The sequence below is a fragment of the Corynebacterium hesseae genome (assembly GCF_037850265.1).
Taxonomy (GTDB): domain Bacteria; phylum Actinomycetota; class Actinomycetes; order Mycobacteriales; family Mycobacteriaceae; genus Corynebacterium; species Corynebacterium hesseae.
This window is the reverse complement of sequence record NZ_CP137211.1, coordinates 1429615-1486442: the sequence shown is the minus strand read 5'-3', so window position 1 is coordinate 1486442 and position 56828 is coordinate 1429615. Positions and strand designations below refer to the sequence as shown.

At 58.4% G+C, this 56828-nt stretch carries 54 protein-coding genes and 1 tRNA gene (2 of these 55 only partly in view); 32 read left to right on the top strand and 23 right to left on the bottom strand.

Translation table 11 applies throughout. From position 1 onward, the window contains the following. The 12 genes from recN to der form a co-directional block, all read left to right on the top strand. On the top strand, positions 1 to 490 hold the final stretch of the coding sequence (gene recN, locus R3O64_RS06930) for a DNA repair protein RecN (protein WP_070532560.1). The gene continues 1187 nt to the left of window position 1, outside the view; the window shows 490 of its 1677 coding nt (coding positions 1188-1677); the start codon falls outside the window, past its left edge; it ends in the stop codon at positions 488 to 490. A 26-nt stretch (positions 491 to 516) separates the two neighbouring features. Next, positions 517 to 1701 (top strand): putative cytokinetic ring protein SteA, encoded by a 1185-nt coding sequence (steA, locus tag R3O64_RS06925; protein WP_070524788.1) that lies wholly within the window; start codon positions 517 to 519, stop codon positions 1699 to 1701. Then, the gene (locus R3O64_RS06920) at positions 1701 to 2660 is read left to right on the top strand and encodes a copper transporter (RefSeq protein WP_143335183.1); all 960 of its coding nucleotides are present in this window, start codon (positions 1701 to 1703) and stop codon (positions 2658 to 2660) included. Before steA ends, R3O64_RS06920 begins: the two co-directional genes overlap by 1 nt. Then, the gene (locus R3O64_RS06915; RefSeq protein WP_339016313.1) at positions 2661 to 3299 is read left to right on the top strand and encodes an NUDIX hydrolase; all 639 of its coding nucleotides are present in this window, start codon (positions 2661 to 2663) and stop codon (positions 3297 to 3299) included. A gap of 41 nt (positions 3300 to 3340) precedes the next feature. Next, positions 3341 to 4219, top strand: a complete 879-nt coding sequence (gene xerD / locus R3O64_RS06910; RefSeq protein ID WP_339017547.1) for a site-specific tyrosine recombinase XerD — start codon at positions 3341 to 3343, stop codon at positions 4217 to 4219. Positions 4220 to 4265: 46 nt separating this feature from the next. Continuing rightward, a complete protein-coding gene (locus tag R3O64_RS06905; RefSeq protein ID WP_339016311.1) occupies positions 4266 to 5396 on the top strand; it encodes a hypothetical protein in 1131 nt (376 codons plus the stop codon). Between the two features lie 165 nt (positions 5397 to 5561). Beyond that, on the top strand, positions 5562 to 6440 hold the full coding sequence (locus R3O64_RS06900) for a ParA family protein (RefSeq protein ID WP_180952111.1): 879 nt from the start codon (positions 5562 to 5564) through the stop codon (positions 6438 to 6440). A gap of 9 nt (positions 6441 to 6449) precedes the next feature. Beyond that, positions 6450 to 7247: a segregation and condensation protein A gene (locus R3O64_RS06895; protein ID WP_070532543.1), complete on the top strand. Its 798-nt coding sequence runs from the start codon at positions 6450 to 6452 to the stop codon at positions 7245 to 7247. A gap of 16 nt (positions 7248 to 7263) precedes the next feature. Next, positions 7264 to 7878 (top strand): SMC-Scp complex subunit ScpB, encoded by a 615-nt coding sequence (gene scpB, locus R3O64_RS06890; protein ID WP_339016306.1) that lies wholly within the window; start codon positions 7264 to 7266, stop codon positions 7876 to 7878. Positions 7879 to 7965: 87 nt separating this feature from the next. Next, positions 7966 to 8883 (top strand): pseudouridine synthase, encoded by a 918-nt coding sequence (locus R3O64_RS06885; protein WP_070562633.1) that lies wholly within the window; start codon positions 7966 to 7968, stop codon positions 8881 to 8883. Continuing rightward, a complete protein-coding gene (gene cmk / locus R3O64_RS06880) occupies positions 8883 to 9584 on the top strand; it encodes a (d)CMP kinase (protein WP_167595723.1) in 702 nt (233 codons plus the stop codon). Before R3O64_RS06885 ends, cmk begins: the two co-directional genes overlap by 1 nt. A 1-nt stretch (position 9585) precedes the next feature. Then, positions 9586 to 11199 carry a ribosome biogenesis GTPase Der gene (der, locus tag R3O64_RS06875; protein WP_339016301.1) on the top strand — a complete coding sequence of 538 codons (1614 nt, stop codon included), beginning with the start codon at positions 9586 to 9588 and terminating at the stop codon, positions 11197 to 11199. Between the two features lie 38 nt (positions 11200 to 11237). Here the strand turns inward: der and R3O64_RS06870 are convergent, their stop codons facing one another. The 6 genes from R3O64_RS06870 to R3O64_RS06845 all read right to left on the bottom strand — a co-directional run bounded on the left by R3O64_RS06870 (position 11238) and on the right by R3O64_RS06845 (position 15847). Continuing rightward, positions 11238 to 11846, bottom strand: a complete 609-nt coding sequence (locus tag R3O64_RS06870) for a response regulator transcription factor (protein ID WP_101736314.1) — start codon at positions 11844 to 11846, stop codon at positions 11238 to 11240. After that, positions 11843 to 12955: a sensor histidine kinase gene (locus R3O64_RS06865; RefSeq protein WP_339016298.1), complete on the bottom strand. Its 1113-nt coding sequence runs from the start codon at positions 12953 to 12955 to the stop codon at positions 11843 to 11845. Before R3O64_RS06865 ends, R3O64_RS06870 begins: the two co-directional genes overlap by 4 nt. Further along, the gene (locus tag R3O64_RS06860; RefSeq protein WP_339016296.1) at positions 12952 to 13749 is read right to left on the bottom strand and encodes an ABC transporter permease; all 798 of its coding nucleotides are present in this window, start codon (positions 13747 to 13749) and stop codon (positions 12952 to 12954) included. The genes R3O64_RS06865 and R3O64_RS06860 overlap by 4 nt, the downstream gene beginning before the upstream one ends. A gap of 11 nt (positions 13750 to 13760) precedes the next feature. After that, entirely contained in the window at positions 13761 to 14699 is a 939-nt protein-coding gene (locus R3O64_RS06855) for an ABC transporter ATP-binding protein (protein WP_339016294.1), read from the bottom strand. Between the two features lie 88 nt (positions 14700 to 14787). Continuing rightward, positions 14788 to 15630 carry a class I SAM-dependent methyltransferase gene (locus tag R3O64_RS06850; protein WP_284848050.1) on the bottom strand — a complete coding sequence of 281 codons (843 nt, stop codon included), beginning with the start codon at positions 15628 to 15630 and terminating at the stop codon, positions 14788 to 14790. Between the two features lie 13 nt (positions 15631 to 15643). Further along, positions 15644 to 15847, bottom strand: coding sequence for a hypothetical protein (locus R3O64_RS06845; RefSeq protein ID WP_232748500.1), 204 nt, complete (start codon positions 15845 to 15847; stop codon positions 15644 to 15646). 94 nt (positions 15848 to 15941) lie between these two features. Between R3O64_RS06845 and R3O64_RS06840 the strand changes: the two genes are divergently transcribed. After that, entirely contained in the window at positions 15942 to 16724 is a 783-nt protein-coding gene (locus R3O64_RS06840) for an alpha/beta hydrolase family esterase (RefSeq protein WP_227486307.1), read from the top strand. A gap of 18 nt (positions 16725 to 16742) precedes the next feature. Here R3O64_RS06840 and R3O64_RS06835 read toward each other — a convergent pair whose 3' ends face one another. After that, a complete protein-coding gene (locus R3O64_RS06835; RefSeq protein ID WP_425248902.1) occupies positions 16743 to 18041 on the bottom strand; it encodes a site-specific DNA-methyltransferase in 1299 nt (432 codons plus the stop codon). Between the two features lie 472 nt (positions 18042 to 18513). Here R3O64_RS06835 and R3O64_RS06830 point away from each other — a divergent pair, with 472 nt between their 5' ends. From R3O64_RS06830 to R3O64_RS06815, 4 genes are all read left to right on the top strand, one after another. After that, positions 18514 to 18693, top strand: coding sequence for an antitoxin (locus tag R3O64_RS06830; RefSeq protein WP_070524820.1), 180 nt, complete (start codon positions 18514 to 18516; stop codon positions 18691 to 18693). A gap of 277 nt (positions 18694 to 18970) precedes the next feature. Beyond that, complete coding sequence (locus R3O64_RS06825; protein WP_250223904.1) at positions 18971 to 20380, top strand: WHG domain-containing protein; 1410 nt, start codon at positions 18971 to 18973, stop codon at positions 20378 to 20380. 416 nt (positions 20381 to 20796) lie between these two features. Continuing rightward, on the top strand, positions 20797 to 22398 hold the full coding sequence (locus R3O64_RS06820; RefSeq protein ID WP_339016280.1) for a hypothetical protein: 1602 nt from the start codon (positions 20797 to 20799) through the stop codon (positions 22396 to 22398). A gap of 428 nt (positions 22399 to 22826) precedes the next feature. Then, positions 22827 to 23900: a hypothetical protein gene (locus R3O64_RS06815; RefSeq protein ID WP_339016278.1), complete on the top strand. Its 1074-nt coding sequence runs from the start codon at positions 22827 to 22829 to the stop codon at positions 23898 to 23900. 79 nt (positions 23901 to 23979) lie between these two features. Here the strand turns inward: R3O64_RS06815 and R3O64_RS06810 are convergent. From R3O64_RS06810 to R3O64_RS06800, 3 genes are all read right to left on the bottom strand, one after another. Beyond that, positions 23980 to 24053, bottom strand: a tRNA-Pro gene (locus R3O64_RS06810). Positions 24054 to 24140: 87 nt separating this feature from the next. Beyond that, positions 24141 to 24539, bottom strand: a complete 399-nt coding sequence (locus R3O64_RS06805) for a YchJ family protein (protein ID WP_339016276.1) — start codon at positions 24537 to 24539, stop codon at positions 24141 to 24143. 6 nt (positions 24540 to 24545) lie between these two features. After that, positions 24546 to 25724, bottom strand: a complete 1179-nt coding sequence (locus tag R3O64_RS06800) for an alpha/beta fold hydrolase (protein WP_210386338.1) — start codon at positions 25722 to 25724, stop codon at positions 24546 to 24548. A gap of 96 nt (positions 25725 to 25820) precedes the next feature. Here R3O64_RS06800 and secA2 point away from each other — a divergent pair, with 96 nt between their 5' ends. From secA2 to R3O64_RS06775, 5 genes are all read left to right on the top strand, one after another. Beyond that, a complete protein-coding gene (gene secA2, locus R3O64_RS06795) occupies positions 25821 to 28112 on the top strand; it encodes an accessory Sec system translocase SecA2 (RefSeq protein ID WP_339017545.1) in 2292 nt (763 codons plus the stop codon). 87 nt (positions 28113 to 28199) lie between these two features. Next, a complete protein-coding gene (gene odhI / locus R3O64_RS06790; protein ID WP_010186533.1) occupies positions 28200 to 28631 on the top strand; it encodes an oxoglutarate dehydrogenase inhibitor Odhl in 432 nt (143 codons plus the stop codon). 107 nt (positions 28632 to 28738) lie between these two features. Continuing rightward, complete coding sequence (locus R3O64_RS06785; RefSeq protein WP_070563527.1) at positions 28739 to 29494, top strand: MerR family transcriptional regulator; 756 nt, start codon at positions 28739 to 28741, stop codon at positions 29492 to 29494. A gap of 101 nt (positions 29495 to 29595) precedes the next feature. Next, positions 29596 to 30189, top strand: a complete 594-nt coding sequence (locus R3O64_RS06780; RefSeq protein ID WP_269948271.1) for a bifunctional nuclease family protein — start codon at positions 29596 to 29598, stop codon at positions 30187 to 30189. A gap of 300 nt (positions 30190 to 30489) precedes the next feature. Beyond that, positions 30490 to 31050 carry a MerR family transcriptional regulator gene (locus R3O64_RS06775; RefSeq protein WP_154762730.1) on the top strand — a complete coding sequence of 187 codons (561 nt, stop codon included), beginning with the start codon at positions 30490 to 30492 and terminating at the stop codon, positions 31048 to 31050. Between the two features lie 107 nt (positions 31051 to 31157). Here R3O64_RS06775 and R3O64_RS06770 read toward each other — a convergent pair whose 3' ends face one another. From R3O64_RS06770 to R3O64_RS06760, 3 genes are read right to left on the bottom strand one after another with little or no spacing between them, the layout of a single operon-like run. Then, on the bottom strand, positions 31158 to 32000 hold the full coding sequence (locus tag R3O64_RS06770; protein ID WP_339016266.1) for a vWA domain-containing protein: 843 nt from the start codon (positions 31998 to 32000) through the stop codon (positions 31158 to 31160). 56 nt (positions 32001 to 32056) lie between these two features. Then, entirely contained in the window at positions 32057 to 32911 is an 855-nt protein-coding gene (locus R3O64_RS06765) for a 3-methyladenine DNA glycosylase (protein ID WP_144269197.1), read from the bottom strand. Further along, complete coding sequence (locus R3O64_RS06760) at positions 32908 to 34197, bottom strand: DEAD/DEAH box helicase (RefSeq protein ID WP_144269196.1); 1290 nt, start codon at positions 34195 to 34197, stop codon at positions 32908 to 32910. Before R3O64_RS06760 ends, R3O64_RS06765 begins: the two co-directional genes overlap by 4 nt. A 114-nt stretch (positions 34198 to 34311) precedes the next feature. On the opposite strand from R3O64_RS06760, the gene R3O64_RS06755 reads away from it, so the two are divergent. Next, positions 34312 to 35106 (top strand): hypothetical protein, encoded by a 795-nt coding sequence (locus R3O64_RS06755; protein ID WP_289299006.1) that lies wholly within the window; start codon positions 34312 to 34314, stop codon positions 35104 to 35106. 213 nt (positions 35107 to 35319) lie between these two features. Here the strand turns inward: R3O64_RS06755 and R3O64_RS06750 are convergent, their stop codons facing one another. Continuing rightward, complete coding sequence (locus tag R3O64_RS06750; protein ID WP_339016254.1) at positions 35320 to 36417, bottom strand: HNH endonuclease signature motif containing protein; 1098 nt, start codon at positions 36415 to 36417, stop codon at positions 35320 to 35322. A 114-nt stretch (positions 36418 to 36531) separates the two neighbouring features. Continuing rightward, positions 36532 to 37989: an NADP-dependent phosphogluconate dehydrogenase gene (gndA, locus tag R3O64_RS06745; protein WP_144014498.1), complete on the bottom strand. Its 1458-nt coding sequence runs from the start codon at positions 37987 to 37989 to the stop codon at positions 36532 to 36534. Positions 37990 to 38032: 43 nt separating this feature from the next. Between gndA and R3O64_RS06740 the strand changes: the two genes are divergently transcribed. Continuing rightward, a complete protein-coding gene (locus tag R3O64_RS06740; protein ID WP_339016249.1) occupies positions 38033 to 38479 on the top strand; it encodes a PaaI family thioesterase in 447 nt (148 codons plus the stop codon). 4 nt (positions 38480 to 38483) lie between these two features. On the opposite strand, the gene corA is transcribed toward R3O64_RS06740, so the two are convergent. Continuing rightward, entirely contained in the window at positions 38484 to 39557 is a 1074-nt protein-coding gene (gene corA, locus R3O64_RS06735) for a magnesium/cobalt transporter CorA (RefSeq protein WP_070532752.1), read from the bottom strand. A gap of 83 nt (positions 39558 to 39640) precedes the next feature. Between corA and R3O64_RS06730 the strand changes: the two genes are divergently transcribed. After that, the gene (locus R3O64_RS06730; RefSeq protein ID WP_154761948.1) at positions 39641 to 40243 is read left to right on the top strand and encodes a class I SAM-dependent DNA methyltransferase; all 603 of its coding nucleotides are present in this window, start codon (positions 39641 to 39643) and stop codon (positions 40241 to 40243) included. Here R3O64_RS06730 and thiD read toward each other — a convergent pair. Beyond that, on the bottom strand, positions 40240 to 41076 hold the full coding sequence (gene thiD, locus R3O64_RS06725) for a bifunctional hydroxymethylpyrimidine kinase/phosphomethylpyrimidine kinase (RefSeq protein WP_284848060.1): 837 nt from the start codon (positions 41074 to 41076) through the stop codon (positions 40240 to 40242). The two genes, R3O64_RS06730 and thiD, sit on opposite strands and share 4 nt — an antisense overlap. 100 nt (positions 41077 to 41176) lie before the next feature. Then, positions 41177 to 42520: an NAD(P)/FAD-dependent oxidoreductase gene (locus tag R3O64_RS06720; RefSeq protein ID WP_339016245.1), complete on the bottom strand. Its 1344-nt coding sequence runs from the start codon at positions 42518 to 42520 to the stop codon at positions 41177 to 41179. 156 nt (positions 42521 to 42676) lie between these two features. Here R3O64_RS06720 and R3O64_RS06715 point away from each other — a divergent pair, with 156 nt between their 5' ends. The 6 genes from R3O64_RS06715 (at position 42677) to R3O64_RS06690 (ending at position 49508) form a co-directional block, all read left to right on the top strand. Continuing rightward, positions 42677 to 43999, top strand: coding sequence for a class I SAM-dependent methyltransferase (locus R3O64_RS06715; RefSeq protein ID WP_339016244.1), 1323 nt, complete (start codon positions 42677 to 42679; stop codon positions 43997 to 43999). A 60-nt stretch (positions 44000 to 44059) separates the two neighbouring features. Beyond that, positions 44060 to 44779: a glycerophosphodiester phosphodiesterase gene (locus R3O64_RS06710; protein ID WP_070564633.1), complete on the top strand. Its 720-nt coding sequence runs from the start codon at positions 44060 to 44062 to the stop codon at positions 44777 to 44779. A gap of 238 nt (positions 44780 to 45017) precedes the next feature. Beyond that, complete coding sequence (locus R3O64_RS06705; RefSeq protein WP_070684917.1) at positions 45018 to 45992, top strand: carbohydrate ABC transporter permease; 975 nt, start codon at positions 45018 to 45020, stop codon at positions 45990 to 45992. Further along, positions 45993 to 46964 (top strand): carbohydrate ABC transporter permease, encoded by a 972-nt coding sequence (locus tag R3O64_RS06700; RefSeq protein ID WP_339016242.1) that lies wholly within the window; start codon positions 45993 to 45995, stop codon positions 46962 to 46964. Between the two features lie 76 nt (positions 46965 to 47040). After that, on the top strand, positions 47041 to 48351 hold the full coding sequence (locus R3O64_RS06695; RefSeq protein WP_070565273.1) for an ABC transporter substrate-binding protein: 1311 nt from the start codon (positions 47041 to 47043) through the stop codon (positions 48349 to 48351). Positions 48352 to 48377: 26 nt separating this feature from the next. Beyond that, the gene (locus tag R3O64_RS06690; protein WP_070564625.1) at positions 48378 to 49508 is read left to right on the top strand and encodes an ABC transporter ATP-binding protein; all 1131 of its coding nucleotides are present in this window, start codon (positions 48378 to 48380) and stop codon (positions 49506 to 49508) included. Between the two features lie 68 nt (positions 49509 to 49576). Here R3O64_RS06690 and R3O64_RS06685 read toward each other — a convergent pair whose 3' ends face one another. Continuing rightward, positions 49577 to 52498: an FAD-binding and (Fe-S)-binding domain-containing protein gene (locus tag R3O64_RS06685; protein WP_339016235.1), complete on the bottom strand. Its 2922-nt coding sequence runs from the start codon at positions 52496 to 52498 to the stop codon at positions 49577 to 49579. Between the two features lie 109 nt (positions 52499 to 52607). Between R3O64_RS06685 and R3O64_RS06680 the strand changes: the two genes are divergently transcribed. Next, the gene (locus R3O64_RS06680) at positions 52608 to 53585 is read left to right on the top strand and encodes a bile acid:sodium symporter family protein (protein WP_339016233.1); all 978 of its coding nucleotides are present in this window, start codon (positions 52608 to 52610) and stop codon (positions 53583 to 53585) included. Positions 53586 to 53851: 266 nt separating this feature from the next. Here the strand turns inward: R3O64_RS06680 and R3O64_RS06675 are convergent, their stop codons facing one another. The 4 genes from R3O64_RS06675 to R3O64_RS06660 all read right to left on the bottom strand — a co-directional run. Then, positions 53852 to 55222, bottom strand: coding sequence for an MFS transporter (locus R3O64_RS06675; protein ID WP_143335206.1), 1371 nt, complete (start codon positions 55220 to 55222; stop codon positions 53852 to 53854). A gap of 584 nt (positions 55223 to 55806) precedes the next feature. Continuing rightward, on the bottom strand, positions 55807 to 55971 hold the full coding sequence (locus tag R3O64_RS06670; RefSeq protein WP_167595735.1) for a hypothetical protein: 165 nt from the start codon (positions 55969 to 55971) through the stop codon (positions 55807 to 55809). 12 nt (positions 55972 to 55983) lie between these two features. Beyond that, positions 55984 to 56685, bottom strand: a complete 702-nt coding sequence (locus R3O64_RS06665; protein ID WP_339016228.1) for a YceI family protein — start codon at positions 56683 to 56685, stop codon at positions 55984 to 55986. Between the two features lie 3 nt (positions 56686 to 56688). Beyond that, a protein-coding gene (locus tag R3O64_RS06660; RefSeq protein ID WP_339016227.1) for a hypothetical protein crosses the window boundary here: on the bottom strand, positions 56689 to 56828 show its final stretch. The gene runs 220 nt beyond the window's last position; only the last 140 of its 360 coding nucleotides appear in the window; its start codon lies off the right edge, out of view; its stop codon occupies positions 56689 to 56691.

Below are 56828 nucleotides of genomic sequence, written 5' to 3'. Positions count from 1 at the left end.
CTTGACGGCCGCCGTCAAGAAGACGAAGTACTCCAAGTCCGGCGCGGATGAGGTCGAATTTCAACTCAACGGCAAGCCCTTGGCTTCCGCGGCCTCGGGCGGTGAGCTCTCGCGCGTCATGCTGGCCATGGAGGTAGTTTTGGCCAGCGGCGACGGGACCACCTTGGTCTTCGACGAGGTGGATGCAGGCGTCGGTGGCCGCGCGGCGGTGGAGATTGGGCGTCGTCTAGCGCGGCTGTCCACCACCAACCAGGTCATTTGTGTCACACACCTGCCGCAAGTGGCCGCCTATGCGGACTCACACTTGCACGTGTCGAAGGAGAAATTCACGTCGGGTGTTGCGGATCTGACCGCCGAGGAGCGCGTTGAGGAGCTCGCGCGTATGCTCGCTGGCCTCGATGACACCGAGACGGGCCGCGCGCATGCACAAGAGCTCTTCGATAGGGCTCAAGCAGAAGTCGAGACTTTCCGCGCGCCTTCCACACCTTGAGCCCCTAACAGGGGAAACTGTCAGACATGAGTCTGTTTTCCCGTAATACCGATCTGCCTGGAGAACACGGCGCGCTGCGTGATTGCACCCCGGGTGGCAAGGGCATGAAGAAGTTTAGCGCTGGTGACTTCGCAGTCATCAACGCCGCCAATATCTCCCGCCAAGAGGCCCAGACCCTCGTGGATATGAAGCCGGCCGCCGTGATCAACGTCGCGGAGTTCTCCACTGGTTCTATCCCGAATTATGGACCCCACATGCTTCTCGACGCCGATGTCACCCTCATCGAGGGCGTAGGCCAAGATTTTGTGGACAATTTCAAGGATGGAAAGAAGGCGCGTCTGACCGAAGACGGCGCCATTTTTGCGGGCGATACCCAGCTTTCTTCGGGAACGGTGGTTACCCGCGACCGGGCGGAAAAGAATTTTGCTTCTGCCCAGCAGGAACTCATCGATCATATGGAGGCATATTTCGGTAACTCCATTGAGTTCATTCATTCCGAAGGTCCGCTACTCATCGATGGCCTGGGTGTTCCCGATGCAGGGTCCGTCATGGCCGGGCGCAAAGTTCTCGTGGTCTCGCCCACTGAGGAACACCGCAAGAAGCTGACGCTCCTGCGCAACTTTATCCGCGAGTATGAACCCATCATTATCGGCGTGGACGCTGCCGCGGACACCCTGGTTGAGCTGGGATACCAGCCTCACTTCATCGTGGGTAACCCTTCCGAGGTGAGCTCGGAAACCCTGCGCAGCGGTGCCCAGGTTATTCTCCCCGCCGAGCCGGACGGCACTGCTGACGGGCTCGAGCGCATTCAGGATTTGGGGATTGGTGCGATGACCTTCCCTGCCGCTACGGATTCAGCTACCGATCTCGCGCTGTTGCTTGCGGACTACCACGAGGCTCAGATGATTGTTCAGGTTGGCGGATCCCTCGACCTCGACGACATCTTTGCTAACGAGCCGAATGCTACGCCCGCGGCTTTGCTGTGCCACATGAAGGCGGGCACGCGCCTGGTGGATGCGGACGCTGTTATCAACCTTTATTCCGCGCCCAATTCCGGAGCTATGGGATGGCTGTGGGCGCTGCTTGGCATCCTCGTAGCACTTGCCGTCGTTATTCTGATCGTCGGCTTGGGCGGCGATGAATCCTTCCTCCAGAACCTGATCGATACCTGGAATAACTTCGCGTTAAGCGTGCAGGAGTGGTTTAAATAATGATGTCGCCTAAGTCCCTCATTATCACCGGCCTCGGTTTCGGCGCAGCCCTTGGCATTGCGTTGGGCACGCTGGTGATTGCTCCAAACATGGATTCCGGATCGGGTCCCGGGGGTGAATCGACCAGTGAGGTGCGCGAGAAATACGGAAAGCTGGTTGTAGAAAATAACATCGCGGAGGCCCAGCTAGACTCTGCTGATTCCGTAATGGGAGATCTCGGCCGATACGTGGTGGATGGTTCCTTGGCCCAGCGCCCGGTCATGGTTGTGAGTATGCCCGATGCCGACGACGCCGACGTCAAGGCCGTCAAGGATTTGCTGGGTTCTGCAGATTCCACCGATGCAGGAAGCATCAAGCTGACTGAGAAGTTTGTAGCCCAAGAATCCGCGGACAAGCTTTTGTCCCTCGTTACCACCACGTTGCCGGCGGGAGCGAAGCTCGATAAAAAGAAGATTGATTCCGGCACACATGCTGGTCAGGCACTCGCGGCGGGGTTGATGATGGATGCTGAGACCACCGAGCCGCTTGCATCAGTTGATGATCGCGCGACCCTTTTGCGGGCTCTGCGCGATGCCGGCTACATCGACTACAAGGATGGCACTATTCTTCCTGCCCAGGCCGTAGTCGTCGTGGGCGGAGGCATGACCCCGGGAGAGGAAGACGACAGCGCTGCTGCGAAGTACGCCATCGATACGACGGTCAACTTCCTAGAAGGTTTTGATTCGGTGGATACCGCGATGGTTTATGCCGGGCGCGTGGAATCCGCCGGTGACGACGGCGTCTTGGATAAACTCCGAGCCGACAAGACGAAGATCAGCACTGTGGACTCCATTGATCACCCGGTGTCCCAGATGGCCAGCGTTTTAGCCGTGAAGGAACAACTCGACGGTGGCCACGGTGTGTATGGTTCTGCGGCGAATGCTGACAGCGCAGCGCCGGCGCTGCCGAAGGATCTCTAGATGTCACACGAGTTTCGTACGGTGGGAACCGAGCTGCTTGTCGACGCCCCCATCATCGCTGTTCGCCGCGATGATGTCGTCATGCCGGGGGAGGTTGTTGCTCAGCGAGAAGTTGTCGAGCACCTTGGTGCTGTGGCCGTTGTGGCGTTGGATGAGAACAACCGTATCGCCATGGTGGAGCAGTACCGGCATAGCGTCGGCAAGCGCCTGTGGGAGCTGCCGGCCGGCTTGCTCGATGTGAAGGGCGAAGACGAGCTCAGCGGCGCGCAACGCGAGCTCCAGGAAGAGGCCGGCCTGGCCGCCGAGGAATGGGCAGTGTTGACTGATCTGGTGACCTCCCCGGGATTCTGCGAGGAAGCCGTGCGCGTGTTCTTGGCGCGAGGCCTGTCGAGCGTGCCCAAACTCAACGCCGAAGGCGACGAGGAAGCTGACATGGGCTTTGCATGGGTTCCCCTTGCGGAGGCTGTCGAGCGCATCCTGGTGGGGGAGATTGTGAACTCCATTGCGGTGGCAGGAATCCTTGCGGCATATGTCTGCGTGCGTGGGGACGCCACCCCGCGCTCAGTTGACTCTCCTTTCGAGCTACGGCCGGAATCGATCGCTCACCGGCGCCCGGGTCCGGATCTTAAGCAGCTGTGACGCCCTCTAACCCCGCCGCAGCCGCCGGACAAGCTTGGTTGATGCACCTCATGGTGGAAAAAGGTGCCTCGAAGAATACGGTAAGCAATTACCGTCGAGACATTAACCGTTACGTCAATTGGCTTGCGGAATCTGGGATCACGGATTTGCGCCACGTAACCCGCTCGCACGTGGAGAACTACCTCGTTTACTTGCGTAAGAATCTTGCGCAGTCTTCTGCTAGTCGCGCTTTGGTTGTCGCTCGAGGGCTGCATAAGTTTGCCCTGGCCGAGGGGATGATTGAGGAAGATGTCGCGGCGGAGGTTTCCCCACCCAAGCGGGCGCAACCGCTGCCGGAGACTCTCAGCGTGGAGGATGTAGAGGCACTCCTCGATGCCATCCCTAGCGGTGATGCTGCAACGCCCATTGATATCCGAGATCGCGCTCTATTGGAGATGCTGTATGGTACGGGCGCACGTATCTCCGAAATCATCGCGCTAAATGTGGACGATGTGACGGGTGAGGGGAGTGCTTCAGTTCGTGACATTGTGTTGTTGAGCGGCAAGGGCGATAAGCAACGGCTAGTTCCGCTGGGTTCACATGCGGTGACAGCGGTGGAGAACTACCTAGTGCGTGCCCGCCCAGTGCTGGCTACGGGAGCCTCTCACGCCCTGTTCCTCAACACTCGGGGCAAGTCTTTATCGCGGCAAAGCGCCTGGGCCGTGATCAAGACCGCAGCGCAGCGCGCCCACCTGAGTACCAAAATTTCTCCGCACACACTGCGTCACTCATTTGCCACCCATCTGCTCGAGGGCGGGGCTGATGTGCGTACCGTACAGGAGCTCTTGGGGCATTCTTCCGTGACGACGACACAGATTTATACCCACGTCACTGCGGATTCACTCCGCGAAGTGTGGCGCACTGCCCATCCACGCGCCTAAGAGCGCCTAGAATCGTCACGACTTCAACCTAATGAAAAGGATTTTTATGGCTTCAACCACTTCTTTGTCCCAAACCTATCGAGCGATTGCGCTAGCTTCCGCGCTCTCCGTAGGTTCCCTTTCCGGCGTCGCGTCGGACATCGTGAGCGCAACTGGGGTGCTGCCAGGGTTCGGCACGGCCGCCGCCTATGCACAAGACGCCACCATTCCGGTGCCGGCTGGTCAGACGACGACCGTTTCGCTGCCAGTTCCTGTCGACGTCAACGTGGCGTCCGATGGCTGGAACGTCACTGCTTCTGGCGGCAGCGCTACGGTGACTGCACCACCCGCGGGAGGACAAATCAGTGTGCCGGTGACCTACCAAGGCGTGACCATGACCATCGTGCTCGTTGCTGACGCCGACGTTACTGCCGATGAACTCAACGACGCAGCTGAGAACGGGGATCCGGGCCAGCTCGGCGGTGAGCAGCAGGACAACGAGAACCCGGACAATCCCGGGGGCAACGGGGGACCGGCGGGGAACGAGAACTCCGATGACAGCGCAGGTGGTGGTGAGCAGAACGGAGGACAGCCTCCCGCCGACGGCTCGGCCCCCGCTGCGGATGGCTCTGGTCAAGGCCACGTGCCTCCTTCGCGAACAGGCCGTGGGTGGGAAGGAATTGATGATTCGAATACTTCCTATGTGAACCTGGAATCCACGATTGACGGCCAAACAATCACTGCCACGCTTGGGCTCAAACAGGCTCTCGACCTGTATAACCGCTTCAAGCACCTTGAGGATGACGGAGTTACGCTGCGCTACCTCAACGCGGAAGGCGAGTTCGTAGAGGGGGTCAAACGGGAGATCGACAAAGGCTCGCGCACCATGACCCTGACCTACCCAGAGGGGGCGGAGCCGGACAATCCTTTCATCATGCAATTCGTGAACAAGGACACTCAGTCCGCTGAGCTGGTAGTGACGCTTACCGATCCAACCCGTGAGAGCGCGAGTGAGGTGCCTGCGGAGCAGCAGCTGGATTCTGATGAAGCTGACAAGGCCGGCGGAGAGGAACAAGGAGACTCGGGGCTTGGAGTTGGCGCACTTGCAGCAGGCATCGCGGGCCTCGGAGTTATCGCGCTCATCGTGTGGCTCGCGCTTAAGGGACGCCGGTCGAAGGGAGCACAGGAGGACGCCTAATCTAGGCCGTGGACTTTATTCACCGGTTTTCCTTAGCTATAATCGCGGCGCAGGCACCCACGGGGTACCCTATAATCACAAGGATGTAAGAATGCGGCGCCGCGTGTTGCTGCAAAGCCGAAGCGGAAAGACCGCACAGGGGCCGTACAGGTCAAGGAAGCAGGTGTGACTGTGAGCGACGAGGGACTGTTTGAGGCCTCGGAAGCACAGGTCGGGTTAACCGGCCGCCCACTGCGGGAGCTTCCGGAACCGGAGCCATTGGAAAAGCATGGTCCCGCCACGATTATTTCCATGTGTAACCAGAAGGGTGGCGTCGGAAAAACCACGTCCACCATTAACATGGGCGCGTGTTTGGCGGAGCTGGGGCGTAAAGTTCTCCTCGTTGACTTGGATCCGCAGGGCGCTCTTTCGGCTGGCCTGGGCCTGACTCACGACCAGATCCAGGACACCATTTATGACGTCATGCTTGATAGCGAAGTCTCAGTGCATTCCGCTATCGTGCACACCGGCGTGGCCGGGCTCGACCTCGTCCCCGCCAACATCGACCTCTCCGCCGCTGAGATCCAGATGGTCAATGAAGTGGGCCGCGAACATACCCTGGCCCGTGCCCTTCGCCCGGTACGAAAGGACTATGACTTCATCATCATTGACTGCCAGCCTTCACTGGGCTTGCTCACGGTCAATGCTTTGGCCTGCTCGCAGGGAGTTATCATCCCCATGGAGTGCGAGTTCTTTTCCCTGCGCGGCCTCGCGCTGCTGACCGATACCGTGGAGAAAGTCGCGGACCGCATTAACTTCGACCTCGAGGTCATGGGAATTCTGGTCACCATGTTCGATCGCCGCACCCGCCACGCCCGGGAAGTCATGGACCGCGTGGTGGAGTATTTCGGCGACAAGGTCTTTGACACGGTGATTACACGTACCGTTCGTTTCCCAGAGACGTCGGTAGCCGGCGAGCCCATTACTACCTGGGCGCCCAGCTCCCAAGCAGCCAAGCAGTACCGCGACCTGGCTAAAGAGGTCATCGAGCGAGCTAACGGCTAGCCGCTCATTATGACCCAACCGGAGATTACCGGCTTTCGCATCGCCCTGGGCAATTTTGAGGGCCCTTTCGACTTGCTGCTGCAGCTGATTCAAGCGAAGAAGCTGGACGTTACGGAGGTGGCGCTGTCTGAAGTCACCGATGAGTTCGTGGCCTATACGCGTGCTTTAGGGGCAACCGCGGACCTGGATGAAACCACGGAGTTCCTTCTCATCGCCGCAACACTTCTGGATTTGAAGGCGGCTCGATTATTGCCGCGTGGCGAAGTCGATGACTTTGAAGATCTTGAGCTCCTGGAGACTCGCGATCTCCTCTTTGCGCGCCTTCTGCAGTACAAGGCTTATAAGCAGGTTGCCGACCAGTTCGCGCAATGGCAGCGCGCGGCCCAGCGGCGTTATCCGCGTGCGGTGGCGATGGAGGAGCGCTTTAGCAACCTTCTTCCGCCAGTCAAGATTGGGCATACTCCAGCCACGTTCGCCGAACTCGCAGCTGGTGTCTTCCGGCCCAAACCCCCGGAAGAGGTTGCCACAGGCCATATTCACCAGGTTGCTGTCTCCGTGCCGGAGCAAGCCGGAAAGATCCTCACGACGCTCAAGATGCTGGGCACGGGCCAATGGATGAGTTTCGAAGCCTTAACCAGGGACTGCACCATCTCTATGGAGGTCGTTGGACGTTTCCTGGCGTTGCTGGAGCTCTACAAGGCCAAAGCGGTTGATGCTTCCCAACCAGAGTCTTTGGGGCCACTTGAATTGTCCTGGACCGGGCTCGACGTGGACCCGGCGGTCGTCGCGGCGGCGAACTGGGATTAGGGTAGGCTACCGAGTCATGGACGATACGTCACCCTTGGCCCCCAGCGACCTCGCAGCCCCGAGCGGACAGGGAGCTTTGCCTCTTATTACACAGTTGCGCTCACGCCTGGAGTCCATCCTCCTCGTTATTGATTCCCCAGCCAGCGTGGAGGAGCTGGCCCGTGTACTGGATGCGGAGGTCACCGTCGTCAGCGATACTTTGCGAGCACTAGAACGTGAGCTGAGCGAGCGCGGCTCCGGCATCGATCTGCGGGAGACGCCGGAGGGCTGGCGCTTCTATACGCGTAAAGAGAACGCAGATGCCGTCGAGCAGTTTGTTCTCGATGGCACCCAGACCAAGCTTTCCCGCGCGGCATTGGAGACCCTGGCAGTTATCGCATACCGCCAACCGGTCACCCGAGCCCAAGTCGCTGGCGTACGCGGCGTCAACGTCGACGGAGTAGTTCGTACGCTCATGTTGCGGGGGCTCATCCGGGAGATAGAGAGCCCAGAGCCCTCAGCTGGCAACGCACATCACTATGAGACTACTGAGCTTTTCCTAGAGCTACTCGGCATTGATTCCCTTGAGCGCCTACCGGATCTCGCTCCGCTGCTGCCAGACATCGAGCAGATCGACGAGGACTACTCATAAAGGCGCTGTCTGCGGTAGGATTGCGGCCGGACATCGGCGTGTTTCCGCGCGCCGCAAATTGAAGAACTATTGAGAGGACACATTCCCGTGACTCCACCCGCTCGCCGCGATGGCACACCGGAAAAGAAAAAGCGTGACAGCGACATGATCGTGTCGAACGCTAAGCCGGCCCGCCATCAGCATGTGAAGAAGAAGGCCACCGCAGAATCTATCGCCCGAGACTTGGGCGCGGACTGGCTGGTAGACGGTAAAGATAAGAAGAGCTCCCAGAACCAAGGCGAGCGCCTGCAAAAGGTCTTGGCAAAGGCCGGCGTTGCTTCGCGCCGCCATGCAGAGATCCTCATCGATGAAGGCCGCGTTGAGGTCAACGGCCAGGTCATCATCAAGCAGGGCACTCGTGTCAATCCCAACACGGACGTGATTCGCGTCGATGGCACACGCATCAACGTCAACGAGGAGACCCAATACTTCGTGCTCAACAAACCGCGCGGTATGCAGTCCACGATGTCGGATGACATGGGCCGTCCTTGCGTGGGAGATGTGGTGGCTGATCGCGTGGTAGCAGGCCAGCGCTTGTTCCACGTCGGGCGCCTCGACGCGGATACCGAGGGGCTTCTCTTGTTGACTAACGACGGCGAACTTGCCAACCGTCTCATGCATCCCAAATATGAGGTGACCAAAACATACCTCGCGACTGTCCTTGGCGAAGCAGATAAGAAGCTCGTTCGTCAGCTGCGCGACGGCATCGAATTGGATGATGGCCTTGCGCAGGCGGACTATGTGCAGATCGTGGACAAGAACCAGGGCTATTCGCTGGTGCGCGTCGAGCTGCACGAAGGCCGGAAGCACATCGTGCGCCGCATGCTTAAGGAAGCCGGGTATCCGGTCCAGCGTCTCGTGCGCACCAAACTCCACACGGTGCAGTTGGGTGATATGAAGCCCGGCTCCTTGCGTGCACTGAACTCCAACGAACTGACCAGCCTGTACAAGGCGGTGGGGATGTAATGATTTCAAATATGCCCAATCAAGGCCTCATCCTGGCTGTTGACGGTCCCTCCGGAACCGGTAAGTCCACGACGTGCCGAGCACTGGCCAAGAAGCTTGACGCCAAGTACGTCGATACCGGTGCAATGTACCGCGTGGCAACGCTTGCTGTGCTGCGCGCGGGTGTGGACCCAGCGGATACTGAGGCGGTGATTTCCACGACTGCTGACCTGCCTCTCGAGGTGTCTGATGATCCAGATTCCACCATGGTCATCTTTGATGGCGAGGATGTCTCCCGCGTCATCCGAGAAGATGAGGTCACCCGCAATGTCTCGGCAGTTTCCGCCATTCCGGAAGTACGCCAAAACCTCGTTGAACTGCAACGTAAGCTTGCCGCCCAGGCTCACCGCGCGATTGTTGAAGGGCGCGATATCGGCACGGTTGTTCTTGCCGACGCCCCCGCGAAGGCTTTCATGACGGCTAGCGCCGAGGTCCGAGCGCAGCGCCGTCACGACCAAAACCTGGCTGCCGGCATTGACTCGGATTTTGACTCCGTGCTTGCCGGCGTCGAACGGCGCGACGCCGCCGACTCTTCCCGCGCTACATCGCCGCTGCGCCCGGCGGAGGACGCGGTACTCGTTGATACGTCCGAGATGACCCGAGATGAGGTCCTTGACGCTCTCATCGCCGTCGTCAAAGAATCGGCTGCACAGGAGGCCTGACATGACTAATGAACCGCAGAATCCGGATGTAGATCCGGCGCAGCAGCCGGAAGACTTTGAGACGGAATTTCACTATCCGGCCGGAAAACTTGAAGAAGAGGTCGTACGCGATCCGCACGGCGGCTGGGCTCCGAAGGATTTCGACTCTGAAGACTTTGACTATGAATTCGACGATTCTGAATTCAGCGAGGCCGATTTTGGTGAGGATGAGACCGATTTCGATGATGAGGCTCCGCTGAGCGAGGAAGAATGGGAAGTCCTATCCCACGCCTTTGGTGTCGGTGAAGGCCATACGGAGGAAAACCTGTGCACGGTGGCCGTAGTGGGCCGCCCGAACGTGGGCAAGTCTTCCCTGGTGAATCGCTTCCTTGGGCGCCGTGAAGCTGTTGTAGAGGACCACCCGGGCGTGACCCGTGACCGCGTGTCTTATGTAGCGGAGTGGAACGGCCAGCGCTTCTTTGTTCAGGACACCGGAGGTTGGGACCCGAACGTCAAGGGAATCCATGCCGCCATCGCCCGTCAGGCAGAGCAGGCGATGGAGACCGCTGACGTCATCGTATTCGTGGTGGACACCAAGGTGGGCATCACTGAGACCGATGCGGTTATGGCCCGCAAATTGCAGCGCTCCGAGGTCCCAGTCATCCTGGTATCCAACAAGTTTGATTCGGAAACCATGTATGCAGACATGGCCGAGTTCTACGCGCTTGGTTTGGGCGATCCGTGGCCAGTATCCGCTCAGCATGGTCGGGGCGGTGCCGACGTCCTCGATGAGATCCTCCGTTTGTTCCCTGCGGAACCGCGTCATTCCTCGATTACCTCCGGCCCTCGCCGCGTGGCGTTGGTGGGCAAGCCGAACGTGGGCAAGTCCTCCTTGCTGAACAAGCTGACGGCGGAGGAGCGCTCCGTGGTGGACAATGCTGCAGGCACCACGGTCGACCCAGTTGATTCCCTGGTGCAGCTGGACCAGCGTTTGTGGAAGTTCATTGATACCGCAGGTCTGCGCAAGAAGGTTAAAAACGCGCAGGGCCACGAGTACTACGCCTCCTTGCGCACGCGCGGCGTGATTGATGCGGCCGAGGTGTGCGTCATGCTTATCGACGCTTCCCAAGAAGTCTCGGAGCAAGACCAACGCGTGCTCAACATGATTCTTGAGGCCGGAAAGGCCTTGGTTATTGCCTTTAACAAGTGGGACCTTGTGGATGAGGATCGCCGCTACTACCTAGAGCGCGAAATTGATGAGAACCTGCGGCATCTGCCGTGGGTGACCCGCGTGAATATCTCTGCTGAGACCGGGCGCGCCTTGCAAAAGCTTGAGCCCGCCATGATCGAGGCCCTAGAAAGCTGGGATCAGCGCGTGTCCACCGGTCAGCTCAACAATTGGATGCGTGACGCGATTGCCGCGAATCCACCGCCGATGAATAATAACCGTCTGCCGCGAGTGCTCTTTGCCACTCAGGCGTCGACGCAACCACCGACCATCGTGCTGTTTACAACCGGCTTCTTGGACGCTGGCTATCGTCGCTACCTAGAGCGTAAATTCCGTGAGCGTTTCGGTTTCCACGGCTCGCCCGTGCGCATCGCGGTGCGCGTGCGCGAGCGCCGCCAACGCCGATAGCTCCGCTAGCGGGCTGAAGGCGGGACCACGAAGAGGCCTCAAATCCACCCGTTTGCTTCGGCCCGCCGTGCAGCCTCGAAGCGATTTCCAGCCCGCGTCTTCGCCATGATGGCGGAGACGTGGTTGCGCACGGTCCCGCCGCTGAGGTGAAGTTGCGAAGCGATATCAGCGGAGCCGAGTCCACGGACTAACAGGCGGCATACCTCGATTTCTCGTTCGCTCAGTGGGTTGTCGGGGGCGAAGAGAATGTCCTGAGCAAGCTGCGGATCGATAACGCGCAAACCCGAATGGACACGGCGGATGGCATCAGCGAGTTCATCGGGAGGGGTGTCTTTGACGAGAAAGCCATCTATACCTGCTTCGAGAGCGCGTTTGACGTAACCGGACCGTCCAAATGTGGTGACGATAAGGCTCCGGCAGTCAGTGCCGGCGATACTCTTGGCAGCATCGATGCCGTTCATGCCAGGCATCTCAATATCGAGTAAAGCCACGTCAACGCTGTGCTTAGCGACGAGCTCCGCGACCTCTGTCCCAGAGCCACAGCCTGCAACGACTTCAATGTCCGGTTCGGTATTAAGGAGCGCGGTCAGCGCGCCGCGAACTAGAGACTGGTCCTCGGCAATGAGCACCCGGATGGCGTTCGTCAAAACTGTTTAACCTCCTGCGTATCAGGGCCTTTGAGCGTCACGCGGACTGTGGTCAAACCGCCGGCGCGCTCGATTGTGACCTCACCGCCGGCGGCTTCTGCCCGGCGGCGAAGACCTGCGAGGCCCGTAAGACCGGAAGCAAGTGCACGCGTAGCGTCTTCTGTGAAGCCGCAGCCGTTGTCCGTAACCTTGAGGGAGTTCTCCGTGAGTAGTACCCAGCATTCAGTAGCCCCAGAATGCCGCACGACGTTGGTGCTAAGCTCCCGTAACGCCCAGGAGAACAGATCTTCATGAGACTTTGGGCGCGTGAGGGTATCCGGAAGGTGAGTTTGTATTCCGGCGGTTTCGAGGATCCGGCGCGCAGCGTGAATCTCGCCGGCAAAGGTGGGGTTCTTCATGCGGGTAACAGTCGAGCGGACTTCGGCGAGTGACATCCTTGACAGGGCGCTGATCTCCTCGAGCTCGGCAGCTGCCTTGGCGGGGTCGTGTTCGATGAGCCGACGGGCTACTTCGGATTTGAGGTTGATAGCAGTAAGCGAGTGGCCGAGAAGGTCATGGATATCGGAGGCAATATCCTCGCGTTGATGCGCCAGATCCAAATCATGGCGAAGAGCTGTCTCAGTGTCCTCTCGCTGGGACAACGCTCCGAGGACCAAGATGAGAAGCGGCCAGCCGAAGAGGATGATCGCGAGGTCCATAAAGCGAGGATTCTCGTAAATCCATGCGGGGATACCAGCAAGTATGCCGGTGAGCATAATAACCGTCGCGGCAGTCCTGAACGATTGTGTATAGGCTACGAGCGCTCCGAGATATGGGACGAAGGCGACAGCCCAGGCACCATATCCCGGAATAGATGCTAGGGCGAGTAGCGCGAGGATAACCCACCGAAGGGTGACGCGTTGACCCAAGGTCCAGCCGCGCGGAAAGAAGTCGACAGAACCAAAGGAGAGAAAGTAGGCCACACAGAAAAGCACAGTGATGGCCACAGCCCAGGTCCGCTGAGCAGGCGTATAAGTGGGAAGGAACAAAACTTGGAGAAGGACAAGCAGGAGAAAAATCAACCAAATAGCAGCGAAAGCGGCATTGCGAACCTTGAAACTACTCATCATGCTCGGTTCTTGTCGCGCTTGTGAAGAATCAGACACAACCCGACGAAAACCATTGTCCATACAGCGATATTAACCCATGCGTACCATAGCGGGTCTTCAATAAAGAGCTGCTCGCTATTGATCATTTGGGCGCCTTCAGACAAAGGCCCACGCGAAAGAGCCTGTGCGCCGTACATCGGAGTGAATCGTCCGACCGCGAGTAGCGATTCCTTTAGCGGCATGAAAACATTTCCGGCGAAGGCGAGAATGACGATAGTGGATGTCGTGATAGAGACGGTGTTTTCTGAGGGAAAGAGCATGGCACAGGCCATTCCGTAGAAGCCGAAGGGGATAGCGCAGGCGACGGTAGCAAGAAATGCTAATGCCCACTGGGTCGGTTGCATGCTTGCTGCGGTGAGTGCACCGGTAATGAAGACAGCGGCGATCGGTAAGATTGCGCGGACCGCGATATTGAGGAAATTGGAAATCCCCAGCTGGGAAGAGCGCAGGGGAGAGAGCGCCAATTGCCGGCCCCACCCTGCACGGTTTTCTGCAACCATGGAGCCGGCGGCGCCAACAGCACCTGTAGCACCGGCATAGAGCGCCATGCCGATCATCACCAGGGCAGCAACATTTCCGCCGTTAAACTTGACTTGGCCGTATTCTTGCATGGCGCCGAAGAGAATATAGAAGATGATTGGAAGACCGACGCTGAAAAAGAGCGTGGGCAGGTCGCGACGTAGCCGCTTTAGGTCGTGGGCAGCGTAGTTGAGGGTGGTGCGAAGAGTGGGGCGCGCAGCGGTGTGGGGGCTCATGTGAAATCTCCTTATCGCGTGGTGTTACTGGATGTAGCGTTGTAGAGCTCGAGGAAGGAATCCTCCAAGCTGTGTCCTGTGATAGTGATGTCGCGAGCAGTGGTTTCGTTAAGCAGGTAGCGTGCCACCGCATCAGAGTCTCGAGTAGTGATGACCAGCCCCGTGTCTGTTTGCTCTTGGTGGATAACTCCGGGAAGTAGGTTGGCCGTCAGCACATGTGGCACCTCGCCGGGAAAGGTGGCGCGGACGATACGGGTGGAGTTGGAGTTGCGGATCTCTTCTGTCGAACCATCGGCTTGAATGTGGCCCTTGTTGAGCATGATGATGCGCTGGGCAAAGGTCTCGGCTTCTTCAAGGTAATGGGTGGTGAGCACGATGGTTCGGCCGGCATCTGCCTCTTCGCGCATAGTTTCCCAGAAGTGATGTCGGGCACCGGCGTCCATGCCAGTAGTTGGCTCGTCGAGAAGCAGCACTTCCGGATCTCCTAAGAGGGCCAGTCCGAAGCGGAGGCGTTGTTGCTCACCACCGGAGCATTTGCTCACGCGGCGCGACAGGATATCTCCTAGATTTGCGCGCTCGATAATGTCGTCAAACGCACGGTGAGATGGGAAGGCCGCGCCGAGGAGCTCGAGGGTTTCCTTGACGGTGATGTTAGGAAGAAGGCCGCCGGATTGCATGACGGCTCCTATGCGTCCGCTTTTAATAGCGGTGTGTGGGCTTTCTCCGAGCACCTGGATAGTGCCGGAAGTCGGTGTTGTCAGGCCCAGGATGAGATCAATAAGCGTCGTTTTTCCGGCGCCGTTCGTTCCCAGCAGGCCAACGATCTCGCCCCGATGAATGGAAAGGGAGACGTCGTGAAGCGCTTGTACTGGATTGGGCGAGGCCGCATTAAAAACCTTGCTGACGCCATTGACGTCAATGACTGGTAAGAGAGTGCGTGTTGTGCTCATATCTTCACGCTATGGTGGGCAGATATGTGCAGCGTAGACGTGGTGTCACCAATTAGACGTGACAGTTGTCATGGTTGGGGCGGGCTGGCTACTCGCCAGCGCGGGCCAATAAGAACGCATCCGTCCGATAAGGAATGCGAAGGACTTGGCCGGGGCGAAAGCCCATGTGTTCGTAGAGGTACCAGTTGAGGTTATGTGTCATGCGTTCATGGATCTTTTGGCCATTGCGAAGCCAATATGAGCGAGTATGCATGAGAGCATGAAGGCCTTCGGGGCTCAGCTCGTGTTCCCACGTCAAGCGGAGCTCTTGGCGAAGCGTCCATGGTTCACAAAAAGCGGGATAGAAACCGGGACGGTGGACATCTCCGGAATGCATGATGCGGGAAAGACGCAGGACCCACGGGTCCGCATTGACGTCCAGAGTGTTCCACACCAAGAGGACTTTTCCGTTGGGGCGGAGAACCCGGTCAAATTCTGCACAGGCTCGTTGGACGTCAACCCAATGCCAGGTCTGCGCGCAGGTGAGGGCGTCGAGGGAGGCGTCTGCAAGCGCAGTGTTCTCGGCAGTTGCACGCCAGCACGGCACCCCGAGGCGGTTTAGGACTCGGGTCATGTCAGGGGATGGATCGCTGGCGTAGACAACGGGGTTGCTTAGTGATTCAGTGAGCTTTCCGGTGCCTGCGCCAACATCGAGGACAGTCCGCGCGGAGGCAATGAGCCGTGATACCTCCTGCGGATAGCCAGGACGCACGTCATGATAGGCGTCAGCACCGTGGCTGAATGATTGGGCAGAACGAAGACGCTGCTGAGCTGTGCTGAAGCTCGGTGCCTCTTTCCCCGAAGCCGGGCGATAGCTGGGGTAATGCTCGGGGACCGGGAAAGGGGATGAGACGCTGGGGGAATCAGTTGATTCGGAAGGAGTTGGGCTCATGATGCTCCTAAATCTACCGTGGTGCTGCAGGTTCGTGGATGTCGGTGGGATGTTTTAAGGTGGACGAGGATATTTTCCCGAGGGCGAGCGTGGCGAGGCAAATGATGAGTGAAGATTCCGCAGCATGGCTGCGGTGTTCGCGCACGCTGGCTGGGATCATGTCAACCGCAGCTTGCGTCATGGCGCTGGTCTCGTGCAGCTCGCCTGAAGAAGACACGACTACTTCTCCATCAACAGCAGAGTGGACAAGTGACCTCGGTTTCCCCGTCGCCCCTATGCTCGTTGGCCCCGACCCCGGGCACACGAAAAAAATGAAGTTGGCCTCTGGACGTAGTTTTCTCCTCCACGTGCCCGAAAACTACACTGCAGATCGATCCTGGCCGGTCCTGTTGTCCTTCCACGGTTATACAGATTCTCCGGAAAACATGGAGCAATACAGCCAGTTTGATGCGGCTGACGCCATAGTCGCCTACCCTGCAGGGGAAAATGCGGCGTGGGCTCCGGCGCCTTATGCTGCTACCAGCGCGGAAGAAGACCTAGAATTCGTGCGAGCAATCGTGGACAGCCTGCGCGCTACCTATGAGGTAGACGATAACGCTATCTTCGCTGCGGGCCTGTCCAATGGAGGAGGATTCGCGGCATTCTTAGCCTGCCGTATGCCGGGGACGTTTCGCTCGGTAGCTACTGTATCGGCGGCTTATTACGAAGGCATCCATACGGATTGCTCAGACAAGCCTGTTGGCCGTTTGGATATTCACGGTACAAAAGACCCCGTTGTCAACTATGAGGGCGGCGTGCGGCACGAGACTGCTTATGCTTCGGTCGCAGAAGTGCTCGGGCAGCATCAGCGTCGTAACAAGTGTCGTGGCGACGTCGAGTCCGTACGTCTCACAAACGGTGCCACCAGAGAGACATGGACTGCCTGCCAAGCACCGCTGCAGCACATTCGCATCGAAGGCGGATCCCACGTTTGGCCTGGTGGAAACAACGCTACGAAAACTGAGGTGGGTAAAGGTTTTGCCACCGACGCGGTACTAGACTTCTTCGGTATCCCCGGCCGGCCTGCAGACACCGAGGAACACGGAGTGGCCTAGGATTGATTCCTTCGTGGACTACTCGCTGAGCGTGTAGTGATTAAAGGGGATGCCGAGGGAGCGAACCCGCGCTAAGCAGATGTCTGCCACCGTTTCATACCCAGCTTGGTGCGCGGCACTGGTGGTTTCCGTGGGGGCCGGAATCTGTACGAGGTGAAAGGAGCGCTGGCCGCCATCCTCGCGATTGAGCTCGACGACGGCCTGCGCGGTGGTGCCAGAGCCAGCAAAAAAGTCGAGGACTACCGCGTTGGGGCCGCCGGCGATTGCGATGAGGTGCTTGATAAGCCGCACTGGTTTGGGAAAATCGAATACGCCTTTAATACCGAGTGCCTCTTCAGCGTCACGACGGCCTGTACGGGTTACACCGAATCGTTCCCCGTCCAGTATGGAGCGTGGGCGCGCACCCTTCTTTTCATAGTTCTTGGTATAGACAAAGCCGCGTCTGAAAACCAGGTCGTCATAGTGCTTATCAACTTTGTCCCGCCCCCAACGCCAGCGCGCGACCTTCGACTTCCCGTCGGGTTGATGAGGCCAGTATTTATCACCATTCGGACCGACGATGGGAAAGTCGAGGCTTGGTAGATAACCCAAGGTCTTGGAATCTAGGCGAACGAGGGAATAGTTACCCTTCTCATCGCGATGGTTGTAGCGGGTCGATGTCTGCGCCCCTAGATCAACATTGAACCCGGAGTTTTCCGGAGATTTGGCGTAGCAAAGGACATATTCGTGCTCTTGGACGGCATATCTTGAATCATTCTTTCCAGTACCGCCTTTTTTCCAAATGAGCTGGCTTGCAAAGCAATCCTCGCCGAAAACCTCGTTGAGGAGGAGGCGTACATGGGCACACTCTGATTCGCCGATCGAAACCACGATGAATCCTGTGTCTGCGAGTACTTCACGCGCAAGGATCAGTCGTGGAAGCATCATAGAAAGCCATTCGGCATGCCATTGACCAAAGTGCTCTGAGCGCATTTCTCGCCGTTGGCGGAAGTTGTCGCGATAAACAAAATCCTTGCCGGTGTTATACGGCGGGTCGATATAGATGACGTCGGCTTTCATACCGCGGGCAACAAAGCTCTTGAGCGCGGATAGATTATCGGCCACGGTGACTGAATTGGTGGTGGAATCCGAGCCGCTTATCAACGTGTGCCTCCCCGCAGCTTGAGAGGCAGCAAGCGCAGCGGCAGCATTCTTTCCCGGCCACACTAAGCCAAAGGCTGAGTCATCGCTTGTGGGTATTTCTAACCCACGAGAGGGCGTCGAAGAATCAGGTTGTGTAGCGGGTCGGGGAGTTGGCTCAGAATGAGGAGAAGGCATTGTGGGCAGGCTTGTACTTTGGCGATTGATCTACGGACGAGGGCATGTGCGTTAATTATTGCGCAAAGAACTGAGCGCGGAGCGCAGCCAAAGAAGTGTGTCCTAGAGTGCACAGCAATGCCAACGAAAGCGCGCCTGCTTTTAGCAAGTTGTTGAACGAAAAGGGGTAGGTGGAGGGGGTAAACGGATGCGCCGACCCTAAGAATTCTTAGAGTGCTGCTTTGTGTGGGAACGGTACGTCTCATAACTAGGGTGATTAATAACTCGTGTGGCGAAGACTCTGGACCGTCGGTACGGTGGAGTCTCGTGACGGCTCGCAACGTGAATGCAGCGGTCGATAGTGCACTTGTTCGTAGTGTGCGGAGCCGATCGATGGGGTTCACGCCTACTGATCGGTTGTAGCCGCAGGCGTATCGACACGTTGGTAGCTAGCACGCTTAGAAAGAGTAGAAGTAACGAAAGGATTGTAGGAATGGGTATTTTTGACAAGGCAAAGGACGCGCTGAACTCCGATAAGGGCGAGCAGGTTTCGGACAGCGCACTGGACAAGGGCGCTGATCTTGCTAAGGGTAAGCTCGGCGAAGATAAGGCCGACAAGATTGACTCTGCTCGCGACCAGCTCGATGATCGTATCGGTAACGAGGGCGCTTAAGTCCTAAAGATTGAGTGCGGAAGCAGTGTGCCTGGGAACCTGACGTTGCAGGAATAAGAGCCCACTGCCTCTGAAATGCCACGCTAGGCGCGCTCTATAAGTCCTGTCCACGATGTGGGCAGGACTGTATAAGTTTTGTAGCAATGTATATTTGGCTTTGGCTGGGACATAATATGGGCGAGTTGATAGAGAAAAGGAATCTGAGAGAAACCTTTAAATCCTCCTATGTTGTGTTTATGAATATAAAATCGGTCATTTCCTAGGTAGGCTGAACACTGTGAATACTTCAGTAGGTGTGGAACAAAGTAGCCAGCCCTTTAAGCAGCTTCTGATTGAGCAAGCTGGCCGGGTCATTGCTAAGGCGGGCATCGATGAAGTGCGCCTTCGGGAGGTTGCTGACCAGGTTGATGTGCCTCTTGCGGAAGCTCAGGCACTTTTTGCTTCCGAAGCGGAACTCGTCGAGGCAACTAAGCACTCTCTCAATGATGCACTGACGTCAACTATTGATGTGCACCTACAAGGGTTGCCCGAAAATGCGACCGCGGTAGATAAGCTTCGTGCTACCGCGCTGTCCTACTTTTCTTTTGCGGTCGAGGACCCATCCTCTTTTGCGGCTTTTACTGCTGTCTACGCTTCTCCCCGCACGGGATTGACGGCTGAGGACTTTGCTAGCCGTGATGGAGAGGCTGACACCTGCCCCATTATGCGTATTCTTTTTGACCTGACTAAAGACGCTATTAAAGAATCTGGCGGCACGGAGCTCGATGCCTATGGGACGCTGCTCTCTGCTCTGTCGATATTCTCCCACCTACACGGCGTTACACAGCTTGCAGCCGAAGGGATTCTGCGCTACCTCTCGCCAGCGGCGAAAAAGCAAACCTTTAGTGCTGTCATGGATACGCTGAGCGTTGGTCTTTATCCCTTCTTTAGGGGCGAGCGTATCAAGCGCGCCGAACCTTGCGGCCTGGCAGGGGAGCAGCCTGAAACACTCCTAATCAGTGCAGAAGACTTTCCACGAAGCACAGAGGATGAGCAGCGAACAGCTCTGCTCCGAGGTGCTGTGGAGGAGGCTCTCGACCACGGCGTGACTGGCTTGCATATCGGTGGCGCCGCAAAACGAGCAGGGCTTAGCGTCCAAGAGGCTGAACACCTTATTGAAAGCGACCAAGAGCTGGCAAGTTTCCTGGAGCGCTATTTGGACAAAATCAACTACGAGTTCATTTACCGTCAGGTAGCCGCGTTGCCGCAGGACGCTAGCGCAGTGTCGAAGATCAAAGCTACGGGCTATGGATATGTCTCACATGCTTTGCATGACCCGCAAGGATTTGAGGCGCTCATTAAGATCGCATCCGGCCCGATTGTGCCCATGTCATTCGAGGATGACTTCCTGCCAAACGCGAATAAAGCGGTCGAGCTTCAACGTGATTTCAGCGAGTTCGGCCGAGCCTTTGGGTTCATTATGTCTCTCGTACGCGAGGCTATCGATGAGGTGGACGGGCCGCGCACTCCATGGGTTCTTTTCACATTAGTGATTTCAGTGTGGGCTGGCGCCCACGGTCTTGCCATGCTGAGCACCAACGGGCCATTGCGTGGGTATAATTCCGATTTTATTTTTGAAATTCTGACTCAATATATGGATATCGAACTCGGTGGCATCATGCGAAGCCTCAATGGCATGGCAGGCTAGTTCAGTGAAATGAGCGTGCGGGATGCTCAACTGAGAGTGATTCGCATCATATTTCTCCCCACTTTCTTAGAGTGAAAGTGGGGATTCTTTTGTCAATATCTGAGGTTGGCTGCACCTTGTCGGGGTGGTGTGGATGTGGGCTTTGGCTGGGCGCATTCATTGCGTGAAGGGGGTAGAAATCGGTCTGAATCGACTAATGTTTACGGCGTGAACTGCAAAGATGTCGATGGCCGGTGTCTCTGAATGGGGGTAGCAAGTAGTTACTCAAGTGTAGAAAATATACTCTGCGGGTTGTATGGTGGCCACGTCCGAACCTTAATTGCAAGCCTTATAAGGCTAATCGGGTTTTCACTTCAGTTTAAGAAAGACTAACTATGCGCCCTACTCGCTCTCGCATTGTCGCCACTGTAGCGGCAGTGGCTACCTTTTCTTCCGTGATCGTCGCTCCTCAGGCAATTGCGGTAGAGGAACCGGCAGAATCTTCCTTCGTTCACGAGGAGAATGGCACTGGCACTCTTGATGTCAACGGCACTGCCTTCGACGAAGACGGCGACCTGGTTGACGAAGACAACGCTGGTGATAACGCGATTGAAGAGCTTGACCGTGACTCTCGCAACAACGACATCAGCTTTTATGACGCGGAAAACAGCAAACCGACGACGCTTGATGAGCTGAAGAGCACTGAAGCATCGACGGCTGACGCTTCGATCAAGGTCGTCGAGAAGGACGGCAAGCTGGTCTGTGAGATTTCTGATGCTCCTGGTAAGGAAGGCGAGATTCTTGAGCGCAAGCTCGACCTAGCTCGTGCATTCTATGATGGCGGCAACAAGCTGCTGCAGACCGTATGGGAAGTTATTCCTGTTGTCGGCGATCTCGTCCCGTCGGACTTCATCAAGAAGATTGGCGCAAGCTCGTGGGAGCGGATCGCTGAAATGGTCCGTGAAGGCGAGAAAGACAAGGATGTCACGTGGGACCTCGCACGTGCGCAGGGCATGGCTATCGCAAAGATCGAGAACTCCGATGCTGATGTCGATTTGAAGAACCCGGATGCGGCGAAGAAGACCGTCTCTGGGCTCATCAAGTTTGCTGATGGTGCTTTCGGTACTGGAGTCGCTACCGTATTGAAGGTTTTTAATGCCGCCGTTACGATTGCTGGCCTTTTCCCGGGCGCTAGTGCCGCTAAGGACTTGAAGCTGAGCGATACTCAGCGCAAGGAAATTGAGTCCACCCTGTCTGGTATCTCGACCGCGGCTTCTGCGTTGGCCGAGGTTAACGCACCGGCTGGACAGAAGTGTGCGGACATGCTCAATGGCAAGCAGGTCAGCGACGAAGCGCCGGATTCCACCTCGACACCCGAGTCCTCTGAGCCTTCCGAGTCCGCCGAGCCTTCTGATTCCGAGAAGCCCTCCGAGTCCACTGAGCCTTCCGAGTCGAGTGAACCCTCCGCATCAGATGAGGCTTCTGAGTCCGCAGAGTCGACTGCGCCTGAATCTACTGAGTCCGAGGCGGCCGAACCTGAGGATCCGACGGAGGAATCCGAGCCTGCTTCCACTACCTCGGCCCCTGTAGATTCCGATGATGAGGATAATAGCGGTGAAGACGGGGAGCCTGGCCGCGATGGCAAGGACGGCGCCGACGGCAAGGATGGCCGTGACGGTCGCGACGGCCGCGATGGGCGTGACGGCAAGGACGGCGCCGACGGCAAGGATGGTCGCGACGGCCGCGATGGGCGTGACGGCAAGGACGGCGCCGACGGCAAGGATGGTCGCGACGGCCGCGATGGGCGTGACGGCAAGGATGGCATCAACGGCCGCGATGGCGTCGACGGCAAAGATGGCGTCGACGGCAAAGATGGTAAAGATGGCGAAGACGCTGATATGTCCTCCGCTGTTGGTTACTCATTCCTTGGAGCGATTCTCGGTGGCGGTCTAATCGTTTCCATCTTCGGCGCTATTGATTACCTCTACCTGCTGGGCTACCTGCCCAAGGAAGGCATTCCGTGGCGCGCTAACCGCTAAGACCAACTCGTAGTTCCAGCCTGAGCAGAGAAATCTCAGGCAGAGCACTACAGAACAGCCCCATTGCATCCGCAGTGGGGCTGTTTGCATGAGCGATTGAAGGGTAGGCAAGCGCAGTATTGGGTCAAAGCTCGCTGTTTATAGCAGCGTGAGTGCGCATTTCAGAGCTGCCCGTGATGGCGTTTACCCTCCCGTCGGGATGGCACAATGAACACAGCGGTGTTGACCAGATGGCTTCTCGCAATAAGCGCACCATTTCTGTGGCGGTTCTAGGAGCTGAGAAGGTCGTTAACACCGGACTATAGAGTGGCAAGTGTGACTGGAACAGTTCTTTAAGCACTAATTTCTCTTTCATGCGCCACGCCGTTCGCGGTGCCGCCGACCCATTGGAGGTGAAGTAGGTGGGCAAATCAGCTCAGCTCGCAACTATGAAGCACTCGCGGAGGCGGCCGCGCCGGTGGTGGGAAATCGGCGTAATCCTGCTCGTCGTCGTGATCATCGCCGGCAGCGTACACGTGGCGCGTAATACCGCAGGGATATCCGCGGGAGAGCTGGACCCGATTGATCGGCGCGCCTTAGAGGAGTACTCGGAATACGCCGCTGCCGTAGAGGATGCTCCAGAGTCGGCGGCCTGGCGCAATGCGGCTGCGACCGAGCACCCTACGCTGCTAATCAGCAGGAAGACCCACTTTTCCTACCTGATCAACCCTACCCAAGGAGTATCTTCGCCCTTCGCTGCCCCTGTAGACATGGGCGATAACCCCGCCGGTCTCGAGGTCTATCGGTTGGACCGGATCTATCCGAGGCTGTGGCCGATTAAGATTGCCGGCGGCAACTTCAACACGGTGGGCGAGACCACGACGGTCCAGGGGAGCGATGTCTACTACCTCAAAATCGGCGAGGATAATTTCGACAAGCAATTCTCCTCAGAGCATTTCATTACCTTCTTCGCGCATGAGTCCTTCCACTTCTACGGTCAAGCTCGGTGGGCTTTGGACTCGCGTGTCTTCGGCGAGCTCTCCCCGCATGGGGTGGAGCTGCTCGACGAGAGAATGCGGCTGCTCGATTCAGTCCGCGACGCGGGTGCAGACCAAGCTCGGCTGAGAGAACTGGCCACAGAATTGCTCGCTCTGGAAAAGGAACGCCTAGCTGCAGACCCTGACTACGTCAGCCAAGAACGCTGGATGGAAACCGTGGAAGGCACGGCCACCTACCTCGGGATAGTGGCCTCACGTGCGGTTGGGTATGACTTTGGCCCGATGTACTTCGACAACACTAAAGAAGCGCGTTTCACGGACGTTGTTCCGTTCCTAAAGACCGGGCAGATCGACAATGACTTTCTGCGCAATCGCTTGCCATATGAGGCCGGCGCTCAGTTGTGTTTGCTGCTTGCAGCATTAGCGCCGAGCGGGGAATGGCAGGCCTTTCTCAATGAACAATCTCCGGATTCTCACCGCACGCTTATCGACGCCCTGGGCCACGTCCTTAGCCAAGAGAAGTAGATCCACTAAACAGCGCCGCCTATGAATTGGGCGAAAAAAGAAAGACTGGTCAGAAAAGCTCTGACCAGCCTGGATGCTGTCGGACTAACAGGATTTGAACCTGCGACCCCTACACCCCCAGTGTAGTGCGCTACCAAACTGCGCCATAGTCCGCCGCTGCACCATTTGGTGCAACTGCTACAGATTACACCAGCGGTATTCGCTTCGACAAATCCCAGGTTGATGCGCGTTTTGAAGGCTCTAGAACTCGCCGGTGGAATATACCCACTGCCGGTCTTGCCGACGGAAAGAGGAGCGTTCCCGCTGAGAGCCTTGTGCGGCGCCCTTATAGAAGGCCTCGAACTCAACGACGCCGGTATCGTCCAAGGGGCCGCCGGCGACGGTATCGATAATATCGAGGCGGTAAAAGTGGATGCCGTTATCTGCGAGGTTGAGGCGCTCAGGGCGGGTCTCTGGGTCCCAGGTCCGGAGCAAATAGTCCTCGTCGCCGGTGACGAAAGCACTGAACCGCGAGCGCATCAGCGCCTCGGCCGAGGGTGCGGGCGTGCCGGCGTGGTAGCGCGAGCAGCACTCGCCAAACGTCAAGCCGGTTCCGCAGGGACAGCGGGCAGCCGGATCAAGAGGGTTGAGAACAATCATGTGAATCTATTGTGCCGCGGTTGTCACGGTGGTGGTCACCTCGACGGTGAGGAGGGAGTCGATGGTGGTGGACGTGGAGGCGTCGCCAAGCGCGCGTTGTTGATCCGCGCTAAGGGAGGCGGGGAGTGTCACCGTACGTGTAAATCGGGATTCGGACTCTTGGGTAATGCTGACGGACACAGCTTCGAGAGCCTTCGCGTCGATCTTCTGTGCCTTGCCCGCCGCCTTGATGGCCTGGGTACTTGCCACAGCCAGTGCGGACATGAGGAGGCCTTCAGCGGTAAAACCTTGGCCCTTGCCTCCGCTCTTCTTCGTGCGGTCAGCGGTCACAGAACGGTCGTTGTGGCGTACTACGACGCCCATCCTCGTGCCCACCGCAGGGATTGCCACCGCGGAGTCATCTGCGACCGGCGCGGGAAGGTTCTCCGGAACGATGAACTGCTCCGCCCACGCGCCAATCAGGTCGGCAGCGCGTGCGGCCGCGCCTTGCTTGGTGACGAGGTGATCAGCCTTATCCAAGGCGACCAAGGACTTGGGATAGCGCGTGGTGCGGAAAATGTTCTGCGCATTGTCGATGCCAACGGTCTGATCAATGGGGGAGTGCAGCACCATGAGTGGTTTGCGTAGGCGCGGAAGGTACTCCTCCGGGTTGGTCTCAGCAAGGTCTTCGAGGAAAAGGCGCGAAATGGTTAGCGCGCGGCCGCCCAAGGTGACCTCTACCTCGCCATTGGCGTCGACCTCGCCAATCTTGTCGGCGTAATGCAGCACAGAGTGCGCGGGATCGAAGGGGGCACCGATGGTGGCGACGGCTTTGAGGGAACGAATTCCGTTGGCCGCCGCGAGGGCAGCGGCGCCGCCCAGCGAGTGACCCATGAGGAGTTGCGGTGCGGAGTAGTTCTGGGCCAGCCACTCGGCGGCGGCCTGGATGTCTGCAACGTTTTGGCTGAAACAGGTATCAGCGAAATTTCCCTCGGACTGTCCCAAGCCTGGGAAGTCGAAGCGTAGGGTGGCGATGCCAAAGTTTGTCAGCTGCTTGCTCACGCGGGCGGCACCGGGTGTATGGCGCGAGCCGGCAAAGCAGTGCGCAAAGATGGCGAAGGCTTGCGGAGGGGAGTCTGGGAAATCGATGGTTCCGGCCATCGTGGTACCGGTGCTGGAGGGGAGCGACACGTTCACGGATTGCATGCCCACAAGGATATAAGGGCAACTGCACGCCTGCGAACCGGGGTTGACTAAAGTCGATAGAAGACCTGTATGACGCACAAGGATGGAGGAGTGCTCATGGGCGCATTCGATTGGTTCTGGAAGGCAATGGGCGCGCAGTCCGAGCGCAACAATAAAAAGTCGAAAGCCGTCGTCACGGCTGCGGATTCCGCAGTGGAAGAAATTGCCAACTTATCGAATGCAGACGTTGCCACCACCGCACGGGAATGTGTGAAGGATGGCGCGATTGCGGATAAGTCGCGTTTCCTCGCTGCTCTGGCCGTGGCGAGCGAACGCAAGCTCGGCATGCGCCCATTTAATGTCCAGTCCCAAGCCGTTCTCCGCTTGCTTGAGGGTGATGTCATCCAGATGGCCACCGGTGAGGGAAAGACCCTGGTGGGCGCAATGGCCGCGACTGGTTTTGCGTTGACCGGAAAACGCGTCCACCTGGTGACGGTCAATAATTATCTCGCGGCGCGCGACGCCGAGTGGATGCGCCCGCTCGTGGAGTTCTTCGGCCTCACGGTGGCCTCGGTCACCGAGAAGCTAGGACCGGAAGAGCGTCGCTCGGCCTACTCGTGCGATATCATCTATGCCCCCGTCAACGAGCTGGGATTCGACGTTCTGCGGGATAACCAGATCACCTCCCGCGAGCAGACGGTACAGGCGCGCGCAGATGTTGCGTTGGTGGATGAGGCGGACTCCGTGCTTGTCGACGAAGCCCTCGTTCCCCTCGTCCTCGCCGGAAACCGCCCGGGTGAGGAGTCCACAGGCCACATCACCAACGTGGTTTCGCGCCTGCGTGAGGAGCAGGACTATGTCATCGCGGAGGATGGGCGTACGGTGGCGCTGACCGACGATGGAGCGGCGCGAGTCGAGCGCGAATTGGGCATTGATTCGCTCTACTCCGAGGAGAATATCGGCTCCGTACTGGTCAAGGTGAACTTGGCGCTGCACGCAAAGGCGTTGCTGATCCGCGATATTCACTACATCATTACGGACGGAAAGCTGCAGCTTATCGACGCCTCCCGCGGCCGCGTTGCCGAACTGCAGCGCTGGCCCGATGGCCTGCAGGCCGCAGTGGAGGCCAAGGAAGGCTTGGAGGTATCGGAAGGAGGGCGCATCCTCGACACCATTACGCTCCAGGAACTCATGCGCCGTTACCCGTTGGTGTGCGGGATGACCGGTACCGCTGTGGAGGCGACCGATCAGCTACGGCAGTTCTATAACCTCCACGTATCGGTCATCGATAGAAACAAGGAACTGCAGCGCTTCGATGAGGCGGATCGCATCTATGCCTCGGTGGATGAGAAGTCCCGCGCCATCGTGAACGAAATCGTCGCGATCAACAGCACCGGCCAACCAGTTTTGGTGGGCACCCACGACGTCGCCGAATCCGAAGATCTCGCCGCTGCGTTACGCGAACGGGGGATCGAGGTAAACGTCCTTAATGCGAAGAATGACGAGGACGAGGCGCGCATTGTGGCGGAGGCTGGCGACGTCGGCCGTGTCACCGTTTCCACCCAGATGGCGGGCCGCGGCACGGATATTAAGCTGGGTGGCGCTGATGAGTCTGACCGCGATGCCGTCGTCGAGAAGGGTGGTCTGGCGGTGCTCGGCACCTCGCGGCACCGTTCCTCGCGTCTGGATAACCAGTTGCGCGGTCGCGCTGGCCGCCAGGGAGATCCGGGCAAGTCCATCTTCTTCGTTTCCTTAGAAGATGACGTGGTTAAACAGGGTGGGGAAGATGGATCCTTGTCCGCCCGCCCCGATGCCGACGGGCTCATCGAATCCAAAAGGGTTCGTGATTTCATTGCGCACTGTCAGCGCGTGACCGAGGGGCAGCTTCTAGAGATTCACGCGCAGACCTGGAAGTACAACCACCTGCTCGCAGATCAGCGCATCATCATTGATGAGCGGCGAGCTAAGCTGCTCGATACCGACCAAGCCTGGCAGGAGCTGGCTGAGCGGGCACCGGAGCGTGCTGCTGAGCTTCGTGACGTCCCCGCTGAAGCGCGCGAGCGGGCGGCCCGTGAGATTATGCTCTTCCACCTCGACCAGGCGTGGGCCGACCACCTGGAGTTGATGGATGATGTGCGGGAATCTATCCACCTACGTGCCATCGCCCGCGAGACGCCAATCGACGAATACCACCGCATCGCGGTGCGCGAGTTTAAAGACCTAGCGCAGCGCGCGGTTAATGACGCAGTTGATACTTTTAAGACCGTGCTTATCGATTCAGATGGCGCCCATCTAGAGGATCACGGCCTGTCCCGCCCGAGCGCAACGTGGACTTATATGGTCTCCGATAACCCACTATCAGGGGGCGGAAACTCCGTGCTCAAGGGCATAGGAAACATTTTCCGTTGATGTAAATTGCGGAGAGGCGACTCGCGCGGGCGGCGGAGTCGCTAATATGGAATGAGTCAACATTGATCCGACCCTTCGGAGGTAAAAATGAGCGAGAATACCGGAACGCCGGAACCGCAGGCAGAAACTACTTCTGTCTTCCGCGCAGATCTTCTCAAGGAGATGGAAAACGGCACCGCGGCGGGTTCTGACGCCTCCGTTGCTGGCGCTGAGAACTTGGCTGAGGGCCAGGCACTGCTCGTCGTCAAGCGCGGTCCCAATGCAGGCGCTCGCTTCCTGCTTGATCAGCCGACCACCACCGCCGGCCGCCATCCAGAGGCTGATATCTTCCTGGACGATGTCACCGTGTCTCGTCGCCACGCGGAGTTCCGCGCGAAGGACGGTCAGTTCGAGGTAGTCGATGTCGGATCGCTCAACGGAACCTACGTGAACCGCGAGCCGCGCAATGCTCAGGTACTCGAAGTGGGCGATGAAATCCAGATCGGTAAATTCCGCTTGGTATTCATTGCCCCGAAATAAGGCAGTGCCTGTCCTAAAGAACTAGGGGAGAAGGCCGGGGGAAGCTTCCTCCTGAGCTCCCCTTTTTGTCATAGTGAAATCGTGAAGAAAGCAGTAGTAGTCCTATCGTGAGCGCACAGAAGTCCACCGCCGCTGCCGCAGCAGCGTCTTCCGTGGTCAAGAAGACCAAGCCTGCTAAGCAGAAGCCGATGTCTATTGGCGTAACGCTGAAGCACGTGCAGAAGCAATTTCCGGATGTGACGGTGTCGAAAATTCGCTTCTTGGAATCTGAGGGGCTGATTACTCCAGAGCGCACCGCGAAGGGCTACCGCCGCTACTACCAGAAGGACCTTGATCGTCTTCGCTATATTCTGACCGCGCAGCGCGATCACTATACGCCGCTCAAGGTTATTCGGGAACAGCTAGACGCGATGGATTCGGGGCAAGTTACCGCCATCGTGTCCTCCCAGGCCGAGGCCCTCATCAGCGCCGAGCAGCTGCGCGCGCCGGTAGTCACTCGGCTTACCGACGCCGATGTGGCCGACCAAGCAGGCACCACGCAGGAAAACATCGCCAAGCTGGTTTCTGTGGGACTGATTAAGCCGGATCCGGCGGGCTTCTTTGATACGGATGACGTGTCCATCGTGTCCGCGGCCGTGGCGCTGGAATCCTTCGGGTTTGAGGCGCGACAGTTGAAGTCGCTGCGCAATGCTGCCCGCCGCCAGGCGGACATGATTTCGCAGGTGGCAACGCCGGTGGCGCATTCGAAGTCTGATACTGCCCCGCAACAGGCCGAGGAGCTTTCTCAGCAGATGGCGGCCCTTGTTCTGTCGCTTCACGGGACGTTGGTCAAGACCGAGCTTCGTGACGAATTCCGTCCTTAAACCATACGGGATTTTATTTCCGTAAGCTTGGCGCCGACTTTTCTACGCCACTTAACCGGCCCGACAACCATGTGCAAGGAATGTGTGTAAGAGTGGATTCCATGAACACTGAAGTATTGAAATTTCTAGGTATCCACCCCGTTGGCCCCGAAAATAACCTATGCGCTCTTTTCTATTGGGCGGAGGCGGACCGGCACGTGCCGGTGTGGGTCTCACCCATCGACGGCGCGCGAGTCCTCCAAGTACTCGAGCGGCACTTTAATGCGCGCCCAAGCACGTATGAACTGCTCATCGCCTTTGCGGATCAGCTAGATGGCATCGAGCATATTTGCGTGTCCGAGTACCGTAAGGGCGTTTTCATGGTTGATCTCCTAGATGGTACCGGCGAAGAGCACGATGCCCGCTTGTGCGACGCTCTTGTCCTCGCAGATCACTATGGGTTGCCCATTCATTTTGAGAAGGATGTGCTCGACGAGGTAGCCATTTACATTAGCGATGACGACCTTAAAGAGTATTACGGCCTAGAACGCGAGGCAGAATCCCCGGAGACGTTCCCGGAGAAGCGCATGCGCGAGTTTAAGGAGCGCCATTCCCAGCAGAGCGCGCTGGAGGACGATGACTTCGAGCAGATGATGCGTGATTCCGGAATCTCCGAGGAAGATTTGCTCGGCGGCAAAGATGGTGAAGAGGAGTAAAAGGGGAGTTTAAGCTCCCTTCCACATAATTCAGCCCTAAGCCCTGATCTCAGCTAGATATTAGAAGCGGCGCCCTCTGTGGCGTCGCTTTAGTCGTGCTACCACTGAATTTTTTAATGACACGCGTGTGACTAATGATGACAAAGTGACTCAAAAAGTCTAAAGTTCTACTAGAGGTTCACGGAGGACGACTCTTGACGCGGTCGCTGACGTGCCCTTTAATAGAAAAATAGAACTCCCCTCAAGTATCACTGGAGTAATTACGTGAGCAGTAAGAATAACCGTCCCGAGTCCAGCGCACTGCCGCTCGAAGATTTCGCGGCCAACGACTACGTTCAGGAATCCCTTTTTGATGTCGGGCCCGACGAGGAGCTGGGCTACCGCGTGCCCATCGCTTGTCAGGTAGCCGGCATTACCTACCGCCAGTTGGACTACTGGGCGCGCACGGACCTGGTGAAGCCCTCGATTCGCACTGCTCGCGGCTCTGGTTCCCAGCGCCTGTACTCCTTCAAGGACGTGCTGGTTCTCAAGATTGTCAAGCGCCTTTTGGACACCGGCATTTCTTTGCAGAATATCCGCCTCGCGGTGGAATCCCTGAGGGATCGCGGAGTTAACGATCTTGCTGAGCTCACCCTCGTCTCCGACGGCACCACGGTTTATGAGTGCCGCTCGAACGACGAAGTCATCGACCTTCTTGCCGGTGGACAGGGCGTGTTTGGCATCGCTGTCCCAGGCATCCTGAAGGAGCTTTCCGGAACCATCACTTCCTTCCCGGCCGAGCGCGTTGTGGAGGACGAAGAAGTCGACGTTGTATTTGGCCTCGACGAACTGGCTGCTCGGCGCAAGCGCAAAACCTCCTAAGGAAGCCATCCGCCGCCGCTCCTCTTAGTCACTGCAGCTCACGTCAGTGCTCTAGAGGAAGCGGCGGATTTTTGATGTGCGGCGTCGATGCGCCTGAAGTGTCCCGGTTATCGTGCCCCGGCGGCGTTGGCGATGGCCTTCTTGCCCTCTTGGGCATTTGAAGGGTCCGAGATGGTCTTGTAGGAGTCAGCGAGCTTTTCGAGCTCGGCGTCCTTTTCACCTTCACCGATATGCACCACGCTCAAGCTAACGCCCTGACCGCGCGCGGCTTTGACTGCCTCTGTAAAGCTTGCGTCATCCATATCTTGTTGGGTCCCGGTAGTAACGAGCACGACGCGGGCGTCTTTGCCCGTTTCTGCCTTTTGGTCCGTGGCGTTATCCAGTGCCGCAACCACGGCGCTGCGAGTTTGAGGAACGCCACCGGTGCCGAATTGCCGTACTGCGAAGGCTACGTTCTCGGCGTCGCCATAGGCTACATTCTGACGGAAGCCCACGGTGGCCGTGGCTGAAATGGGTGAGGAATAGTTCCAGAGAGCCACCTGGCTTCCCTCCGCGCCGACTGCCGACGCCGCCTCCGCCACGCCCTCGGTTACCTCATTGAAGTACGTCGCAAGGTTGTCGGAGGTATCAAGAAGGAACAACGTATTCGGCGCCACCCCTTGATCTTCCTTGTTTTCAGTGCTGGGCGCGGCTGATACCGATTCGGACGGCTGTACTGACTTCGAGGGCGTGGTCGATGCAGACGTAGTGCTAGCGCTTACACTTGTTGGTTTCTGTACGGCCGATGACTCAGTGGTTTTATCCGCCGCTACTGGCTCGCTCGAATCGGATTCCCCTCCGCGGAAGAGGAAGAATGCGCCGATAACCAACGCCAAAACCGCGAGGACGGCCACGATGATGACCCATGGTGCGATTGCATAGTTATTCTTTCCATCCGAGTGCCGGGCCATCTTTTTCCTTCCGCGCTGGGGTCTCGGGGCAGTAGAGGGCGCCCCGACGGGTCACATCAATGGTCTCTCATTGTAGCGCTCAGCGCTGCTCTAATTTGGGAGACAAGCCGCGCGCGGAGCGGCTCGGAGGCGTCGGCAAGCGCGCGTTGGCGCCGCACATACTCAGACTTTCCCTCTGGCGTTTCGATGGGGACAACCCCAAAGCCCCACTCGCGGCAGTCATATGGCGAGGCTTCCATGTCGAGCGTGCGCGCGGCCACCGCCAACCGGAAGGTATCGAGGAACAAGTCACCTGGCACCAGCGGCCCCAATTTCCACGCCCATTTATATAAATCCATAGTCGCATGGACGCAGCCAGCCTGGTCGTTGTCCGGTTGGTCCTCACGGGTCAGCACCGTGAGGTTAAGCGGGCGGGCGGGCTCAGTAAAGAAACGGAAGGCATCGTAGTGGGTGCACTTGATGCGATGCTTGTCGACGACTGCGTTCGTCCCTTCCGCTCCCAACCGCAGCGGCAGGTCGTGGCGAGGGGAATCGGTGTGGTACACCATGGCCCATTCATGCAGGCCAAAACAATCAAATTGGGTGGAATTGTGCGCCGTCTTTTCCAGAAGTTCCAGTATGTAGCGCACGGTTCCGCCGCGGCGTTCGAGGAAGGCCTCGGTGTCCATCGTGATGCCCTCGGCAGTGCGGCGGTAGTAGCGCCATTCGCTGTGCGGAGCGTTCCCTTCCAGGGTGACCCCTACGCCTGGGTGCCAACGGCGCAGATGAGAGGGGCGGACTGGGTAGTACTCGAAAAGGAAGTCGTAGACAGGGTGATACGAGCCTGGGTGGCGATAGCGAGCGAGGAACTCATTTGCTTCCTCCTCGTGCTGTCGCATCCGGGTTTGCCAATCCTTGGGCGCGAGAATCATCGTTGTCCAGCACTGCCTCGACGGCGGCGGTTGTTGCGGCCGCGGCGGCGGTGCCCCGGTGCTTCCTGCTTAGGCTGCTGTTGGTTCGGTGGCCCGAGCGGCTCGCCCTTCGGCTTGCGCGCACCGGTCATCTGGGCAAGTTCGGGGCTGCTGGCGGGGTTGCCGCGGTCGCTGATATCGAGGTCGGTGTGGTCCACTCCGGCCTTTGCAATGAGCTTGGCCACCTCGTCGCGCTGCTCGTCGGTAACGAGTGTGACGACGGTGCCTGACTCACCGCCGCGGGCGGTGCGGCCGGAACGGTGTAGGTAAGCCTTGTGCTCGGCGGGTGGATCTACGTGGACGACGAGGGAGACATCCGCAATGTCGATACCGCGCGCGGCGATGTCCGTGGCGACGAGCACGGGTACGCTTCCGTCGGCGAAGCCCTCAATTGCCTTGGTACGTGAACCTTGGCCCTTATCGCCGTGAAGCGGCAGTGCGTTAATGCCGACTCTGCGCAGCTTCTTCGCCTGCCTGTCGACTCCGTGCTTGGTCCGCATAAACATGATGGTTTTGCCCTTGCGCGCACCGAGCCGCAGGACGACGTCGTTGCGTGCCTCGCGCGTGCCGATGAAAATGAGGTGGTGCTGCATCGTGTCCACGGCGGCCTCGACGGGGGCTGTGGAGTGGGTTACGGGGTCGTGCATGAACTGCTCAACCAACTTGTTTACCTCGCCGTCGAGAGTGGCGGAGAAGAGTAAGCGTTGGCCGTCTGGTGGGGTGAGCTTAAGCAGCTTGCGTACCTGGGGAAGGAAGCCCATGTCCGCCATCTGGTCGGCCTCGTCGAGCGCAGTGATGGTGATCTGGTCGAAGAAAAGCTTGCCTTGGTCGATGAGATCCTGTGCGCGGCCCGGCGTAGCAACAAGTAGGTCAACCGGGCGGGCCAATGAACGAATGTGGTTGTTGATGTTGACACCGCCGACAACCGCCAACACGCGCAGTCCCAGCGCGGCTGCGGGTTCATCCAGGCGTTGTTGGATCTGCGTTGCCAGCTCACGCGTTGGTGCTAACACGAGACCGCGGGGGTGCGCCGGTCGGGAGACCCCGGATTCGGCAAGTCGAGTGAGCATGGGAAGGCCGAACGTGAAGGTTTTCCCCGAGCCCGTGGGGCCGCGACCGAGGACGTCCTTGCCGGCGAGGGCGTCGGGAATCGCGGCTTCTTGGATAGGGAAGGGGGTCGTGATGCCCTGTTTGTCAAGGACGCGGACAACATCGCGGGGGAGGCCGAGGTCGGCGAAAGTATTCATCGGGAGGAAGTTTAGTTGGGTTCGCTGCCAGATAGAAAAGCCAGTGCGGGAATGGGCCTCGCATCCTGCACTGTTGGCAGTAATGTGATGTAGGTCTCTGCTAAATTGATCGACATGACGAACCCTTTCAGTAGCCCGCAGCAGCAGCCCCGTGGATTTGGCCAGAACCCGCAGCACAACCAAGCACCGCCTGGCTTTATCAATCAAAATCAAGGATCTCACGTCGGTGGCCCGGCGATGCCACAGCCGCTCGAAAAGAAGCCTAGCTCGAAGAAAGCATTGTGGATCGTTCTGGCGGTTGTTCTTGTATTCGCCATCATCGCAGGCGTCGCTATCTTTGCTGCAGTTTCTTTCTTCAAAGATGTTGCTGCCGATTTTGATGATGCGCCGCAAGACGTAAGTGCTTCCGACAATGCCTACTGGAACAGCACATATGACTCCGATGAGGTTGACAGGATTCGCGCCTCCGAGGTTTCTGCCCCGGTGCCCGCTCCGCTCATTGACCTTTCGGACGAGTGCTATGAGGACACGTCATTCTTCGGGCAGGCGGACTATCTGGGCCTAGATGTTCAGTGGGTTCCGACGATTTCTTGCTTTTATGGTCCGGACAGAGAATTCGTGGCTCAGTACACAGAGAACAAGGATGCGATACGCGATACTGAAAGCGTTGGGCTGGCCGGCACCGTCGAGGATTTCACCTCGGCCCGCGGCTCCCAGATTGGCGCTTTTAGTGAGGAAGATGAGTACGTGATTGCTGAAGTGCTTGAGGATGGCAATGCGGTTATCGAGTACGTCATGGACGGCTATGATGCCAACGGGGACGAAGCGGACTTGAATGATTTGGCCAACTATCTCGTGGGTGCGGGAATCCTTGACTCGGCTCTGGGTGGTCCGTCGGTGAATGCCTAGCTATCTTCGGAACCGCACGCGCTTGACGACGCTTCACCCACCCCAAGTGGCCCGTCAACCCTCATCCGGTTGGCGGGTCTCGTTCTTTAAGGGCTTAAATGCGCGTTGTTCCTGCCGGTATTTGAAGGGGGTCAAGGATCACCGATGTGCCCGTCAACCATCTTTGGGTTGGCGGGACCGGTGGTTGGCGTTGTCCTCTCTATGTTTGGGGCATTAACTGTTGTCGGGTGGTTCCTCTGGTGGTTGTTCTGCTTGTTCGGCGGTGAGTCTGGCTAGTGCTTCTTGGTATTCGGGCATTGCGGTGATTGGTGTTCCCCAGGGTGGGATGAAGCTGACCCCGGTGTTGAGCCGGTACATGTAGCCACGTCCGGTAGGCCTTTGTGGGTCATCATCATTTATTCCGTTGTGGTAGGCGCATAGGAAGGTCAGGTTCTTGATGTTGGTGTAGCCGCCTGCCTGCCAGGGGATGAGGTGATGGACTTGGCAGTAATCAGCGGGCTTGTTACAGCCTGGTCTAGAACAGGTGTGGAATTCAGCATGCAGGGTAAGGCGTTGTTTGAAGTTTGCTCCACGCTCTAGCCGCCAGGTGTCGATGGGTCCTTCAATGGGGTGCACGATGGTGGCATAGCCTATTTCGGCAAACTTGTGGGTGAGGAATTCTGCTCCGGTCATGCGCCCGCCGTTGGTGAGGTTGAGTTCGATGTCGTCTCCGTCGCCGTTGATGATCTGGTCCAACTCGTTCAACGTGACGATGACTTGGGTGCGCACTGCCGGTTTGGAACCGCCTGCTTCTTTGAAGAAGATGTCGTTGGCGGCTTGAAGCAGGTCGGTGGTGTTGGTGGATTCTAAGACGCCGCGCATGTTGGCGATCGTGGTGGCATCGTCAGTTATGGAAAGGGTGTTGGGGCCTTGTTCCCGGTAGGTGATGCGCACACCTGGTTTGGCTATGCGCTTGGAGCGTAGTTCTTTCAGTCGTGTGGCGGCGACGGTGGGGATGCGGTGTGCGGGTGTTCCTGCGAGTTTGACTCGCAGGTTCCAGGCATCGAGGGTTTTCTTGACCTTCGCGGTGTAGGACTCGATGAGGGTAAGGGTGCCCAGGCTGTGGCGTTGTTGAAGGGCTGCGGTACGGGCTTTGCGTTGTTTGCCGCTAAAGCGGGTGGGGCCGAAGTAAACCTGGTTAAGGCGTGCTAGCTCGGCAGCATCGGAAGCAGAAGCGCCGAGCGCGCGGAGCTCATCGGGTGCGCCAGGAATGTTTTCCACCAGCGCAATCCCCGAGTTGCGTAGGCGGATGTAGGTTTCAATATCCCCCATGAGCACAAAGACTAAAACAGCACCGTGGGCCCCGCAACCGGAGGGACAAAATTCCTGGTTAGAGGCCTAATGGGGCTGGTACGAGAAAAGCCCCTCAGGGGAGGGGCTTAGCATCTACATTTCGGTAAGCGAGCGGTCACCTGACCATTCGATATGGAACGTGCCCTCGCGGTCTACACGCTTGAAGGTGTGGGCGCCGAAGAAATCGCGCTGGCCCTGAATCAGAGCAGCGGGGAGGCGCTCAGCTCGCAGGCTGTCGTAGTAGGAGAGGGACGAGGCGAATACCGGAACAGGCAAGCCCAGCTGGGTTGCGGCCACAACCACGCGACGCCACGGATCGATAAGGTTCTCCATCTCGCCCTTGAAATACGGGTCCAGAATGAGCGCCGGCAAGTCGGCGTTATTGTCGTAGGCCTCACGGATGCGGTCGAGGAACTTCGCGCGTATGATGCATCCGCCACGCCAGATGGTGGCCAAGTCGCGCGGATCGACGTTCCAGCCAAATTCTTCAGAGCCAGCCTTGATTTCATCGAAGCCCTGGGAGTAGGCAATGAGCTTCGCGGCGTATAGCGCGCGTCGAACATCTTCGACGAACTCGGCCTTATCCACGTTGAGCTCAGTAATGGCTCCGGAAGGCAACTGACCCTCCTGAGCAGCTGCACGCTGAGCGGTGGCAGAAGAGAGCGCACGCGCGAAAACGGATTCCGCAATGCCAGTGATCGGCACGCCCAGTTCGAGGCCATTGATGGCCGTCCAGCGGCCGGTACCTTTCTGGCCGGCGGCGTCCACGATGACGTCGACAAGCGGGGCACCCGTTACCGGATCCGTCTGAGCCAGCACCTCAGCGGTGATCTCGATGAGGTAAGAGTCAAGGTCTCCGGCGTTCCATTCGCGGAAGACCTCGGCAATCTCAGCAGGCTCCATGCCCGCCCCGTAGCGCAGCAGCTGGTAAGCCTCACCAATAACCTGCATATCGGCGTATTCGATGCCGTTGTGCACCATCTTGACGAAGTGGCCAGCACCATCGGGTCCGATGTGAGTCACGCACGGAGTGCCGTCGACATTAGCGGCGATGGACTCGAGGATGGGGCCCAAGGTCTCCCAAGACTCTTTCGGGCCGCCGGGCATAATAGCCGGGCCATTGAGCGCGCCTTCCTCGCCGCCGGAAATGCCGGCGCCGACGAAGTGACGCCCCTTAGCGGCCACCTCCTTCTCGCGGCGAATGGTGTCCGTGAACAGTGCATTGCCGCCATCGATGATGATGTCACCCTCATCCATGGCTTCGGTGAGCTGCTCGATGACGGCGTCAGTAGCCGCGCCAGCCTTAACCATGATGATCGCCTTACGCGGGCGCTCGAGGGAGGCAACGAAGTCCTCGACGGTCTCGGAGGGAATGAAAGCTCCTTCATCGCCGTGCTCGCTGATGAGTGCGTGAGTCTTTTCTGGGCTGCGGTTGTACACGGCGACCGTGTTGCCGTTGCGAGCGAAGTTTCGCGCAAGGTTGGAGCCCATCACAGCGAGCCCCACAACACCAATCTGGGCGAGATCTGTCTTTTCAGCACTTTGAGTCATGTCCACCATCCTACGTCACCGAATTCCACTAACCTGTTGTGGCATGAACCACTCTGAAATCTTTGAAAAGCTCTTGGCTGTTTCCCAGTCGCGTCCGCTCAACGCGGAAGAACTCGATCTGATCAACTCCAACCCGCAGGGGCTCGCAGGGCTTATTGGACTGCATTACACACACATTTCTGCGGACGAGGTTCGATCTGAGGTGGAAGTCGTCCCGGATCACCATCAGCCCTGGGGCGTTGCAAATGGGGGTCTGTATTGCACAATTACGGAATCGACTGCATCCGTCGGCAGCCTGATCCTCGCAGGCAAGCCCGTTGTCGGTGTCAACAACAACACGGATTTCCTCAAGCCGGTGGCTGCGGGCACGGTGACCGCCGTTGCTACACCGCTGTACAAGGGGCGCCGCACGCACCTGTGGGAGGTTAAGATCAGCCAGGGGGATGTGCTCCTCGCCGCGTCCACGCTGCGCACGATGGTGGTGCAGTAGCCTCTTACAACCAGTTGTTGCGGCGGAACCACCACCACATTCCGGCCACAACTAACACCATGAGGCCGATTGCGCCGTAATAGCCCCAAGGAAAATGTAGCTCCGGCATGACATCGAAGTTCATTCCGTAGATACCCGCGACAAGCGTTGGTGCGGCCCACATACCAACCACCGCGGAAATCGTGCGCATGTCGGAGTTTTGCTGCATGCTGATCTTGGCCACGGAGGCGTCTATAAGCGAGGTCAAGCGCTCATCGAACCCCGACACGTGGTCCTGGACCACCAGCTGGTGATCGTTGACGTCCCTGATGTAGGAGCGAATCGCCTTCGGAATGAGGTCCTTGTGGTCAGAGACCATCGAGCGCAAAGCAGGCGAAAGCGGCACGATGGCGTGCTTCATCTCCAGAATCTCGCGCTTGAACATATAGATGCGATCGATGTTCGGCAGCGAATTCGGAGTGAAGATTTCTTCCTCGAGCTCGTCGACTTCGATGGCGATGAGCCGGCAGATCTCCGAATAGCGGTCCACCATCATGTCTAGGATCTTCCACGCTAGGGACACGGGGCCCTGTTCGACGAGGTCCTGCTCATCCTCGATCACGTAGGCCAAGTTGGGTAGCTTCGCCGAGTGACGCACCGTGATGATGAATGTGTCACCGATGATCATTTGCATCTCACCAGTGGAAATAATCTGGCGCTTATCGGCTACCTCGTCGTGATCCCGGTAGTTCACCGACCGCGCCACCACGAACAGCTGGTCATCGTAGCGTTCCAGCTTCGGGCGCTGGTGTGCTTGGACGACGTCCTCGACGATGAGTTCGTGGATACGAAACTCAGCCGCCACCTTCGTCATCTGTGATTCGAGCGGCTCGTAGAGGCCTACCCACACGAAGCCGCGGCCGTACTCTTCTACGGTTTGCAGCGCGCTGTGCGGCGAAAACTCTCCGGGAAGAGCCTCGCCATCGACGAACACGCGGCAGTGCTCAATGGCACGTTCGACGGGAACGGAAAAACTCGGAGCACTGTCGTCAGAAGTGTTTTTCTTGCGTGGCTTGAATGGTGACGGTACAGATGGCATCGTGTCTCAGCCTCCTTCGTTTCGTATCGGCGTTTTGTAATGGCGGCTAAAGCTTACACCTGTGAAGGCATATAATCGTTGTCATGCCTACCTGGAAAGAAGTTACTGCAGCGAATCCCGCCCATTCCCATAACTTTGCGCGGAAGTGGAAGACACTTCGGGCCCAGGGCAAGGACATCGATGGGGAAGCCCGGCTTATCGACGCCATGAGTGAACGCCACTCCCGCGTCCTCGACGCCGGCTGCGGTTCCGGGCGCCTCGGCGGTGAATTGGCAAAGCGCGGCCACACGGTGTTGGGCGTGGACGTCGATCCCATCCTGATCGAGCATGCGGTCAATGATTATCCGGAGGCCCGTTGGGAAGTAGGGGACCTTTCGGAAGAGGAAATCCCGGAGGGCAACTTTGATATCGCTGTGGCTGCGGGCAACGTAATGACCTTCATTGCCATCGAAGGACGTGAGGCCGCACTGTGCAACGTCTTTAACGCTTTGCGCCCGGGTGGTCGGTTCGTCGTTGGTTTTGGTGAAGGTCGTGGTTGGGGCTTCGATGAATTCCTCGACCTCGCCCGCGCGGTGGGCTACCGAGTCGACTTCATCTTCGCATCCTGGGACATGAAGGTCTTTAAGGAGAACTCCACCTTCATGGTGGCCGTGCTTACCCGCCCCGGCGCAGACCTATTGGGTTAGCGCTGCGCGCCTGCGGCGAGGCGCCGCAGCCGGTGACCATGGTCAACGGGGCCGTGCCCGCGACCGACGTGAAGCGCATCAGCATTCTCTATCGCTTCGTGGAGCCATTCGGTGGCCCATACCAATGCCTCGTCGAGCGTTTCCCCCGCCCCTAAACGCGCTGCGAGCGCGGAGGAGAGCGAGCAGCCGGTGCCGTGGGTGTTCTTCGTGTTAATCCGCGGGCAGGGCACGCGAGTGACCGCGCCAGACGGGCTTACCGTTGCATTATCGGCTTGGGCGCCGTCGAGGTGTCCGCCCTTGACCACGACCCAGGTCCCGTTGTCGTGAGCCCACTGAGTGGCGATATCGATTGCTTCCTCGAGGGTGCGCGGCTGTGCGACGTCCGCGAGGACAGCGAGCTCCGGCAAGTTCGGCGTGACCACGGTGGAGCGGCGGGCGAGCTCGCGCACAGCGCGCTCTGCCTCCCGTTCGAGTAGGCGGTCACCGCTGGAAGCGACCATGACCGGATCGCAGACTATGGGAACCCCCTCGGGCAGGGTAGAGACGAACTCGCTCACCGTTTCGGTGATGGACACCGAGCCCAGCATGCCGATCTTGAGGGCGTCGATAGTCACGTCCTCCTTCACACTTGCCAGTTGTTCGCGCAGGAATTCCACCGGAGGGGTGTGGATGGCGCGCACACCTTGCGTGTTTTGCGCGACGAGGGCCGTCACCACTGCCATGCCATAGGCGCCGGCCGCCTCAAAGGATTTGAGGTCAGCGTGAATTCCCGCCCCTCCCGTGGGATCGGTGCCAGCAATGCTGAGGACGCGAGGCAGGGCAGGACGGTTCACGGTTTTCTCCTTTACGCTAGGGACTTCTTACGTTCTACCGTATGTGGCCAAAGAAAAGGGAGAGAGGATAATTCCTCTCTCCTTTTAAGACGCGTAAGACCTAGTGGAGTTCGCGGTCAATCACGTTGCGAGCAACGCGCTGCTGCTGGGTGATCTCCAGGTTGCCGCGGTCGCGCGAGAAGGCGTTGAGCAGCCAGTGCAGCGCAACGAGAGTGCGGCTGCGGAAGCCAACGATGTAGAAGATGTGCAGGCCGAGCCAGGAGATCCAGGCCGGGAAGCCGGCGAACTCGGTCTTGCCCAGCTTGACTACTGCGTTGAAGCGGGAAATGACGGCCATGGAGCCCTTGTCGAAGTACTCAAACGGCTCGGCCTCGTTAGCGGTGGACTCCTCATCAATCTTGGCCTCGATGAGCTTGCCCACGTGGTTGCCGCCCTGGATGGCCACCTGGGCCACGCCCGGAAGGCGGTTGAGGGAAATCATGTCGCCGACGATGTAGACGTTCTTGTACTCGCCAACCGTGAGGTCCTCGTTGACGGAGACGCGGCCGGCACGGTCGGATTCCACGCCAGCCTGGTCAGCGATGACCTTGCCCAACGGGGAAGCGGCGACACCTGCGGACCAGATCTTGGTCGCGGCCTCGATGGTGACCTCTTCCTCGGTCTTCATGTTCTTGTAGGTGACGGCGTCAGCGGTGACGTCGGTAACCATGGCGTTGAGGCGCACGTCAACGCCCAGCTTCTCCAGCGTGCGCTGAGCCTTGCGGCCGAGGCGCTTGCCGAACGGCGGAAGGACCTGCGGAGCGCCGTCCAAGAGGTAAATCTTGGCGGAGGAGGAACCGAAGTTGGAGTATTCGCCAGCAAAGGTGCGCTGTGCCAGCTCGGCAATCTGGCCGGTCAGCTCAACGCCGGTCGGGCCAGCGCCCACGATGACGAAGGTCAGCAGCTTCTCGCGCTTTGTAGGATCCTCTTCCAGCTCCGCCTTCTCAAAAGCGGAGATAATGCGGGAGCGGATCTCTAGGGCATCATCCAGCGTCTTCATGCCCGGGGCATACTCGGCGAAGTGGTCGTTGCCGAAGTAAGACTGGCCAGCGCCGGCTGCCACAATGAGGGAGTCGTAGCCGTAGGTACGAACAGCGCCATCGAGTTCCGCGGTGACGGTCTGATCCTTGATATTGACGTCGGTGACCTCACCGTTGACAAAGTTAACGTTGTCCTGGTGACGCAAGATCTGACGGGTAGACGGGGCGATTTCGCCGGCGGAAATGACGCCGGTGGCTACCTGGTAGAGCATCGGCTGGAAGAGGTGGTGGTTCTTCTTGTCGATGAGGGTGATCTCAACATCCGCGTCCTTGAGCTTCTTGACGGCGTTGATACCGCCGAAGCCGGCACCGATAACAACGACGTGGTGGCGGCCGTTACTAGGACGGTGGGGAGTTTGCGCCATGGTGTTTGATTACCTTCCTTAAGAAAGCCAGATTATTTTACCCGAGTCAGTCTAAACCTTTCTAGCGGTACATGCATACTTTATGGGTTATTAACTGGCTTTTTGGGCCGCGCCTCCACCCGTGCGGGCCCCGTTGGCTTTAGTCTGGGAGGACACATGCGTGCGATGAGGAAGGCTGACTTGAGCGTGTATCCCCACTTGGCTTCGATCGATGCTGCGGTGTGGCCCGGTGTGGCTACTGTCCCTTCACCGCGCCTACTGCGTATGAAAGCTGGCCGGGCTGAGGCGGAGTTCGCGCAGGCCTGTTCCAAGGCTGGGGTAGAGCTGGAAGGCGAAGACCCAGATGTCACCGTGCTTCACGACGCCCTTTTCTCCCGCACCGCCGATTCGGGCTGGCTGGGCCTGGCCGAGTCTTATATGGCAGGCGAGTGGACAACTCCCGATTCTGAGCGCCTTGTCAAAGTCCTCACGCGGCTGGTGGAGGTGGGTTATCGGCCGAAGGCCAAGGAGCTTGCCGCGGAGACATCGAGCCCTGGTGAACTACCCCTTGACGTTGTGAAACTGTACGCAGGTGACTCGCTGAGCCATTCGGGCGGCATTTTTGCAAGTGGCGTACCCACTACGGTGCGCGAGGCGGTGCGCAGCTATAGCGCGCGTGCGGGCAGAAAAGAACCCAAAGAACACTTCGTCGATGTAACCACGGTGACCGAGCCAGCATCAACGGACCGTGAAGACTTGGGCGACGCACAGCGTCGCGCTGCGCAGTGGCTTCTCGACGCCACCCGCACCGGCGCCGGAACCCACCTCCTGGTCTACCCAGCCACTGGGCTGCAAGTAGCGGTTCAGGCGGTGGCCCGGCGCGCCACGGTGGACGTGCTTACGGGCGACACGGAGCAGAAGGCGCTTTTCGACGAGCAACTGCTTCTCGAAGGCGCCGCTGATTCGGTTCACGTGCAGGGCATAGAGACGGCCTTGCCCAACCCAAAGAAGTGGCGCGGGCGGTATGACGCGATAGTGAGCGTCGAAAAGTTGGAGACGCTTTCGCCGCCGGAACGCCGCCGATATGTCGAGATGCTGGACCGCTCGCTGGTCAGTGGCGGGCGTCTGGTTTTAGCTTCGCTTTTTGCCACGGATACGATGACTCCGGCGGCTCGTTCGGCGATTCAGGTTCTGCGTGCCTATATCTGGCCTGGCTTGGAATACCCGTCGTTGGAAGAAACCCATAGGCTCTTCGATAAGCGCTCCAACCTGCGAATCATCGCGCAAACCCACACCGGAAGCCACTACCTCGAAACGCTTCGCTACCAGCGCAGCTTTTTCGATGGCCGCCACCGCGAAGCCGGGGCAGCCGGGTTCGATCAGGTCTTTCGACGCCTGTGGACCTTCCAATTTGCCCTGCGCGAGGCGTTGCTCAGCCTGGGCATGCTGGATGCCGTGCACGTGGTGGCGACCCACCGCCACCGCGGCGGCCGGCGTTAGCGGTCTACACTGGGGTGGCGCCAACGTCACAATCCACTTTGCCGACCGGAGGATAAGAGTATGTCAGAGCGCCCAGGAATTATCGCGCACCGAGGTTATAACGGTTGGTACCCCGAAAACACATTTCGGTCCTTCGATGAAGCCCTCAAGCTCGACGTGGCTGGTGTGGAGTGCGACGTCAACCTAACCAAAGACGGAGAAGTCGTAGTTATCCACGATCAGACGGTGGACAGGACGTCGGATGGCGCCGGCGCTGTTGGCGACATGACCCTAGAGGAGCTGCGCACACTCAATTTCGGTACCCACGGGGATCCGCAACGCATCATGCTTCTCGACGAACTCGTGGAGCTCGTCATGTCATACCCTGGAAAGCAGCTGCTCATAGAGACGAAGCATCCGTCTCCTTTTGGTGCACGCCTTGAGGAATCGGTAGCGGAAGTCCTGCGCGGCCGACAGCTCGATGCCGACCCACGGTTCAGCCTGATCTCCTTCAACCCCGAAGCAATTGCTCGGTTTCGACACTTATTACCGTCCTTGCGGTCATTCCTTCTCCTTGGACCTGATGAGGGAGTCCCGGAAATGCTCGAGGGTGCGACAGGATTTGGGCCTTCCATTTACCAAGCGCGGAGGGACGCCGGCTTCTTTGCCGATGTTGATGCCCCGTCCTACGTGTGGACGGTGAACCTACCGAAGGACATGGAGTGGTGCTGCGAAAACGGAGTATCGCTCATGGCAACCGACCTGCCAGAGCTGGCAATCGACGTGCTTTCGCGCAGTTAGCCAGCGTTAGGCTACATCCTCATCTGATCCGTCATGGACCGAAATGGTCTATCTAAAGAGACGGCGGAGTTTTCTCATTAACGCGACGTGATGTGAGGTCTTCCATCGTGATGCTTGTGATGTTCCCCACGCGCAGCATGGGTTTTCGAGTGCTCGGCTCCGGAAATTTTCCTGCTGTTTATCAAGTCAATACTTTCAATAAACTTTTTGTTTACTGCCTTGGTCTAGTTTCTTCTGCATGGCAATTTCCACCCCGGCAAGCGGGCTAACGGCTGCGATCCCTGCAGTCACTGAGAAGCCGGTCGTCTCCGAGGACTTCGCGCGTCATCCACGCAAACGGAAGCTCGATTGGAAACAGATCGGTCTTGCGGCATTGCTCGTTGGCCCGAACCTTCTCCTTCTCGTTCTTTTCACTTATCGGCCGTTGGTCGATAACATTCGCATCTCTTTCTTTAACTGGAATATTTCATCGCCGACGATGACCTTTGTCGGTCTTCAGAACTACATCGACTGGTTCCAAGCACCGGATACCGGACGCGTGGTGTTCAACACTGTCGTTTTTACTTTCTTCGCGGTGGCCGGTTCGATGGTTTTGGGACTGGCTCTGGCATTGCTGCTGGACCAAAAGCTTTTTGGTCGCGCTGCGGTGCGTTCGATGGTCTTCGCTCCCTACGTCATCGCAGGTGCGGCGATTGGCGTGGCCTTCCAGTTTGTCTTCGATCCCAACTACGGCCTCATCCAATACTTCTTGGGGATCATCGGGGTCGATGCGCCGAACTTTTACCAACAACAGAACTGGGCGCTGTTCATGATTACGGTGACCTACATTTGGAAAAACGTAGGCTACGTCTTCGTTATCTATCTGGCTGCTTTGCAAGGACGGCGCCGTGATCTTGACGAAGCATCGGAGATTGACGGCACCCCGGCCGCGCGACACTTCTTCCGTGTGGTCCTGCCGCAGCTTCGCGGCACCACCTTCTTCTTGTTGATTACCGTGCTGCTCAATTCCTTCCAGGTCTTCGACATCATCAATGCGATGACCGGTGGTGGACCGTTCGGCTATGGAACTTCCACGATGGTCTTCCAGGTGTACCAGGAAACCTTCATCAACAACCGTGCCGGCTATGGCGCAGCAGTAGCTACCATCATGTTCCTCGTAGTGCTTGTCATTACGGTGCTGCAGATTAAGTTGCAGGAAAGGATGGATAAGTAAATGTCCGAAAGCCACGCAATTCCGGCTTCCGTCCAAGTGGGGCTACCGCAAGCAAAGGGCGAGCTGCCACCGGTTCCTGGCTCACAGTCCCTCGCAGCTCCAGTCATCACCGAGGCCCAGCGCAAGCGCAAAGGCGAGCCAGTTGATCACAGTCATCCAGCAACGAAGGTTATAGGCTATATCGCCTTGGTACTGACGGTACTCATGATTATGGTGCCCTTGTACTTCATCTTCATCACCAGCTTCAAGTCTTTCCAGGACGTGTACTCGGACCCGATTTCTTTCTGGCCTAATCCGCTCGAGGCGGAAAACTACTCCTACGTCTGGCAGACCTCTGGCTTCTCGAGCTACCTGAAAAACTCCATCATCATCACCTTGGTCCTAACGGTGGTGGAGGTAGTCCTCGGCGTTTTGTCGGCCTATGCCTTTGCTTTTATTCGCTTTCCCGGCCGAAATTTACTCTTCCTGCTCATCATCGCGTCACTGATGGTGCCCAACCAGATTACGATCATTTCGAATTATTCGTTGGTTGCGTCGTGGGGCTGGAGAGATACCTACGCTGGCGTCATCATCCCACTCGCCGGCGTTGCGTTCGGTGCCTTCCTCATGCGCAATCACTTCCAGTCATTGCCCCCGGAAATTCTCGAGGCCGCGCGCATGGACGGGGCGGGCTTCTTTACCACTTTGTTCCGAGTGGTCCTGCCGATGTCGTGGCCAACGTTGTCCGCGTTTGTCCTCATCACGGTGGTCAATGAATGGAACCAATACCTGTGGCCCTTCCTGATTACGGATACACCGGCTGCAGCCACGCTGCCGGTGGGCCTGACCCGCTTGCAGGATGCGGAAGGCGTTACAAACTGGGCGCCGGTGATGGCCGGCACCGTGCTGACAACTCTGCCCATGATCATTATCTTCCTCATTCTTCAGAAGCCGATGATCAAGGGCCTGACTGCGGGCGCAGCCAAGGGTTAGTCTGACCGCCTGCTATCTCAACGCCCAACTCACTCAAGTCCCCCATATTCTTCACTTTTCAAGGAGAACCTCCACCATGTCTCGTAAGACCTCTACTCGCATCGCTGCCGTTTGTGCAGCACTGCTGACCACCGTGTCTCTGACCGCCTGCGCAGGTGGCTCGACCACTGCAGGAAGCGGCTCCAAGGATGGCGGCGATGCCAACACTATTACTTTCTGGTCCAATCACCCGGGATCCTCGCGCGACTTAGAGCAAGAGCTCATTGATGAGTTTGAGAAGGAAAACCCGGATCTCAAGGTTGAGCTGGTCACCGCGGGATCCAACTATGAGGAAGTTGCGCAGCGCTTCAATGCTGCCCTCGCAGGCGGCGATCTGCCTGACGTCCTCGTTGCCTCCGACGTCACCTGGTTCAACTTCGCACTGAATGAGGCCACCACGCCGCTCGATGACCTCTGGGAGATGAACGACATTGACTCGGAGAGCTACGTCGATACCCTGCGTGAAGACTACAAGTACAAGGACAAGCACTACGGCGTGCCGTACTCCCGATCCACGAACCTGATGTACTGGAACACCGATGACCTCAAGGCAGCGGGGCTTCCTACCGATCGTGGCCCGAAGGACTGGGAAGAGTTCGACGAGTGGGCTACCAAGATCAAGGACAAGCTCAACAAGCCGGCTGTTACTGTTCCGGATGGCTCCAGCTATCTCGACTGGTACTTCCAGGGCATGATTTGGGCCTTCGGTGGTTCTTACTCTGATGAATGGGAACCGAACTTCACGTCAAAGGAATCCATCGAGGCAGGTAAGTTCCTGCAGGAGCAAGTCAAGGCTGGGCATATCGAAATCTCCACTGACCCGACCGTCGCATTCGGCTCCGGCAAGGCCTCCGGTCTGTTGGAGTCCACCGGTTCCTTGGGTGGCCTGAAGGAGACGGCAACGATTCCGTTCATCACCACCTACCTGCCGGGCCCTGGTCCTTCGGCAGCGACTGGCGGTGCCGGACTGGCCGTGCCGGCTGGCATTTCTGACGAGCGCAAGGCTAACGCGGTTAAGTTCATTGACTTCCTGACTAATACCGAGAACACCATCAAGTTCTCCCAGAAGACGGGCTACATGCCGGTGCGCAAGGACGCCTTGGACGATCCGGAAGAGAAGAAGTTCTTGGAGGAGAACCCGAACGCGCAGACCGCTATCGAGCAGCTCAACGAGAACACCAAGCCGCAGGACTATGCTCGCGTCTTCGTACCAGGCGGCGGCCAGCGTATCGGTGGCGTTCTTGATCGCATCACCGTAGGTAATGAGGACGTGGAGACCGCATTCGGTGACCTGCAGAAGGAGACCCAGAGCGTTATCGACCGCGACATCACCCCGAAGCTCAAGTAACGCTTCGGATACTTTGAAAGGACACCATGGCTACAGTTGAATTCCGTCAAGCTTCCAGGATTTATGATCCGAAGAAGCCTCCGGCGGTTAGCCGCATAAACCTAGATATCAAGGACGGCGAGTTCCTCGTACTCGTCGGGCCTTCGGGCTGCGGCAAATCTACGACATTGCGCATGCTCGCTGGCCTTGAGCCAATCGACGAAGGGCAGATCTTCATCGACGGGGCTGACGTTACTGAAGCCCGCTCGCGGGATCGCGATGTAGCCATGGTGTTCCAATCCTATGCGCTGTACCCCAACATGACAGCGCGCCAGAACATGGCCTTTGCCTTGCAGAACGCCAAGGTGGATAAGGCAACCATCGAAAAGCGCGTGAATAATGCCGCGAAGATGTTGGAACTGGAAGACCTCATTGATCGCAAGCCTTCCGCGATGTCGGGCGGCCAGCGCCAGCGCGTGGCTATGGGACGCGCTATAGTTCGCCAGCCTAAGGTCTTTCTCATGGATGAGCCGTTGTCCAACTTGGATGCGAAGCTGCGCGTATCGACGCGTGCGCAAATCTTGCAGCTGCAGCGCGAGCTTAATACCACCACGGTCTACGTCACCCACGACCAGACTGAGGCCATGACCATGGGGGACCGCGTGTGCGTTCTCAAACAAGGCATCATTCAGCAGGTCGACGCGCCGAACACGTTGTATGAGAATCCGGGTAACTCGTTCGTGGCGACGTTTATCGGTTCGCCGGCTATGACTCTCATCGACAACGTCCCCTTCGTCGACGGTCGCGTTGTCGGCGGCAAGGACCATGCTTTGGACTACTACATGCCGCCGGAGCAGGCCGCGAAGGTGGCATCGGATCGCGTCATCGTCGGCGTGCGCCCAGAGAACTGGGAAATCGTTGGCGTGAACCAACCCGGTGAGCAATATGGTCTACCAGTTCGGGTCGACATTGTGGAGCACCTTGGCTCCGAGTTGTACGTCTACGGCGGCCGGGAGGAATCGGCGGACGACGTCATCGCAGTCCGCGGTGACCGGATCACTGTGAAGGTGCCGCGCGGCATTGCCGTGCACCAGGGAGACACGATCTACCTCCGCCCGATTAAGGGAGGTTGCGTGTTCTTCGCCCCAGACACCGAAATCAATTACGACTATCTCTAAGCTGCTTCCACCACGACTGACGTGCCGGTGGCGGGGCTCCCACGAGGGGTGCCGCCACCGGCATGGTGCTATGGAGTGACGACCGGACGGGAAGCCCTCTCCAACAGCACTGCAATCGAGTCATAGGTCTTGCCCGCAATCATTTCTAGACCCATCTCGCAGGTGCGGTTATCGGAGACGTACGCGTCGAAGTGCTCGGCGTCGAGAGAAGCGCGCTCCTCGCGGGTAGCGGACTCAACAAGCTCCGGGTGAAGCATGACGCGGTCGCCGGCGGAGCCACAGCACTGTGCCCCCTCAGGGATCTTGGCGTCACCGCAGAGGTTGGCCAAGTCAAGGAGGTCCTGGCTAATCCCCATGTGATCTGTCGAGCACGTCGGGTGGACGGCGATGCTGCCCATGCTCTTCACGATTGGCAGGTGTGGTGCAATTTCATCACGCAACCACTCCACGACATCGAGGATCTTTAAGTCCTCCCAGAGCTCACGGTCGGCGGGGGAGAGCGCCTCCGGAACCGAGTCGAGCAGCCCGTGGGTGCAGCTTGCCGCGTCAACCACGATGGGCAGGCGGCCGTGCTCCGACCAGTGCCAAAGATCGCGAACTATCTTTTGAGCCTGATATTCAAAGCCCTCTTTGTAGCCCTTGGATGACCACGGGGTGCCGCAGCAATCGCCCGCGACGTCTTCTGGGATCCACACTGGCTGGCCAGCGCGGCGACCAAGCTCGACAATGGCGCGCGGCAGGTCCACCGAATCCTTAGCGGCCCCTGCTGGGCGGCCGAAGATACGGTTAATGCACGCGGGGAAGTAAAGTGCACCAGCACCCTCGCGCGGAGTTTCCGGCAGACGCGATGCAGCCTTCGGAAGTGGGCCCGGGACGGTCGGCAGCAAGTCGGGGGCCACTACGTTACGCGCCATGTTGGCCCCCAGTTCCAGAGGCTTGTGAGGAACTTTGTTGGCGGAGACGATGCCAGCGCGGGCAAGCTTCTCTACCAGCTCCCAGCGCTGCGCCGTCGTGAGCGCCACTTTCTCGCGGGCAGGGGTTGCCTGCTGAGAACGTAGCTGCTTCATGACCGCTCCGGTATCGATGCTGATCGGGCAGGGGATAGAGCACGTGCCGTCGGCCGCGCACATGTCGACGGCGTCGTACTGATACTCCTTCTGCAGCTGCGCCAGGACTTCTGAGCCTTCTTCCTGCCGAGCCATCTCGCGGCGCAAGACGATGCGCTGGCGTGGGGTCACCGTGGCGTGGCGGGAGGGGCAGACAGGCTCACAGAAGCCACACTCCACGCAGGGATTGATCTCACTTTCGACCTTGGGGAAGGACTTGAAGTTGCGCAGGTGAATGGTCTGGTCGCGCGTGAGTTTTACGTTCGGTGCGAGGATGCCCTTGGGATCGATCATGTTCTTGACTTCCCAGAAGAGCTCGAAGGCCTCCGTGCCCCACTCGTGCTCCAGGAAGGGCGCCATGTTGACGCCAGTGCCGTGCTCGGCCTTCATCGAGCCCTGGTATTTATCAATGACCAGCTCAGCCAAATCATCCAAGAACGCGGCATAAGACTCACGCTCCTCCTCAACGTCGAAGCGCGGGGTGAAGAAGAAATGCAGGTTGCCAAAGGCAGCGTGCCCCATAACCGATTCCGGGTAGCCATACTTGGCCTGCAAGTCCAACAGGTCCGCTGCAGCTTCGCCGACCTGCGACGGTGGGAAGCAGACATCCTCGGTGATATAGGCCGTGCCATTCGGGCGATCCGCACCCAGCAGCCCGTACAGGCCATTGCGTAGCTCCCAGGCGCCGCGCATTCCTTCTGCGGTGGTGAGGAATTCGAGGGGGCGCAGTAGTGGGGCGTCGGCAAGCACTGCGCGCAGGCGTTCCATGGCCTTGTCCAGGTCTGCCTCGTCGCTGCCGCCGACCTCCACGAGGAGTGCTGCGGCATCGTCATCGAGGTTGCGCCAGGACTCCGGGGCGTGCGCATAGTGCTCGGCGGAGCGGCGCATCACCGGGGCCACTAGGAGCTCGCAGGCCTCCGCGCCGGTCTCCATGATGGGGTGCACGTAGTTGGCGGCATCGCGGAGATTGGGCAGCTCGACCCATGTCGTGGCCTTCACGCGCGGTAGCTTCACCGTGCGGATGACGGATTCGGTGATGGCACCGAAGATGCCCTCGGAGCCAATGAGGAGGCGCTTGAGGATGTGCACGGGCTCGTCCTCGTCGAGGAAAGCATCGATGCGCAGGCCGTTGGTGTTGCGAATGGAGAACTTGGTGCGCAGGAACTCCACCATCTCGGTGTTGGCGCGTAGCTTGTCGCGGAAGGCTAGCAGATCGGCGTGGAGCTTCGGCTCCTGCTTGCGGAAGGCCTCATCGCCGCGCGAGGTATCGACGATGGTGCCGGATGGCAGGACGAAGATGAGCTCTTCGATGCTGTGGTAGCTGTCGCGTTCCAAGGAGCAACGCATGCCGCCGGAGTTATCCGCCAGCACGCCACCGATAGTGCATACGGACGTGGAACCCGGGTCAGGCCCCAGCATGAAGCCGTGGCGGGAGAGTACTGCTTGGGCATCGCCCAAAATGACGCCGGGGCGCGACCACAACGTGCGGCCTTCCTCGCGCACTTCCATGCCACCGAAGTGGGTCTTGACATCGACGAGGATGTCGTCGCCCATAGCTTGGCCGTTGAGCGAGGTTCCTGCAGCGCGGAAGGTCATGTGGCGATCGTGGCTATCGCAATACTTCATCAAGGCAGACAGGTCCGCCGCGTTGCGTGGAGAGACCACGATGTTGGGGATGGAGCGGTAGGGGCCGGCATCGGAGGAGAAGCGCACGAGGTCGCTGAGACGTCCATGCACGTTTTCTGCGCCGACGATGGCTTCCATGTCCGCGAGGAGTTCGGCGGGGGAGCCGTTCTTGAAGCGTGCGGGGACGGCGTCGGCCTGGCTTGTGGTGCCGGCTGGGCGTGAGAAACGAGAGGAATCGGGGCTTAGTAGCTTGGACATGTTTCTAATCTATCGCTTGATAGTAAATATGGGTCAAACCGGGTACGTGAGGTTCATCATATGAGATACTCAATTCATCTAGTGAGACACCTTCTGGAAAGGAGACACCGTGACGAACCCACACGCAGAAGGGGAGACCGGCGAGAAACTCGCCGTGTATATCTTCCCAATCGTCATCATTGTCTGCGCCATCATCGCATTCATTAGCCCTAGTACTTTTGAGCCGGTGGGGCAGTACACCTCGCAACTACTGATGGTCATCATGTTCTCGATGGGCCTGACTTTGACCATCCCGGACCTGGCCCTGGTGGCGAAGCGCCCATTGCCCATCTTCTTGGGTGTTATCTGCCAATTCGCCATCATGCCGACGAGCGCTGTACTCGTGGCAAAGCTGCTAGGGCTTTCCGACGCCGCCACCGTCGGCCTCATCCTCCTTGGCTCTGTCCCCGGCGGCACCGCATCCAACGTCATGGCCTACCTGGCCAAGGGTGATGTGGCGCTTTCGGTGGCGATGACCTCGGTATCGACACTCGTTTCACCGGTTATTACGCCCCTGCTCATGCTGTGGCTGGCGGGGCAGACCGCGGAGGTCGACGGCGCCGGCATGATGTGGTCGCTGGTTCAGACGGTGCTTATCCCCGTGGGTCTGGGACTTCTCTTGCGTGTTATTGCCAGTAAGGCGGTGGACAAGATTCTTCCGGCTTTGCCGTGGGTAGCCATCGCCGGCATTGGCGGTGTGGTCATGGCGGTGGTGTCGAAATCTCAGGATAAGTTGGTCACCGTTGGTCTCGTGGTGTTTATCGGCGTGGCTATCCAGAACCTCATCGGCTTCCTTTTTGGCTATTACTCAGCCAAGCTGGCGCGTGAGCGCGAGGCTGCGGCGCGAACTACGGCAATCGAGGTGGCAACGCAGAACTCTGGCCTTGCCTCCGCACTGGCGCTGCAATTCTTCACTCCGGAGGCGGCGCTGCCGGGCGTCGTGGCCGCGGTGTGGGCAAACGTCACTGGTGCACTCTTTGCTGCCATCGTGCGCCGCAAGCCCATCGGCGACGAGGTGGAATCCAGTAAAACTGCCGTTTCTGTGTAGCAGGTTACCCATCCGCGCAACTATCTCCGCATAGGTGGTTGGCACATGTTTGCCGACCACCTTTTCTATTTGTGCAGACCTGGAAGTGCATTCCGCCCAGGTGGTCGTCGTCAAGCGCCCAGGCAGTGCTTTGCGACGACCAGCGAGTCTGCACTTCCAGGTCTGCACTTTTAGAGGCGGCGGGGCACGGTGCGACAAAAAATCTCCCCGGCCTTCGGTGCGAAACACCAGAAGGAGCCGGGGAGAAGTCTGCGTCTGAAAGCCGGTTAAACCTCCGAAAGGTCTTGGTCTTTCAGCTCCTGCATCATGAGGATTGCGATGAGGGAGACGAAGCAGACGATGATGAGGTAGTAGCCCACATAGTTTACGTTGTAGGCACTGACCAGCCAGGTTGCAATGAACGGGGCGACGGCGGCGCCGAGGATAGATGAGACGTTGTACGCAATGCCGGAACCGGTGTAGCGCACGTTGGTGGGGAAGAGCTCCGGAAGGACAGCAGACATAGGGCCAAAGATGAGGCCCATGATGAACATGCCGACGAGCAGGAAGCCAAGAACGGAGTTGCGATCAGCATTCTCGATGCCCAGGAAGAAGGGGAAGCTGAAGCCGAAGGCAATCATGATGAGCGAAGTTACGGTCAAGATTGGCTTGCGTCCGTATTTATCGGACAGCATGGAGGAGACGGGGATGCCGATCATGAACATGAAGATGGAGATCAATTGGATCTCCAAGAACTCGAGGTAGGGGATTCCCAGGCCCAGTTCCTTGGTCTTATCGCCTATACCGTAAGAGAGAATCCAGGTGGTGACCAGGTAGAACAACGTGTAGCAGGAGACCATAACGAAAGTGCCGATGATTATCGGCTTCCAGGCGATGCGGAAAGCCTCCACCATAGGAGTCTTAACCTTTTTGCCTTCGTCAACGGCCTGCTGGAAGACAGGAGTTTCTTCCAAGCGCAGGCGTACATAGAGGCCGATGAGAACCATGACGGCGGACGCGAGGAAAGGCAGGCGCCAGCCCCATTCCATGAAGGTGCCGGTGGTGTCGCCGCGTGAATAATCCATGGTGGCCACCAGGGTCAAGAAGAAGCCGTTAGCTAAGAAGAAGCCGAAGGGTGCGCCAAACTGAGGCCACATGGCAGCAGAAGCACGCTTGCCTTCCTCAGCGGTTTCGGAAGCTAACAGGGCGGCGCCGGACCATTCACCGCCCAGGCCCAAACCTTGGCAGAAGCGCATCAGGGCCAACAGGGCAGGCGCGATAATGCCTGCGGTCTGGTACGTTGGCAGGATGCCGATAATAAAGGTGGCGATACCCATTGTCAGGAGCGCACCGACGAGCGTGGCTTTGCGGCCCACGCGATCGCCGAAGTGCCCAAAGACTAAGGAGCCCAGCGGCCGTGCAATGAAGGCAAGGCCGAAGGTTGCAAAGGACTGGAGCAGGGCAACGGTGGGGTCTTCGGTCTTCGGAAAGAAGAGAAAAGGAAAGACGGCTACGGCTGCCGTGGCATAAATATAGAAGTCGTAGAACTCGATGGTCGTGCCGATGGTTGAGGCCACAGCAATACGAACACGGTCACGTTTAGTGAGTTCCGGTGTTGTGCCCGTTGGCGTTGGCAGCGTGGTGTTGACGGCGGTCATGTGCGAGGCGCCCTCCTTGATGATTTCGATAGGTCGATTGGTTGTGGAGGAAACACTACCGTCTCATGTATTGAAATGAAAGTCTCATTGCGTGAAAACTTCAGCGTGGCGGAGTTGTGGCACGGGGCGGAGAGTGGAAGTGTCGATAATCTGACATAATGTACATTATCGGACAATAAGATATTGAATGGGCGGAGTGAGATCTTTCAACGTGCACTGTTCGGGTCTACGCCCATGCCTTGACTGTGCGGCGACAACTCGCCTGCGGGTTACCAGGGCGCCACCCTGGGCAATATTAAGCACACTTGGCGGCCGTCTGGCGACTGGTGTTGGTTTCCGAGTTGCTGGTCGTCTCCGTGCTGCTGGTTCCACGCTATGAAGCTTTTAACGGCCGGGTGGTCGCTTTGCGCACCGCGCTTTGATGTGGGGTCGTGACCGTTTGTGTGCGGGGGCGCCGCTATTGGCGGCCGCTCACCTTGATCTGTGCCTCCCTGGTGGCAGTTGGCCGGACCTCTTCTATTGCCCATATATAGTCACTGTTACGTAATTGGGCTGTGTTTCCGTGCCTGCGGCGAGTGCCAGTTTTAGCGCTGACGGTAGGCGATCACCAGCTGCACCGCTGTGAGAGTTACGAGCACCACCGAAAAGGCAGCAAGGAGCTTCATCTCCTGCAACCAAATAAAGATGCCGAACCCTGCAAGCACGATGAGCCGGATCCACAGGACTGGAATGAGATGGCGAGAGTTCATAAGCAACCGTGGCTATTTCTTCTCAAAGGTGACGCGGACGTTGATCTCGCCGGTTTCGGAGATTCGCGCGGCGATCATCTCGGGAGTTTCAATGTCAAAATCGAGGCGGTTGATCGGGATATCGCCGCCTAAGATAATGGTGTCACCATCGCGGACCACCTGGAAGTCCTGGGTCACGCTCTTGGTCTGTCCATGGATGGTGAGATCGCCGCTAAGCGGGACGGTGGCCAGTGAGCCGTCGTCAGGCACGGCGGAAACGTCAGCGGGTTCGGTCAACGTAAAGGTGGATTCTGGGTACTTTGTGACCTCAAAGAGCTTCGTCTTCATGTTCTGATCGCGCACCTTTTTGTCCGTGGTTAAGGAAGTCATGTCCACGGCGATGCGCGCTTCTTCAACGATGCCGTCCTGAATGGTCGCCTGGCCGGTGACATGCTTGGCTGAGCCGGATGTTGTGCGCTTATCCGCTGGGAGGATTTCGTCGATAGTAAAACCTGCCGAGGTGTGGTTAAATGCCGATCCTTGCGCCACGTGCCATTCGCCATCGACGTCTGTGGTAGCGGCCTGGACCTTATCCGCGTTGATGGGCTCGGTGTGGACGCCCCGGCCCATAATCAGAGAGAACGCCAGCGGCCCTAGCGCCAGCGCTGTGGAGGCCACGATCAGGATCACGAAGATGCTGACAATCAGTTTGCGGTTGCCTAGTAAAGATTTCATGTGCTATCTCAATTCCTCAAGCTTGCGGGCCAGTGTGACCAGTTCGGCACACAGTTCTTCCATTTCTTCCGCGCTGGCGCTTTCCGACGCCGCTGTAGCAACATCCTCAGCGCAACACCGCAGCTCAAAAAGGCCGTCGCGGA

Excerpts from the sequence above, each read along its gene's own strand:
- R3O64_RS06700 (WP_339016242.1), top strand. The coding sequence starts at position 45,993 with ATGTCCGAAAGCCACGCAATTCCGGCTTCCGTCCAAGTGGGGCTACCG.
- R3O64_RS06720 (WP_339016245.1), bottom strand. The coding sequence starts at position 42,520 with ATGGCGCAAACTCCCCACCGTCCTAGTAACGGCCGCCACCACGTCGTT.
- R3O64_RS06755 (WP_289299006.1), top strand. The coding sequence starts at position 34,312 with ATGACGAACCCTTTCAGTAGCCCGCAGCAGCAGCCCCGTGGATTTGGC.
- R3O64_RS06895 (WP_070532543.1), top strand. The coding sequence starts at position 6,450 with ATGACCCAACCGGAGATTACCGGCTTTCGCATCGCCCTGGGCAATTTT.
- R3O64_RS06830 (WP_070524820.1), top strand. The coding sequence starts at position 18,514 with ATGGGTATTTTTGACAAGGCAAAGGACGCGCTGAACTCCGATAAGGGC.
- R3O64_RS06710 (WP_070564633.1), top strand. The coding sequence starts at position 44,060 with ATGTCAGAGCGCCCAGGAATTATCGCGCACCGAGGTTATAACGGTTGG.
- gndA (WP_144014498.1), bottom strand. The coding sequence starts at position 37,989 with ATGACTCAAAGTGCTGAAAAGACAGATCTCGCCCAGATTGGTGTTGTG.
- R3O64_RS06920 (WP_143335183.1), top strand. The coding sequence starts at position 1,701 with ATGATGTCGCCTAAGTCCCTCATTATCACCGGCCTCGGTTTCGGCGCA.
- R3O64_RS06770 (WP_339016266.1), bottom strand. The coding sequence starts at position 32,000 with ATGGCCCGGCACTCGGATGGAAAGAATAACTATGCAATCGCACCATGG.
- xerD (WP_339017547.1), top strand. The coding sequence starts at position 3,341 with ATGCACCTCATGGTGGAAAAAGGTGCCTCGAAGAATACGGTAAGCAAT.
- R3O64_RS06715 (WP_339016244.1), top strand. The coding sequence starts at position 42,677 with ATGCGTGCGATGAGGAAGGCTGACTTGAGCGTGTATCCCCACTTGGCT.
- scpB (WP_339016306.1), top strand. The coding sequence starts at position 7,264 with ATGGACGATACGTCACCCTTGGCCCCCAGCGACCTCGCAGCCCCGAGC.
- R3O64_RS06840 (WP_227486307.1), top strand. The coding sequence starts at position 15,942 with ATGAAGTTGGCCTCTGGACGTAGTTTTCTCCTCCACGTGCCCGAAAAC.
- R3O64_RS06915 (WP_339016313.1), top strand. The coding sequence starts at position 2,661 with ATGTCACACGAGTTTCGTACGGTGGGAACCGAGCTGCTTGTCGACGCC.
- R3O64_RS06805 (WP_339016276.1), bottom strand. The coding sequence starts at position 24,539 with ATGATTGTTCTCAACCCTCTTGATCCGGCTGCCCGCTGTCCCTGCGGA.
- R3O64_RS06815 (WP_339016278.1), top strand. The coding sequence starts at position 22,827 with ATGAAGCACTCGCGGAGGCGGCCGCGCCGGTGGTGGGAAATCGGCGTA.
- R3O64_RS06685 (WP_339016235.1), bottom strand. The coding sequence starts at position 52,498 with ATGTCCAAGCTACTAAGCCCCGATTCCTCTCGTTTCTCACGCCCAGCC.
- R3O64_RS06905 (WP_339016311.1), top strand. The coding sequence starts at position 4,266 with ATGGCTTCAACCACTTCTTTGTCCCAAACCTATCGAGCGATTGCGCTA.
- odhI (WP_010186533.1), top strand. The coding sequence starts at position 28,200 with ATGAGCGAGAATACCGGAACGCCGGAACCGCAGGCAGAAACTACTTCT.
- R3O64_RS06675 (WP_143335206.1), bottom strand. The coding sequence starts at position 55,222 with ATGACCGCCGTCAACACCACGCTGCCAACGCCAACGGGCACAACACCG.
- steA (WP_070524788.1), top strand. The coding sequence starts at position 517 with ATGAGTCTGTTTTCCCGTAATACCGATCTGCCTGGAGAACACGGCGCG.
- R3O64_RS06690 (WP_070564625.1), top strand. The coding sequence starts at position 48,378 with ATGGCTACAGTTGAATTCCGTCAAGCTTCCAGGATTTATGATCCGAAG.
- R3O64_RS06855 (WP_339016294.1), bottom strand. The coding sequence starts at position 14,699 with ATGAGCACAACACGCACTCTCTTACCAGTCATTGACGTCAATGGCGTC.
- R3O64_RS06860 (WP_339016296.1), bottom strand. The coding sequence starts at position 13,749 with ATGAGCCCCCACACCGCTGCGCGCCCCACTCTTCGCACCACCCTCAAC.
- R3O64_RS06760 (WP_144269196.1), bottom strand. The coding sequence starts at position 34,197 with ATGAATACTTTCGCCGACCTCGGCCTCCCCCGCGATGTTGTCCGCGTC.
- R3O64_RS06835 (WP_425248902.1), bottom strand. The coding sequence starts at position 18,041 with ATGCCTTCTCCTCATTCTGAGCCAACTCCCCGACCCGCTACACAACCT.
- R3O64_RS06705 (WP_070684917.1), top strand. The coding sequence starts at position 45,018 with ATGGCAATTTCCACCCCGGCAAGCGGGCTAACGGCTGCGATCCCTGCA.
- der (WP_339016301.1), top strand. The coding sequence starts at position 9,586 with ATGACTAATGAACCGCAGAATCCGGATGTAGATCCGGCGCAGCAGCCG.
- R3O64_RS06780 (WP_269948271.1), top strand. The coding sequence starts at position 29,596 with ATGAACACTGAAGTATTGAAATTTCTAGGTATCCACCCCGTTGGCCCC.
- R3O64_RS06670 (WP_167595735.1), bottom strand. The coding sequence starts at position 55,971 with ATGAACTCTCGCCATCTCATTCCAGTCCTGTGGATCCGGCTCATCGTG.
- R3O64_RS06800 (WP_210386338.1), bottom strand. The coding sequence starts at position 25,724 with ATGCAATCCGTGAACGTGTCGCTCCCCTCCAGCACCGGTACCACGATG.
- R3O64_RS06740 (WP_339016249.1), top strand. The coding sequence starts at position 38,033 with ATGAACCACTCTGAAATCTTTGAAAAGCTCTTGGCTGTTTCCCAGTCG.
- secA2 (WP_339017545.1), top strand. The coding sequence starts at position 25,821 with ATGGGCGCATTCGATTGGTTCTGGAAGGCAATGGGCGCGCAGTCCGAG.
- R3O64_RS06765 (WP_144269197.1), bottom strand. The coding sequence starts at position 32,911 with ATGATTCTCGCGCCCAAGGATTGGCAAACCCGGATGCGACAGCACGAG.
- R3O64_RS06695 (WP_070565273.1), top strand. The coding sequence starts at position 47,041 with ATGTCTCGTAAGACCTCTACTCGCATCGCTGCCGTTTGTGCAGCACTG.
- R3O64_RS06665 (WP_339016228.1), bottom strand. The coding sequence starts at position 56,685 with ATGAAATCTTTACTAGGCAACCGCAAACTGATTGTCAGCATCTTCGTG.
- corA (WP_070532752.1), bottom strand. The coding sequence starts at position 39,557 with ATGCCATCTGTACCGTCACCATTCAAGCCACGCAAGAAAAACACTTCT.
- R3O64_RS06850 (WP_284848050.1), bottom strand. The coding sequence starts at position 15,630 with ATGAGCCCAACTCCTTCCGAATCAACTGATTCCCCCAGCGTCTCATCC.
- cmk (WP_167595723.1), top strand. The coding sequence starts at position 8,883 with ATGATTTCAAATATGCCCAATCAAGGCCTCATCCTGGCTGTTGACGGT.
- R3O64_RS06865 (WP_339016298.1), bottom strand. The coding sequence starts at position 12,955 with ATGATGAGTAGTTTCAAGGTTCGCAATGCCGCTTTCGCTGCTATTTGG.
- R3O64_RS06750 (WP_339016254.1), bottom strand. The coding sequence starts at position 36,417 with ATGGGGGATATTGAAACCTACATCCGCCTACGCAACTCGGGGATTGCG.
- R3O64_RS06730 (WP_154761948.1), top strand. The coding sequence starts at position 39,641 with ATGCCTACCTGGAAAGAAGTTACTGCAGCGAATCCCGCCCATTCCCAT.